This is a genomic window from Cupriavidus sp. SS-3 (assembly GCF_035818815.1).
Classification (GTDB): Bacteria; Pseudomonadota; Gammaproteobacteria; order Burkholderiales; family Burkholderiaceae; genus Cupriavidus; species Cupriavidus taiwanensis_C.
On record NZ_JAYLVT010000010.1, the window covers coordinates 165,076 to 222,746 of the forward strand.

Consider the following 57,671-nt stretch of genomic DNA (forward strand, 5'->3'; position numbering starts at 1 on the left):
TGTTCCAGGCGCTGCAGCCCGATGCGCTGCTGAAATGGGCGCGCGCCGAGATGAACCGCTACCCCGAATACGAGTACTGGATGTCGCGCCAGGAGCGGCTCAACGGCCAGTGGCAGGAACAGCCGGCGAAGATGCAGATCCGCTACCGCCATGCGCCGCGCCAGCTCTACGCCAGGTGGCTGCCCGGCGGCGCGCAGGCGGGCCAGGAAATCCTGTATGACGAGACCCGCCGCAAGGACGAGATGTACGGCCACCTGGGCGGCGTGCTGGGTTTTACCTCGATGTGGATCGCGCTGGACGGCTCGCTGGCGCGTTCGCAGTCCAACCATACCGTGCGCGACCTGGGCTTCCAGTACGTGCTGTCGATGCTCGAGCGTGACGCGAAATCGCTGCGCGCCGCCGGGCTGTCCGAGAAATTCGGCAAGGCCGAGATCGTGCAGGAGCAGGGCGTGCGCATGGTGGCACTGACCTGGGACTTGCCGGCCGGCGCGCCGCAGTACTACGCCAAGCGCGTGCAGCTGATGCTGGACCTGAAGCATCCGTATATCCGCGTGGAAACCGCGTGGGATGCCGACGGCAACATGGTCGAGAAGATCGTGTTCGACAAGCTGGTGCGCAAGACCTTCGAGGCCGCGGCGTTCGACCCGGCCAATCCCGAGTATCGCTTCTGACGCGGCACACGCCGCGCGCGGCCGCGCCCGTTTGGAACGGCCGCTCTATTGACGCTGAAACCCGCGCGCGGCGACAGTCGCCGCTCACGACAGGATCCGGACGCAGAGCCGGACCACCGATCCGGCAACAGGGGTCGCAGGAAAATCAGGAGACAGGCAATGACCATGTCGAGGCTTTGGCGCAGCACTTTGGTGGTGACAGGGGTGAGTGTGGCCGCGGCGCTGGCCGGCTGCGGTGGCGGCGGCGGCGACGAGGACACGCCGCGCGCCGGCACGCAGGCGCCGCCGCAATGCGCGGACACGGGCACGTGCCCGGCGCAGGGGCCGGTCACCATCGGCGGCCCGCCCGGATCGCTGTGCCCGGCGGCGCTGGACTACGGCACCACCTTCACCGGCGGCTCCGGCGCGGGCGAACTGGTGAAGCTGCGCTTCGATACCGCGGCGCGCACCTACCAGCTCGAAATCATCGAGTCGCCGGTGCCGAAGCAGCCCGGCAGCGTCAGCCCGACGCGCGCGGGCGTGACCTTCACCGGCACCTTCGCCAACCTGAGCTCGCTGCCCACCGCCGAGCAGAACCGCTGCGCGGTGGCGCTGCAGACCGCCACGGCATCGGACGGCGTCTCGCAGGCGAATATCGACAGCGCCAAACCGCCGGTGATCTTCCTCGGCAACGGCGTCGCCGGCGGCGGGATTCCGGGTGCCACCATCTCCTATGCGGGCGTGCTCGGCCTCGGCGCGATCCCGGCCACCACCTTCCCGTTCTACCCGGTGCTGGCGTTTGCGCAGACCGAAACCGATTTCAGCAGGGTGGCCGGCACCTACAACCTGCTGGGCTACCACCAGGTGCCGTCCGGCGGCGCGCTGACCGCCCAAAGCCATTTCACGCCCGCCACCGCGCAGACCACCGAAACGCTCAACGCCGACGGCAGCTGCACCACGGCAAGCGGCAGCTGCCGCAGCACCGGCAACAGCTGGAAGCTGCGCAGCGCCGACGGCGCCTTCGAAAGCAGCAATGCCGATGGCAGCCGCCGCTATCCGTCGTTCCACAGCCAGGCCATCACCGCCAACAACGCCAGCCGCGCCAAGGGGCTGATGGTGGTGGGCAAGCTCGACGGCGCGCTGGTGCCGCTGCTGGTGCGCACCGGCTATGCGCAGATCTCGCTGCTGCCGCTGACGGTCAATGTCGACGATGAGTCGGGGCTCGCGCTGATGGCGCCTGCCACCACCGTCGCCAGCGGCCGGCTCGACGGCGGCTATATCGGCTCGGGCAGCGACTTTGCCTACACCGCGTCGCTGATCAAGGGCGCGCGCGTCGACCTGCTCGACCCGATGACGATGAACCAGACCGGCGGCTTCCAGCTCGACTTCACGCAGGCCGCGGCGGGCATGGTGACCACCACCGACAACAGCGGCACCACCGGCGCGCTGATCGCCAGCGGCCGCGTGTTCAGCCATTTGTCCGGCACCGGCGGCAGCAGCCCGACCTTCCGCGTGGGCGTGCTCGCGGCACCCTGATCGCAGCGCAGAGAAAACAACGAGGAGACCAAGCCATGCAGCCCCATCAAATTGTCCTGCCGCGCCCATCGACCGTACCGGCGCGCGCACTGGCCGCGGCCGCCACCGCCATGCTTGCCGCCTGCGGCGGTGGCGGCGGCGGCGACGACGCCCCGGCCATGCCGGCGGCCGCGCAGACGCGGCTGTGTCCGGCTGCGCTGGACTACAACACCACCTTCACCGGCGGCACCGGCTCGGGCGAGCTGGTCAAGGTGCAGATCGACACCACCCGCATGACCTGGCAGGTGACCTTCCTGGACTCCTCGGTGCCGCGCCAGACCGGCACCGTGCAGCCCACCCGCAGCGATCCCACCAACGGCCTGAACGTGGTGCGCGGAACGCTCAAGGCCGAGACCGGCCTGCCCACCGAGAAGCTGAACCAGTGCGCGTTCGAGCTGAGCGGCGCCAGCCTCGATCCCGCCCGCCCGGCCAAGCTCTTCGTCGGCGAAGGCGTGGCGGGCGGCACCATACCCGGCGCGCGCATCCAGTTCAACGGCGTGCTCGGCGCCGGCGCGGTGCCCGATACCACCTTCCCGTACTTCCAGTTCATCGGCTTCGCGCAGACCGAGACCGACCTGTCGAAGATCGCCGGGCAATACCACGGCACCGGCTTCCACGAGGTGCCGTCCAAGCAGTTCCAATTGGTGGCGCAGGACTACCGCATGGCGCTCGCCGCCGACGGCTCGTTCACGGTCTGCGACAACGCCACCAGCACGTGCGAGCGCAAGGGCGACAACTTCGTGCCCCAGCCCAGCGGCGCACTGCTGTCGACCCGCTACAAGGCCGAGAGCCAGCCGCCCACGCTGGGCAGCACGCTGGGCAAGGCCTACCTGATCGTGGGCAAGCTGCGCGGCCAGCTGGTGCCGATCATGATCCGCGTGGGCTATGCCAATGACTCGCTCGCCAATGGGCCCCTGGGCGCCGACGACGAAATCGGCATCGGCATGATGGCCCCCGCCGTGGCGGTCTCCGAGGGCACGGTCAATGGCGAATACGTCGGCGTCGACAGCAACTTCAACTACCGCGTGACGGCACTGGTGGGCGCCGCCGCGACCATGATGGATCCGTTCCGGCCGTCCGATGCGTCGCTGGCGATCCCGTACCGGCTCGACTTCTCGCAGCAGGTGCCGGGCGTGGTGCGCACCTCGCGCCGCGAGGCCCCGGCGGGCTCGGCGCCGACCGGCAAGCTGATGTTCACCGGCGGCGTGTTCGGCTTCCTGGAGCAGCGCGACAGCGGCCCGTACTTCACCGTCGGCGCCTTCGTGCAATAAGCCGGCCCAGGCCCGGGGCCATCGCAGCCCCGGCGCCCTCCATCGATGCATCACCAGTGACTTCACTGCCCGGGGATACAACATGAAGACCTTGCATCTGACGCTCGCGCTGGTGCTGGCCGCGCTGGCCAGCATCGCCGTGCCTGCCCATGCCCAGAAGAAGGGCGACAACGTGGTCTCGGCCGGCTGGTTCCATATCCGGACCCATGGCCAGAGCGACCCGCTCACCACCTCGCTGCTGGACGTGCCGATCAACTACCCGCTCGGGCTGCCGTCGACCTTCACCGCACCGGGCAGCAGCATCTCGTCGTCCAACGCCAATACGCTGGGGCTGACCTTCAGCCACTTCGTCTCCGACCATATCGCGATCACCGCGGTGGGCGGCATCCCGCCCGAGTTCAAGCTCTACGGCCACGGCGAACTGATCCCGCCCGGCCCGGCCGGCGCGCTCGGCCGCCAGAGCCTGGGCGACCCGGCGCTGAACCCGATCATCACCAAGGCGCGCCAGTGGAGTCCGGCGGCGATGGTGCAGTACCACTTCCTGGAACCGGGCACGCGCTTCCGGCCGTTCCTGGGGCTCGGCGTCTCGTACAACTTCTTTACCAACATCGAAGTCAATCCGGCCTTCGCCAGCTCGGTCAACAACAACCTCGGCGCCATCCTGGCGGCGGGCGCAGGCATTCCGGGGCCGACCTCGGTCAGCGCCGATGCGTCGTCGTCGTGGGCGCCGGTCTTCAATATCGGCGGCACCTACAACTTCGACGAGCACTGGGGACTGACGGCGGCGGTCACCTACATCCCGCTGAAGACCACCTCGACGATGACGATCAAGGCAGCCAACGGCACGGTGCTGTCGACGTCGAAGACCAAGCTGGAGCCGCATCCGCTGGTGTTTTTCCTGGCGGCTTCTTACAAGTTCTGAGGACGAAAAAAAGCCAGTGGCAAGCCACTGGCTTTTGTCGCATGAACCGCTGCCGGGGTACTCCCTCTCCCGCAAGCGGGAGAGGGGAGCAAACCCTCGGCAAGTGTTACTGCGTCACCGTCCCCTGCTGCGCCGGCGTACCCTGCTGCGCCACCGCACTGCTCTCCTGCAAGCCCCCGCCCAGCGACCGGTACAGGTCGATCGCATTGTTCAGCCGCAGCTGCCGGGCCTGCACCAGCGCCTGTTCCGCGGTGAACAGCTGGCGCTGCGCATCGAGTTCGTCCAGGTAGCTGGCCACGCCGCTGCGGAAGCGCAAGCGCGACAGCTCGTAGCGGGCGGCCTCGGCATTGCGCGCCTGTTCCTGGCCCGCGACCTGGTCTTCCAGCGTGCCGCGCGCCACCAGTGCGTCCGCCACTTCCGCGAAGGCCGTCTGGATGGTCTTCTCGTAGTTGGCGATCTGGATGTTCTTGCGCACGTTGGCCAGGTCCAGGTTGGACAGGTTGCGGCCGAAGTCGAAGATCGGCAGCACCAGCTGCGGCGCGAACGACCAGGCGCGCGTGCCGGCATCGAACAGCCCGGAGAACGTCGGGCTGATGGTGCCGCCGCTGGCGGTCAGCGTGATGCGCGGAAAGAACGCCGCGCGCGCCGCGCCGATATTGGCGTTGGCCGACAGCAGCAGCTGCTCGGCCTGGCGGATGTCGGGACGCTGCTCGAGCAGGTCCGACGGCAGCCCCGGCGGAATATCGCTGATGATGCGCTCGTCCGACAGGCGCATCGGCTCGGGCAGGTTCTCGATGGTGCCGATGGGCTTGCCCACCAGCACTTCGAGCGCGTTATGCGCCTGCGCGCGCTGGCGTGCCAGCTGCGCCGCGGCGACGCGTGCCTGCGCCACCAGCGACTCGTTGTCACGCAGGTCCAGCGCCGAGGTGGCGCCGGCCTCGAAGCGCTGCTTGGCCAGCCCGTAGGTGCTTTCGCGCGCCTTCAGGGAGTCGCGCGCCAGCTCGTACTGCTCGGCGTAGGCGCGCTCGGCCAGGTAGGCCTTGGCGACTTCCGAGACCAGCGAGATATGCGCCGAGCGGCGCGCCTCTTCGGTGGCGAAATACTGCGCCAGCGCGGCATTGGACAGGCTGCGCACGCGCCCGAAGAAATCGAGCTCGTACGACGAGATGCCCAGGCCGACCTGGTACACCTCGGTCACGCCCGGCTGCCCGAGCACCGTCGCCGCCTCGGCGGCAGTGGTGCGGGCCCGGGTGTAGCCGCCGTTGACGTTGACCGTGGGCAGCAGGTCGGCGCGCTGCACCTGGTACAGCGCGCGCGCTTCCTCGATGCGCAGCGCCGCGGTGCGCAGGTCGCGGTTGTTTTCCAGCGAGGTCGCGATCAGCGCCTGCAGGCGCGGGTCGCGGAAGAACTCGCGCCAGCCGATGTCGGCGGCGCGGCGGGTTTCGCCGCTCTTCACCTCGGCGGTGGCATAGCCTTCGGGCGCCGTCGGGAAGCTGTCTGCCACCGGCGGGGCAGGGCGGTCATAGTGGGGCGCCAGCGTGCACCCCGTCAGAACGCCGGCCACCAGCAGCAGTGTGGTCAGAGTCTTGGTCATGTTCAGATTTCCTCTTGGGGGTCGTGCCACTTCTGGTCCAGCATGCGCTGGCGGGCACTGCCCTTGAAGCGCTTGCGCACCACGACGAAGAAGACCGGCACCAGGAAGATCGCCAGCACCGTGGCCGTGATCATCCCGCCCATCACGCCGGTACCGATGGCGCGCTGGCTGCCCGAGCCCGCGCCGGTGGCGATCGCCAGCGGCAGCACGCCCAGGATGAACGCCATCGACGTCATCAGGATCGGGCGGAAGCGCAGGTGCACCGCTTCCAGCGTGGCTTCGATCAGGCCCTTGCCCTGCGCCTGCAGGTCCTTGGCGAATTCCACGATCAGGATGGCGTTCTTCGCCGACAGGCCGATGGTGGCGATCAGGCCCACCTTGAAGTACACATCGTTGGGCATGCCGCGCAGCGTCACGCCCAGCAGCGCGCCCAGCACGCCCAGCGGCACCACCAGCAGCACCGAGAACGGGATCGACCAGCTTTCATACAGCGCGGCCAGGCACAGGAACACGATGATCAGCGACAGCGTGTACAGGATCGGTTCCTGCGAGCCGGCCAGGCGTTCTTCGTACGACTGTCCGGACCACTCGAAGCCGAAGCCCGGCGGCAGCTTGGCGAAGTTCTCCTCCATCACGCGCATGGCTTCGCCGGTACTGCGGCCCGGCGCGGCCTGGCCCGCCAGCTTCACCGCCGGCATGCCGTTGTAGCGCTCCAGGCGCGGCGAGCCCATCACCCACTTCGAGGTCGCGAACGCCGCGAACGCCACCATGTCGCCGTTGCTGTTGCGCACGCGCAGCTTGGTCAGGTCGTCGGGCAGCCGGCGGTCGGCGCCTTCGGCCTGCACGATCACCTTGCGCACGCGGCCTTCGTAGATGAAGTCGTTGACGTAGTTGGAGCCGAAGGCGATCGACAGCGTCGAGTTGATGCTCGCCACCGAGACGCCGAGCGCCTTGGCCTTCTCGCGGTCGATGTCGATCTGCAGCTGCGGCGCGTCTTCCTGGCCTTCCGGACGCACGCCCATCAGCACCGGGCTCTGCGCGGCCATGCCGAGCATCATGTTGCGCGCTTCCATCAGCTTGGCGTGGCCCTGGCCGGTGCGGTCCTGCAGGCGGAAGTCAAAGCCCGAGGAGTTGCCCAGCTCGGAAATCGCCGGCGGATTGAGCGGGAAGATGATCGCGTCCTTGATGAACGACAGCGCGCCGAAGGCACGGCCGACCAGCGCCTGCGCGGTCTCGCCCTCGCCGGTGCGTTCCTTCCAGTCCTTCAGGCGCACGAACGCGATACCGCCGTTCTGGCCGCGGCCGAAGAAGGAGAAGCCCGCCACCGTGATCATCTGGTCCACCACCTTGCTTTCCTTCTGCAGGTAGTAGTCCTCGATCTGCTTGAGCACGCCGATGGTACGGTCCTGGGTCGCGCCGTTGGGCAGCTGCACCACGGTGATCATGTAGCCCTGGTCTTCATCGGGCAGGAACGACGACGGCAGGCGCTTGAACAGCACCACCACGCCGGCGATGATCAGCGCGTAGATGATCAGGTAGCGGCCGGTGCGCTTGAGGATGCGCGCGACCACGCCCTGGTAGCCGGTCGAGGCCGTGGCGAAGGTGCGGTTGAACCAGCCGAAGAAACCCTTCTTCTCATGGTGATGGCCCGCTTCCACCGGCTTGAGCATGGTCGCGCACAGCGCCGGGGTCAGCGTCAGCGCCAGCAGCGCCGAGAACGCCATCGAAGCGATCAGCGACAGCGAGAACTGGCGGTAGATGTTGCCCACCGAGCCCGAGAAGAACGCCATCGGGATGAACACCGCGGTCAGCACCAGCGTGATGCCGACGATGGCGCCGGTGATCTGGCCCATGGCCTTGCGTGTGGCTTCACGTGGCGAGAGTCCTTCCTCGCTCATGATCCGCTCGACGTTCTCGACCACCACGATGGCATCGTCCACCAGGATACCGATCGCCAGCACCATGCCGAACATGGTCAGCACGTTGATCGAGAAGCCGAACGCCAGCAGCGCGCCGAAGGTGCCCAGCAGCGCGATCGGCACCACCAGCGTCGGGATCAGCGTGGCGCGGAAGTTCTGCAGGAACAGGTACATCACCAGGAACACCAGCACCACGGCTTCGAGCAGGGTCTTGATCACTTCCTCGATCGAGATCTTGACGAAGGCCGAGGTGTCGTACGGCACCGAGTACTCGTAGTCTCCCGGGAAGTTCTTCGACAGCTCTTCCATCTTGGCGCGCACCGCGGTGGCAGTGGCGAGCGCGTTGCCGGTCGGGGCCAGCTTGATGGCGATGGCCGCCGACGGCTTGCCGTTGGTGCGGGCCTGGGTCGAGTAGTCGGCACCGCCCAGTTCCACGCGGCCGACGTCCTTGATGCGCACCGACGACCCGTCCGGGTTGGTGCGCAGCAGGATGTTGCCGAACTGCTCGGGCGTGGTCAGCCGGCTTTCGGTGGTGACGGTGGCATTGAGTTCGGTGCCCTTGGGCGACGGCGTGCCGCCCAGCTCGCCCACGGCGACCTGGATGTTCTGCTCGCCGACCGCGGCGGTGACGTCGGTCGGGGTCAGGTTGAAGCCGGTCAGCTTGGCCGGGTCCAGCCAGATCCGCATCGCGTACTCGGTGCCGAACAGGTCGGCCTGGCCCACGCCGGGCACGCGCCGGATCGAGTCGATCACCTGCGCCGAGACGTAGTTGCCGAGCTGGATCGCGCTGGCCGTGCCGGACTTGGACGACACCGTCAGGAACATCATGTAGTTGTTCCCGGCCTTGTCGACGCGCACGCCCTGCTGGCGCACCTCCGCCGGCAGGCGCGCTTCCACGCGCTTGAGGCGGTTCTGCACCTCGACCGAGTTCAGGTCGACGTTCGAGCCCGGCGCAAAGGCGATGGTGATGCTGGCCAGGCCGGACGACTCGCTGGTGGAGCTGTAGTAGAGCAGGTTGGGGGCGCCGTTAAGCTCCTGCTCGATCACCGAGGTGACGGAATCCTCCAGCGTCTTGGCCGACGCACCCGGATAGGTGGCGGTGACCGAGATCGTCGGCGGGGCGATGTTCGGATATTGCGCGATCGGCAGTTGCAGGATCGACAATATGCCGCCCAGCACGATGATCAGCGCGAGCACCCACGCGAACACCGGCCGGTCGATAAAAAACTTGGCCATAAGACTGGCTCCCTCTTTGTCTAGCCCTGTGTGCCGCGGCGGCTGGCGTCAGCCGTCGCGGCCCGGCGGTTTCAGCCTTGCTTGCCCTCGGCCTTCGCTTCCTGCTTCGCTTCGGCCTTGGGGGCCGAGGCCGGGGCAGCGGAAGCCGCGGTCGGCGTGGCGGCCGGCGCCGAGGCGCCCGCCTGCACGAACGGCACCGGCTTGGCCGGCGCGCCGACCTTGACCTTCTGCAGGCCCTCGACGATCACCTTCTCGCCGCCCTTCAGGCCTTCGGTCACGATCCAGCGGTCACCGATCGCCTGCGGCGCCTTGACCGGCACCGCCGCGACGTTGCCGTCGGCACCCACCACCATCACGCTGGCACCCTGGGCGCCGCGGATCAGCGCGCGCTGCGGCACGGTCAGGGCGTTCTCATCCACGCCCTGCTCGATCTTCACGCGCACGAAGGTGCCCGACAGCAGTTCGCGGTTCGGGTTGGGGAACTGCGCGCGCAGCGTGATCGCGCCGGTGGTCGGGTCGACCGTCATGTCGGAGAACAGCAGCTTGCCGGTGTGCGCATACTCGCGGCCGTCTTCGACGAACAGGTGCACGTTGGCACCGCCGTTGACGCCCTTGACCGCGCCGGACTCGATGGCGCGGCGCAGGCGCGTGACTTCGGAGGCCGGCTGGGTAAAGGTGACCCACATCGGGTCGACCTGCTCCACCAGCGCCAGCTTGGTCGCCTCGCCCTTGCCCACCAGCGCGCCTTCGGTCACCAGCGCGCGGCCGGCCCGGCCGCTGATCGGCGCGGTCACGGTGGTGTAGCCCAGGTTGATCTGGGCGGTGCGCACCGCCGCCTTGGCCGACGCCACGTCGGCGTTGGCCTGGCCGGCGGCGGCGACAGCGTCGTCGTACTCCTGCTTGCTGACCGCGTTGACCGCCACCAGCGGCTTGTAGCGGTCGGCCTTCAGGCGCGCCGACACGGCGTTGGCTTCGGCGCGCTGCAACGCGGCCTGGGCCGAGGCCAGCTCGGCCTGGTAGGAGGCGGGGTCGATGCGGAACATGACCTGGCCGGCCTTCACTTCGCCGCCCTCGGTGTAGTTGCGCGACAGCACGATGCCTTCGACGCGCGCGCGCACTTCGGCCGTGCGCACGCCTTCAAGGCGGCCCGGCAGTTCATTGACGACGGCGACCGACGACGGCGTCACGGTGACCACGCCCACTTCAGGCGGCGGCGGGGCGCCGCCCTCGGCCTTCTTGTCGCCGCAGGCGGACAGCGCCACGGCCGACAGGGCCGCTAGTGCGTAGGCTGCAACGCAACGGATAGGTTGGGACTTCCTCATCGATAACCCCATGATGGCAATTTGAGATCCGCCGTGCCGCCCCGGCCTGTCATCGGACAAACGGGAACGACATGGCGCGCCGCAAGGCTTTGCGGCGGGCAAAAGCGTGATGCTAGCCACAAATCGCGGCGTCGCGGTGACGATTGCGACGAACGGTGGCTTTTGTGTAACGACTGGATAATTTGTCCGGCTGGCCTGCGGCAGGATTGCCCGCCGTGCTGGGTAGGTCACAGTGGGCGGCTGGCCGAATGCCGGGCAAGCGCGTATTATATATACATTCAAGCATGTATGTTAAGTTGATGTCGCGATGGGGCTTTCGGCGCACAACATGACCGGAAAGCCATGGCAACACGCACGTCCCTACTGCTCCCCGACCGGATCGGTACGAAATGCGTGGAATCTACCCCCGGGATCAGGGCGCGAACCGCCGGCCCGGGTTAGGATGCGCGCCGTCGTGTCGGCTCGCAAGCGTGGCAATGCCCATCATGTGATGACAACGACCCACCGGAGACACGCTGCGGGCAGGTGTGCCTGCCGAGGCAGCCGCACCAGGGAGAATCAACCAGACCGGCCATGATCGCGCGATCGCGACATGCCGCCGGCAGCAGAGACAATCATGGTCAGACGCACCAAGGAAGAGGCGCTTGAGACGCGCCACCGGATACTCGACGCGGCCGAGGCCGTGTTTCACGCCCGCGGCGTGGCCCGCCCGTCGCTGGCCGACATTGCCGAGGCGGCCGGGGTCACGCGCGGCGCGATCTACTGGCACTTCAAGAACAAGAGCGACGTGTTCGCCGCCATGTGCGACCGCGTCCACCTGCCGGTGGAGGCGCTGATCGAGCCGGAGCGGCTGGCGCGCCAGGAAGACCCGCTCGGCGGCATCCGCGACATCTGCGCCTATGTAATGCGCCAGACCGTGATCAATCCGCGCTGGCGCCGGGTCTTCGAGATCATCTTCCACAAGTGCGAAATGGTGCAGGACAACGGCGCCATCTTCGAGCGCCAGCGCCAGTCCCACCAGGATGGCCTGGTCAAGATGCGCGAGCACCTGCGCCTGGCCGTGGAGCGCGGCCAGCTGCCCGCCGACCTGGACCTGGACCTGGCCGTCAATGCCTTCCATGCCGCGGTGGGCGGGGTGCTGGCGCACTGGCTGTTCTCGCCGCAGGACTTCAACCTCGACGCCAATGCCGAGCGCCTGTCCGACGCCTTCATCGATACCCTGAAGTTTTCGCCGGCGCTGCGCCACGGCTACGTGCCGCGCCCGATGGCCGAGCTGGACCAGGAGCTGTCCACGCTGTGCCGGCAGGCCTGCGCCGGCGCGCCGAACGGCAGCCTCGATACCCCCGACCTGGTGCCCTGAGCCCCGCTGCTGTCGAGCGCGGGCGTCGCGCTAGCCGCGCATGGCCTCGCGCCAGCGCGCCAGGAACGCGCGCTTGCGCATGGCGTCCTGCGCCGCCAGCAGCCCCGGGCCGACGCTGATCGGCTTGAGCGCGTAGCCGAGCCGCTCCGACAGCGCCGCGGCCGTGTGCACGCTGTCGGTGTCGGTGCGGATGGTATAGAGCTGCGAAGTGGACTTGGCCAGCAACGCCTGGCCCTCGCGCGACAGCAGGTAGTCCAGCCACAGCCGCGCCGCATTGGGCCGCGGCGCGCGCCGCGCGATAAAGGCCACGCGCGACATCACCAGCGTGTAGTCGCTCGGGGCGATCACATCGATGGCCGCGCCGCGCTGCATCAGCGACAGGGCATAGGACCCCAGCAGGTTGTAGCCCATCACCAGCTCGCCGCCGGCAATGCGCTCGATCATCTCCGCGGTGGACGCCGACAGCTGCACCCCGGCACGGCCCAGCGCCTGCGCCAGGTACCAGAACTCGCTGCCCATGCGCGCGTCCTGCTGCGCCAGCAGGTAGCCCACCCCCGAACGCTCCACGTCATACGTCACCACCTTGCCGTGCCAGCGCGGCGCGTGTTCCTGCAGCAGCCGCGCCAGCCCGCTGCGGCTGCGCGGCGGGCGCATGCCGGCCAGGTGGTGGCGGTTGTAGACGATCACCGCGGGCTCGAAGGTGGTGCCCCAGGCCTCGTCGCGCCACACCGCCCAGCCCGGCAGGCCGCCGCGCTCGGGCGAGGCGTAGCGCTGCGCGTGGCCGTCGTTGACCAGCTTGATCTGCAGGTCCATGGCGGTGCTCCACAGCACATCGGCAAAGACGGCCCGCGGCCCGGGCGGCTGGCCGGACAGCGCCGCGGTCTCGGCCAGGAAGCGCTGGTTGAGCTGGACCGTGTTGAGATCCTGGTAATGCACGCGGATGCCGGGATAGCGCGCCTCGAACGCGGCAATCAGCGGCCGCGCCACCTCCAGGTCGGTCGACGCGTACACCGTGACCATGCCTTCGCGCAGCGCGCCGGCAATGGTGGCGTCATACCCTGACGGGTATCCCGGCGGCGGCGCCGGCGGCCTTGACTGGGCATGAAGGGGCCATGCGGCGCCACCCAGCAGCGCGGCGCCCAGCAGGCGGCGGCGCTGTCCCGAAGGGGGCGAAGCGCAGTCGGTCAGACAAGGCAGGGAAGGTTGGAACGGCTGGGACGAACGCGGGGACACGGTGCTCGGGACGGAGGGACTGCCGGTGGTGCCGGGGAAAGCGGCGAGCGCGCCGGGACCGGCGGGGCGAGGGTATTATAGGCGCCCGCGGCGGGCGCGCTCCATCGGTGCTGCCCCCGGTTTTACGGGCGCTTGCCATGCCTTGTTCCCGCGTGTGCGCGCCGCAACTAACATAGAACCAACCGGCACAGGAGGAGACCGGCATGCGCATCCTGCTGGTGGAGGATGAAGTCGAACTGGCACGCTGGGTCGCCCGCGCGCTGGAGCAGGGCGGCTTCGTGATCGAGCACGTCGCCGACGGCCTGCAGGCCGAGGCGCGCCTGCAGGCCGAGGAATACGACGCCGTGCTGCTGGACCTGCGGCTGCCGGGCAAGGACGGGCTGGCCGTGCTCAAGTCCATGCGCGGGCGCGACGACCGCACCCCGGTGCTGATCCTGACCGCGCAGGACACGCTCGACGAGCGCGTGCGCGGCCTGAACCTGGGCGCCGACGACTACCTGCCCAAGCCCTTCGCCATTGCCGAGCTGGAAGCGCGGCTGCTGGCGCTGATCCGCCGCAGCCGCGGGCGCGCGCATCCGCGCCTGCAGTGCGGCACGCTGGTATTCGACGGCGAGACCCGCAGCTTCACGCTGGGCGGCGCGCCGCTGGCGCTGACGCCGCGCGAATCGACCCTGCTGGGCGCGCTGCTGGCACGCAGCGGCCAGCCGCTGACCAAGGCGCAGCTGCTCGACAAGGTGTTCTCGCTCGACGCCGACGTCTCGCCCGACGCGATCGAGGTGCTGGTCTACCGGCTGCGCAAGAAGCTGGCCGGGCACGGGGTCACCATCGTCACGCTGCGCGGCTTCGGCTACCTGCTGGAGCCGGAGGCGAAGGGCTGAGATGCGGCACCCGGTGCTGCTGTGGCGCCGCGGCAGCCTGCGCCGGCAATTGCTGTTGCTGCTGCTGCCGGCGCTGGCGGCGATGATGGCGATCGACACCTGGCTGACCTACGGCACCCTGCGCGACGCCGCCAACACCGCCTACGACCGTTCGCTCTACGGCTCGATCCGCGCCATCGACAATGCCATCGGCATGGCCGGCGACAACGTCCAGCTGACGCTGCCCGACGCCGCCATGGAGATCTTCGAGACCGCGGCGCAGACCCATGTGTTCTACCGCGTCTCGACCGAGCGCGCCGGCCAGGTCGAGACCGTGACCGGCTACAGCGACCTGCCGCTGCCGCGCGGCCCGCTGGTCAACAATCAGCCGCGCTTCTACGACGCCGAATACCTGGGCGAGGCGGTGCGCATCGCCGCGATGGCGCGCCCGGTGTACCGGCCCGATGCGCGCATGCGCGTGATCATCCAGGTGGCCGAGACCGCCGAGCCGCGCAGCGCGCTGATCGGCTCGGTATGGCGCAGCGCGCTCGCGCGCGACCTGCTGCTGATCCTGCTGAGCGCCGCGATCCTGGTGGGCGGGGTCACCTACGTGCTGCGCCCGCTGGCGCGCGTGCGCGACGACGTCGAGGCGCGCTCGCCCGAGGACCTGACCCCGCTCGTGTTCGAGCGCGTGCCGGCCGAGGTGCGCCCGCTGGTCGATGCGGTCAACCTGCACGTATCGCGCTCGGCCGCGATGGCGCAGTCGCAGGCGCAGTTCATCGCCGATGCCGCGCACCAGCTGCGCACCCCGCTGGCCATCCTCAAGACCCAGGCCGAGTACGCCCAGCGCCAGCTCAACGCCGCCGCCCCTGCCGCCGACCCTGCCGCCGACCCTGCCGCCGACCCCGCCGCCGCGCGCGCGGCCGCCGGCGAAGCCGTGGGCGGCATCGTCATCCAGCTGGAGCAGGCCGCGCGCCTGACCAACCAGCTGCTGGCGCTGGCGCGGGTACGCCAGCACCGCGGCGACGCCGCACAGCAAAGCGAGCCAGGCGAAGGCATCGACGTCATCGATGCCGTCACCGTCGCCGAGCAGGTGGCGCTGGACTACCTGCCGCTGGCGCGCGGCAAGCAGCAGGACTTCGGCTGGGAGCCGGTACCGGGGCTGGCGCTGCCGGTGCGCGCCGACGCCGCGCTGCTGCGCGAGGCGCTGGCCAACCTGGTCCACAACGCGATCCAGTACTCCCCCCGCGGCAGCCGCATCACGCTGTCGGCAACGCGCTCGGGCGATCACGCCTGCCTGGTGGTAGAGGACGATGGTCCCGGCATTCCGGCCGAGGAACGCGAGAAAGTGTTCGCACGGTTCTACCGGCGCGTGGGCAACGCGGAGCCCGGCTCCGGGCTGGGGCTGGCGATTTCGCGGGAGATGGCGGCGCGGTTTGGCGGGACGGTGGAATTGGGGGAAGGGGAGCAGGGGACTGGGGTGCGTGCGGTGTTGAGATTGCCGGTGGAAGGTAGCTAGGTTTACGACCGGGTCCACGGATCTGGACATCCGACTCCGTGGAGGCACCCGCCCTCACCCCCGCCCCTCTCCCGCAGGCGGGAGAGGGGAGAAAACCGGCGACAGCGGACGCGTTCGAGCGCCAAGCGAGCGCAGCGACGCGTTCCGTGCCAGGGCCCACGCCCCGCGATAGGGTCGGCGCAGCAGCCGAAGGCGTTCCTACGGTAAGACTCGCAGCAGGGACCACTCCGCGCTCTGGGCTCGTTCAACCTGCACTTCAACGCCCCTGCCACCGTGGTGCACCACCGCGGCAGGCAGTCTAGCTATGTGAGGAAGCAAAGCCCCGTACGAAAACCCCCAGGCACACTACGATAAGACATGCCGCCCGCAGGGCAATCAACGCGCTTTTTGGTTACTTTTCGGCGCTCGGCCAAAAAGTGACCCGCCCAGCAGGGCGGAACCACGCGGTTCAACAGCCAACAGCATGTCATCAACATCGACGCCCCCAATAACCAAGACCGCCAGCCCTATCAGGCATGCCGAAACCTATCCAAACAACTCCTCCGCCACCGTAGGATGCACCTGCACCGTCGTCTGCAAATGCGACTCCCTTACCCCCAGCCTTAACGCCACCGCCAGCGCCTGCACAATCTCCGGCGCCGCGTTATCCATCAGGTGCACCCCCAGCACGCGCCCGCTGCGCGCATTGAGCACCAGCTTGAACACCGACTGATGCGGCGTGCCGGCAAAGCGATGCTCCAGCGAGACAAAGCGCTTGACCACCGTACGGATACGCTCGGGCTTGCCGGCGGCCTCGATGGCCTGGGCTTCGGTCAATCCCACCGCACCGATGGCGGGCTCGCAGAACACCGCGGTCGGCACGAAATCGAAATCGGCGCGTTCGCCGCGCCGCCCGAACAGGCGGTCGGCGAGCCAGCGGCCCTGCGCGGTGGCCACCGGCGTCAGGTGCAGGCCGTCGATAGCATCGCCCAGCGCATAGACGCTACGCACGCTGCTGCGGAACTGGCGGTCCACGCGGATGCCGCCCCGTTCGCCGAAGGCCACGCCCAGCGCTTCCAGCCCCAGGCCCTGCACGTTGGAAACGCGCCCGATCGCCGCCAGCGCGGCCTGCGCGCGCACGGACTCGGTCTGGCCGGCGCGGGCCGGGTCGTTGGTAGGCTGGTAGCAGACTTCGACGGCGCCGTTGGCCTGGCTCAGCAGGTGCACGCGCGCGTTCAGGTGCAGCCGCACGCCGCGCGCGGTCAGCGCGTCGGCCAGCGCCGCGCCGATGTCGTGGTCGAAATGCGGCAGCAGCCGCTCGCCGGCGACGATCAGGTCTACCTTCACGCCGTAGCGCGACAGGATCGAGGCCTGTTCCACGCCGATATAGCCGCCGCCGATGACGGCGACTGACGCGGGCAGGCTCTGCCAGGTGAAGACGTCGTCGGAGCTTGCGGCCAGGTCGCCCCCCGGCACCTCGAGCGTGCGCGGGCGCGCGCCGGTGGCGATCAGGATGCGGCGCGCACGGATGGTCTCGTCGCCGACGCAGACTTCCTCCGGCCCGGTGACGCGTGCCTCGCCGTGCAGGACTTCGACGCCGGAATCGGTCAGGCGCTGGGTGTAGCCCACGTTCAGACGCGCGACCTCGGCGTTGACGCGCACGATGGCATCGCGCCAGTCCTCGTGTCCGCCGGTGTGGGACAGGCAGCCCGACAGGATGGCCGACCACGAGGCCCCGTAGGACAGCATCTTCTTGGGCACGCAGCCGCGGTTGACGCAGGTGCCGCCAATGGCGTCGCGCTCGACCAGGATCACGCGCGCGCCATGCGCGGCCGCGCGCCGCGCGCACGCCACGCCGGCCGAGCCGCCGCCGATCACCACCAGGTCGGCCTCGCGCGACTTGTCGTTGCGACGGCTGCGGCCGCTGCGCGCGCGCGGCACCTGCTGCACCGGCGGCGCCGCGCTGACTTCGCGGGCGCGCCGCGGCGCGCTGGCCGCGCTGGCCCCTGGCGCTGTGGAAAGCGGTGTCTGGCGTTTGGTCATCCATGCCTCCTGTCGCGGCACGCGGGCCGCATCGACAATCATCAGGCCAGCGCCAGCAACACGGAAACTAGGCAGCGGGCCGCAGTTCGGTATTCAGGATCGATGGCCACTCGCGCAGGAAAGTTTCCCCGTCGCGGCGGCCGAGTTCGTAGGCGTGCGTCATGGCGTCGGGCCGGGTGTAGTCCCAGCTCGAGATCGGCACGCGCTGCGAGGGCTGCAGGTACAGGCGGCGCTGGCCGCCTTGGTCGAGCACGAAACGGCGCGGGCGCGGGTACAGCCGCGTGACCAGCACCAGCACATTGCCGGGCGCGGCGTCGAGCGCGTCGACCGGCACGTTGTCGACCAGTCCGCCGTCCAGCACCGGGCGCCCGTCGCGGCGCAGCACGGGCGTGAACGGCGGCGTCGACGCCGACTGCAGCAGCAGGTCGGCCAACTGCTCGGGCGAGGCGCAGTCCTGCGCGCGCACGAACTCGGGCCGGAAGCCCAGCTTGCGCCCCAGCCGCGGGTGCAGCGTCTTGAGCACGTGCTTGTCGATGTTGTAGGCCAGCAGCCCGGCCGCCACCGCCAGGCGCGGGCCGCTCCAGCGCGGGATATGCGCCACGCCGATGCGGATCTCGGGCGCCTGCTGCAGGTGCGAGGCGCCCATCGGCAAAGATGGTCAGCAGCGCGGTGCGGTAGATGCCGTAATGCGGGAACACGCGCTCGTTGCGCAGCAGGTTGCCCCAGTAGGCATTGCGCCGGTTGTCGGCCAGCACCGCGCGGTAATAGTCCATGGTCTGGTGCGAGTCGTGCGCATAGACCATGCAGGCGGTGGCCGCGCCGGCCGAGATCGCGGCGATCACGCGCGGACGCAGTTGCAGTTCCGGCGCGACCGTGTCCCACCAGCCCGCCTGCCACCAGCAGCGGTTGCCGCCGCCGGCAAAGACGACCTGGTCGAAGGGATTGGCGTCACCGCAAGCCATGGAAGATCCGGAGCGCGTCAGAGCAGGGCGTAGGTGGTGGTGGCCTGCACCGCCAGCTTGCCGTCGGTGCCGGTCAGCTCGATCTCGCCGAACACCACGGTCTTGCCCAGCCGCAGCACATTGGCGCGCACCAGCACGTCGCCGTCGATCACGGGGCGCATGAAGTTGGTGGTCAGCGTGACCGTGGTCATCGGCCGGAACGCGCCCAGCGCGCTGGCCACGGCAACGATCATGGCGGTATCCGCGGCGGACATCAGCACCTGGCCGCAGACCACGCCGCCCGCATGGCGGAACGATTCGCTGAACGGCAGGCGCAGCGTCACGCCGCGCTCATCGACGGCTTCGGCGCGCAGGCCGAGCTGGCGTACCCACGGCGCCAGCACGCGCTCGAGCGTGGCGTCGATGTCGGCAAGGGTCAGGGCTTCGGGCATGAGGCTCCTTGTTCTGTCTGGCCGCGCCATGGCGATCCTGTGGCGGACCGCTATTCCGTCTCCTCCGGCGCGACGCGATGTTTGAGGCAATGATACAGGGGCCCGGTGGCCAGCACCACGAACGCCATCCGGATCACGTGGAAGGCCGTCACCAGCGGCACACCCACCTCCAGCACCTTGGCGGTGATGCACATCTCGGCGATGCCGCCCGGCGTGGTGCCCAGGATCACCGTGGCCGGATGCGCGCCCGACAGCGCCGCCAGTCCCCAGCCGAACAGCGCCGACACCACCAGCGCCAGCACGGTGTACAGCGCCACCCCCGACAGGAAGCGCGGCGCGGTATGCAGGAACTCGCGCGAGAAACGCACCCCCAGCGACACCCCGATCAGCAACTGTCCGGCCCGGCTCATCCAGGTGGGGATCGCCGACAGCTCGATGCCGCAGGCGGTCAGCACCGCGGCTGCCAGCAGCGTGCCGATCACGAACGGGTTGGGCATGTTCAGCCGCTTCACCAGCAAAGCCACACCCAGCGTGATCGCCACCAGCGCCACCAGCCCCGGCGCACTGACCACGCGCGGGCCCGGGATATACGGGTCGAGCCCGTGGATGCCGCCGTACTGGAAGATCGCCGGCACCGTCACCACCACCATCAGCACCCGCAGCGAATGCGCGGCCGCCACCTGGTCGATGCGCGCGCCGTTGCGCTCGGCCAGGTTGGCCATCTCCGAGGCACCGCCAATCGCGGTGGAGAAGAACGCGGTCTTGAAGGCGACGCCGGTGGTCCGCCGCAGCAGCAGCGCGCCGCCCGCGCCCAGCGCCAGCGCGAACAGCGAGCCGGCGATGATGTAGGGCAGGTATTCCACCAGCCGCGCCACCACGTCCGGCGTGAAATACAGCCCAAGCGAAGCGCCGATGACCCATTGGCCGGCATTGCGCGCCTGCGCCGGCGCGCGCAGGTCGGCGCCGGCCATGCGCGCGGCCGCCACCGCCAGCAGCGGCCCGATCATCCACGGCAGCGGCGTATGCAGGAGGGTGCAGAGCAGGGCGGCGGCCAGCCCGAGCGCCAGCGTGGGCAGCGCGGACAGCCAGCGGTTGGCGGCAAGCGGCATTGGTCAGCGGCCTGGCGCGGGGCGCCGGCGCTTGTTGTTGTGACGAAGGAAAGCAAAGAGGCCCGCGCGCCATGGCGCCGGGCCCCCCGAGAGACTATCGCATGCTAACGCGAATCACGCGGCGTTGTCTGCCTGCGCATGCGCGCTGCCGCGCCCGGCGTGCCAGCGCAGCAGGCGCGGGATCACCACCACCGCCACCGTCAGGGCCAGGATCGAGGCCGAGATCGGCTGGCGCAGGAACAGGCTCCAGTCGCCCTGGCCGATCGACAGCGCGTTGCGCAGCTGCTTCTCCGCCATCGGCCCGAGGATCATGCCGACGATCACGGGTGCGGTGGGGAAGTCGAAGCGGCGCATCACCATGCCCAGCAGGCCGATCACGAACAGCAGCAGCAGGTCGAACCACGACTGGCGGATGCCGTACGCGCCCAGGCCGGCGAAGATCAGGATGCCGCCGTACAGCAGCGGCGTCGGCACGCGCAGCATGCGCACCCACAGGCCGATCGCGGGCAGGTTCAGCACCAGCAGCATCACGTTGCCGATATACAGCGACGCCAGCAGGCCCCACACCAGGTCGCCCGAGGTCTGGAACAGCATCGGCCCCGGCTGCAGGTTGTAGTTCTGGAACGCCGCCAGCAGGATCGCGGTGGTGTTGGAGGTGGGGATGCCCAGCGTCAGCAGCGGCGCCAGCGTCGCGGTCACGGCCGAGTTGTTGGCGGCCTCGGGGCCGGCCACGCCTTCGATCGCGCCGACCTTGCCGAACTCTTCCTTGTGGTCCGACAGCTTCTTCTCGGTCGCATACGACAGGAAGGTCGGGATCTCGGCGCCGCCCGCCGGGATCAGGCCGAACGGAAAGCCGATGAAGGTGCCGCGGATCCACGCCGGCAGCGATCGCTTCCAGTCCGACCGGTTCATATGGGTCGAGCTGAGCTTGTTGTAGGTGCTGGGCGGCTGCGGGAAGAAGGCGTTGAACAGGGCCTCGCCCACCGCGAACAGGCCGACGGCGACCACCACGATGTCGATGCCGTCGTACAGCTCCTGCACGTTCATCGAATAGCGCGTCTGCCCCGACAGCGAGTCCATGCCGATCAGGCCGATGCCCAGGCCCAGGAACAGCGCGGTCATGCCGCGCAGCAGCGACGAGCCCAGCACCGCCGAGACCGTGGTGAAGGCCAGCAGCATGATCATGAAGTACTCGCCCGGGCCGAACTGCAGCGCCACGTCGGCCGCCACCGGCGCGAACAGCGACAGCATCACGGTGGCGATGGTGCCGGCCACGAACGAGCCGATCGCCGCGGTCGCCAGCGCCGGGCCGGCGCGGCCGTTCTTGGCCATCAGGTTGCCTTCCATGGCGGTGACCATGGTGGAAGACTCGCCCGGCGTGTTCATCAGGATCGAGGTGGTCGAGCCGCCGTACATCGCGCCGTAGTAGATGCCGGCGAACATGATCAGCGCCGCGGTGGGCTCGACCTTGGCGGTCAGCGGCAGCAGCATCGCCACCGTCAGCGCGGGGCCGATGCCGGGCAGCACGCCGATGGCGGTGCCGAGGAAGCAGCCCACCAGGGCCCACATCAGGTTGATCGGCGTGATCGCGACGGCAAAGCCGTGCATCAGCTGGTTCAGGGTATCCATGCGAAGACTCCTTGCGTGACGGGCGGGCTCAGAAGCCGGCGATGGGCAGCAGCGGCAGGTTGATGCCGAGCAGGAATTCGAACAGCGCCCACATCGGCACCGTGATGCACAGCCCGATGATCGCGTCGCGCACGATGCGGCGGCTGCCGTAGCCGCGCGCCACGCAGACCATCAGCAGCGTCGACGACAAGACAAAGCCGAGCGTGCCGATCAGCGCCATGTTCAGCACCAGGCCCGCGGCAACCCAGACGAAGCCGACGAAGTTGTGTGGCGCGTTGGGCAGCTCGGCGTCTTCTTCCGGCATGTTGCGGAAACCGCCGCGCACGCCCTGCCAGGTCAGCAGCGCGCCGCACACCGCCAGGCCGATCGCCACCAGCGTAGGCACGAAGCGCGGCGACAGGCCCGCATAGCCCTCGTCGCCGGTGATGCCGGACAGGCCGAGGAAGAAGAACAGCGAGATCGCCAGCACGGCGATGCCGATGGCGAGGTGCGAGGGTTTCATGGAGACTCCTTGGCCATGTCGCCGGGCCGCGGGGGCGGGCGTGCGCGACGCTGGCGGATGCTGCCCGCGCGGCGGCGGGGCCCAGTGACATGTGTTGTTGTCTTCGGTATCGCAGGTGGACACCGGGCCCCGCGCCGTGTTTCCGGCCGCCGGGATCACCGGCGGCGTCGGCAGGCACGACAGGTAAAGCGAGAGTAGTTAGGGCGGCAGGCAGGGCGCGGCAGTCCGCGCGCCTGGCGCTGTGTTACTTGGCCACGCCCAGTTCACGCAGCGTGCCACCCAGGCGGGTCGATTCGCTGTCGACGAACTTGCCGAACTCGTCCCCGGTCAGCAGGAACGGGGTCCAGTCGTTCTTCTGCAGCGTGTCCTTCCAGGCCTTGCTCTCGGTGGCCTTGACCACCGCGTCGATCATGGCCTTGCGCTGCTCGGGCGTGATGCCCGGCGCGCCGTACACGCCGCGCCAGTTATAGATCTCGACGTTGACGCCTTGCTCCTTCAGCGTCGGGATATCGGCAACGCGGTCCTTGGACGTGACCGCCAGCGCGCGCATCTTGCCGCTCTTGATAAAGGGCAGGAACTCCGACACGCCGGCGATGCCCACCGTCACGTGCCCGCCCATGATCGAGGCCGAGGCTTCGCCGCCGCCCTGGAACGGCACGTAGTTGACCTTCTTCGGATCCACGCCGCTTTCCTTGGCGACCAGGCCGGCCAGGATATGGTCGATCGAGCCCTTGGAGCCGCCGCCCCAGCTGACGCTGCCCGGGTTGGCCTTCAGTTGCGTGGTCAGGTCCTTGATCGACTTGATCGGCGAGCTGGCCGGCACGGTGATGACCATGGTGTCGGCGAACAGGCGCGCGATCGGCGTGGCGTTCTTCAGCGTGACCGGCGGCTTGTTGGTCTCGATCGCGCCGACCATCACGGCACCCACCACCATCAGCGCGTTGGGATTGCCCTTGTCGGTGTTGACGAACTGCGTCAGCGCGATGGTGCCGCCGGCGCCGCCCTTGTTGTCGTACGAAGCGGCCTTGGCCTGGCCCGCGGCGATCATCGCCGCGCCCAGCGAGCGGCCGGTCTGGTCGAAGCCGCCGCCGGGATTGGCGCCGATCATGACCTTGACGTTGTCCATGGCGAAGGCGGGTGCGGCCACGGCAGCGGCTGCAAGGGTGGCGGATGCCATCACGGCATGGGCGAAGCGGAAATAGGTACGGCGCATGGCGGTCTCCTTGGTAATACCGGTGATCGCTTGCCAGTCGATGGCGGCCGCGATCCGACCCGGGGGTTCCGGCGGCCACGGCGTTGCGGGACGGGATGTGCGCCCGGGGCGTGCGCATCAGCGCGGCTTCGGGCTTGTCTCCTGTCCGGCGCGGCGGGGGCTGGCCGGGACTGTTCTTGGATTTTGGTGAACGTCAGGCCGGAACTTCCGGCCTTGGGGCGGATTCTAGGCGGGGGAAACTGTCAAAAGGCTGTCAAATCGGGGGAGAGGGGGGTGGGGTTTACGTGGATGGAGGAGAGTGGACGGGTGGAAGGGCGGCACTTCGTGGAGACGCCGGCACTGAAACACCACCTCACCCCGCCGGCTTCGCCTGCAGGCAAGGATCCTTGCGCCCGACCGCCGGCACCACCACCGCCCTATCGAACTTACCCTCTTCCGGCGCGTTTTCCACATAGCCGATGCTGAGCGCCTGCGCTGCGTCACCGCCCAGCCAGCGTGGCACCCCCACATCGCGCCGCACATGCCCGTTCCCCGCGATCAGCACCGCGCCGCGACCCGCATAAGGCCGCAACGCCTGCGCCATCACCGCGTCGCGCGCGGCCTGTGCCGCCAGCATGCCGGGCAGCATCGCCTTGGGGAAATTGCCGCAATGCCCGTGGTCGAGCACCGCGGTCTGCGCCGCCACCAGGTCCGGCGGCAGCGCGCCGGTCAGGCCAAGGCGCTGCCGCTCGGCCGCGGAAAACAGCCCGTCGAGCCCGCCGCGCACGATCTTGCCCGCATCGGCGCGCGACAGGTTGGCGGCGACCAGCGGCAAGTCATACTGCAGCGCCAGCGCCACCACCGGCTTGTACAACGGCCACTGCCACGCGCCCCCGCCGGCCTGCGCGATCAGGTAGTCGGCATCGCGCGGGCGCTCGCGGCGGGCCCGGTCGATGTCGGCCTGGCGCTCGCGGTCGAACTGCTCCATGGCGATGGCCGGGCGCCAGCCTTGCTCGATCGCGCGGGTCAGCGCCTCCAGCCGCTGCTGCTGGCCGATGGCGTTGTCGTGGACCTCGCCCAGCAGCACGTAGGGCTTGCCGGCGAAGTCAGCGCCGAGCGCGGATGGCGCCGGCCCCGGGGCCGCACAGCCGGCGCTCAGCACGGCAACGGCAGCGGCCAGCGTGGCGGCCGCGCACAAACGGAATGAGATCACGCGGTCTCCCTTATCTCGTTTCAGTCGCCGGCACCGACGCCTGCGGCGGCGGCTGCTCCGGCACGTACACCATCGATCCGTCCTGCATCCGGTACGCCACGCCGGCCTTGATGCCGTCGCCGCTGCCGACCTGGCCGCTGGCCTGGTAGCGCACCACCTTCTCGCCCTGGCGCGACACGATCTCCATGTTCGGCTTGCCGGGATTCTTGATGATGGTGACGTCATCATGGGTGAACGGGTTGGCCGGGTTCTGCGCGATCGCCACCAGCAGCGCGGCGATCACCACCAGGAACACGTCGATCAGGTTCACCACCGACAGGATCGGGTCGTCGGCCTCGCTCTCTTCCAGGAACTTCATTCGTCCACCTCCCACTGCGGCCGCGACTGCGCCAGCCACACCAGTTCCTCAGCCAGCCAGCGCCGGCGCACGTTGACCACCCAGAACGTGATGCTGGCCGCGATCAGCGCCAGGATCACCGCGGAGAAGGCGATGGTGAGATTCTCGCCCACATTGGCCAGGTTGCCACCCGACAGCCCCTTCAGCGCCGGGCCCATCGGGATCATGGTCGCCACCAGCCCCAGCATCGGCGCCACGCGCGTGGCAATGCGCGGGCGCTCCAGCAGGCGGTGCGCGGCGACGTCGAGCGCGTCGGCATCGGCCACCTTGTGCCTGCGCGCCCAGGCCACCAGCACGTAGCCGCGCCCGCTGGCGACCGGATGGCGCGCGCGCAGCCAGGCCTGCATGGCGAATTCGCCGAGGGCCCAGAAGGCATAGAGAAACAGCAGCGCGATCAGCGCCAGCGTCGGGATCAGGAACAGCTGGCCGACGTCGTACATCAGGGTTTCGAGCAGGGTGGGTGTCATGTCTTGTCTCGTTGAATGCGATGGATATCCTGGTGGCCTCAGCGCCGTTCCGGCAGCCAGCTGCCGGATGCAGCGACCTGGCGCCGCCGCGCGCTGAGCGCGCCGCCCGCGATCGCCGCCGCCAGCGCGATGCCGCCGGCCAGCCACGACAGCACCGGCACGATCTCGGCCGCGGGCGGCTTGCGCTCCACCAGCTCCATGCCTTGCACGGGCTGCGGCGGGTTCGGCGCGGGTGCGGGTGCCGGAGCGGGTGCCGCGACGGCAGGCTGCGGCGGCGTTGGCGCCGGCGCCGGACGCGGCGCCGCAGCGCGCGGCTGCAGGCCATAGCCCGGCGCGGCGGCGCGGGCCTGCTGCTCGCGATACTGGTTGAACGCGCGGTTGTGGCTGAGGATGTCGTGCCGCTGCGCCAGGTCCTGATAGCGCTGCGCCAGCGTCTGCAGCAACTTGCTGTCGGCTTTCCAGTAGCCCTTGCGCGCGGCCTCGAGCATGCGCTCGATCACCTGTGCCTGGGCCTGCGGCGCGTGCTGTTCGAACCAGTCGTTGAGGCCGAGCTTGTGCTTGTCGTTGACATAGACCTCGGCAAACTCGGTCCACTGGTCGTCGCGCACGATCTCGGGCGAGACCGCGGTCCAGCCCCAGAAGTTGTTGACGGTGTCGAGCACGTTCAGCGCGCCGCTGTAGCCCTCGGCCTTCATGCCCTCGATCCAGCCGGGATGGAAGTAGCGCGTGCGCAGCTCGCTGGCAAGGAAGCCGGCGGCGGTCTCTGTGCGCGCCTGGCTGGCATCGCGCAGGTTGGAGATCAGCAGCTCCGGCGCCTTGCCGGTCAGGTGGCGCACCGCCAGGCCGATGCCGCCGAGGTACTGGAACGGATCGTCGGTGGTGAGCATGCCGTACAGGTTGGAGCTGCGCGCCAGCAGCGCGCCGTCGACGCCCTTGAGGTTCTCGGCATACAGGTTGACCTGCGGCAACGCCTCGCCCCAGTGCTGCTCGTCCGGGCCGTAGGCGTACTGCATGCGCGCCAGATACAGCCTGGCCAGCTTGTCATCGGCCTGGCGGCCGCTGCCGAAGGTGTCGGTCGCCAGCGCCGCATCGTTCAGGCCGGTGCCGTAGTTGCCCGATTCGCTGGCAAAGATGCGCGTCACCGCGAGCCCGTCCAGGCGATCAGCGGGGACCTTGAGCCGGGCCAGGCGCTCGCGCACCGCGCGCGTATTGGCGGCGACCACGTTGCCGGGCTCCGGCTGCGCGGCGGCCACCTTGACGGCCTCGGCCAGCCACTTCATCAGGTTGGGGAAGTGGTCGCGATAGAGACCCGTCGCCGACAGCACCACATCCACGCGCGGACGCCCCAGTTCCGCGGCGGCAATCGGCTCGACACCGACCACACGACCGCCGTCGTCCCACTTCGGCCGCACGCCCAGCGCCGCCATCGCCTGCGCTTCCAGCATGCCCTGGTGGCGCATGGTCTCGACGCTCCACAGCGAGAACGCCAGCTTGTCGGGATAACGGCCATGGCGCTTGCGCCAGTCGGCGATCATCGCCTCGGCGGCGGCCTGGCCAGCCTTCCAGGCTTCGCGGCTAGGGACCTTGGAGGGATCGAAGCCGTACAGGTTGCGCCCGGTCGGCAAGGTGTCGGGGTTGCGCACCGGATCGCCGCCGGTGCCCGAGTGCAGGTGGCGACCCGCCAGCGCGGTCAGCAGCCCGGCGTTTTCCGGCGTGGCATCCAGGCTGGCATAGAGTTGCCGCGCGCGCTGCATGTCTTCGCGCTGGCGCGCATCGCGCAGTTCCTCCAGCGGCGCGCCCTCGGCCACATAGCGCCGCACCATCGCATAGGGCGGCGTCTGCGCCAGCTGCGCGTAGTCGACCGCGAACAGTTCTTCCGGCTCGTCGGGGAACACGCGCCTGAGCCAGTCCTTGCCGAGCATCGCCATGGTTGTGTACAGCCGCAGCCCCGGGTCCTGCGACTGGCCGAAGGTGTGCAGGCCATAGGGCTGCAGCGCGCCGCCGAGTTCATGCAGGTGGATGTGCAGCGCATCGAGATAGCCGCTGAAATCCGCGCGCGCCCGTGCCGCGCTCCAGCCCATGTCTTCGAACAGATGCATCGACGCGCTGCGCGACAGGATCTGCTGGCGGATGGTGTCCTTCACCGCGCCTTCGTCCTGCTGCAGGTACGCGTGCAACTGGTCGTGCAGCGCGACCAGGTCGGTATGCAGCCCGGCCGGCCGGAATGGCGGCGTCTGGTGGCTGACGATCACGGCGCGGCCGCGGCGCTTGGCCTGGATCGCTTCGCCGACATCGTCGACGATATACGGATAGATCACCGGCACGTTGCCCAGCACCAGGTAGGGCTGGTCGGTGACCGACAGGCCGCGCTCCTTGCCCGGGGTCCATTCCTGCGTGCCGTGGGTGCCGTAGTGCACCAGCGCCTCGCGGTCCTGGCGCGCCCACAGGTAGGCCGCCATGTAGAAGTGGTTCAGCGGCGTGGTGGTGGAGTGGTAGAGCGCCTTCTCGTCCGACTCATTGCGCTCGCCGCGCGGCGGCACCGGCATCAGCGCGACGTTGCCGAGCTGCAGCCGCGGGATCACGAAGCCGGCCTCGCCACGGCGCATGGTCGCCATCGCCGATTGCTCGGGATTGCCCCAGCGCTGCGCGACCGCGGCGCGGAACGGCGCGGGCTGCGCGTCGTACCAGCGGCGGTATTCCGACATCGGCATCCACACCGCGAGGCCGGCATCGAGCAAGGGCTCCAGCCTGCCGCTGCGATAGAAGGGTGCCAGCAGCGCGCCCAGGTCGCGCTGCAGCCGCGCTTCGTCGGCGGCCTCGGTGGTGTAGCCCGCCGCGCGCAGCGCCGCCAGCGTGCTGGCCAGGCTCTTCGGCAGGTTCAGGAACGACGCCGACAGGTTCTTCTCGCCGGCGGGATAGTTGTAGTACAGGATCGCCACGCGCTTGTCGGCGTTGGGCAGGTGGCGCAGCCGCGCCAGCGCCAGTGACTTGTCGGCCACCGCATCGAGCTGCGCCGGCAGGCCGACGATAGCGCCGTCGCCCTTGGCCGTGGCGGCGGCCAGCATGGGATCGATCACGCCGGCCAGTTCGGGCTGCACCAGATAGAACGGCGTGTCGGTCAGGCTGATGCCGTGCGGGTCGTCCTGCCACGCCTGCGCGTCGCCCTTGCGGTAGGGCATGACCTGCAGCACCGGCACGTCGAGCTGCTCGAACTCGGCCTTGCGGCCATGCGGGTTCAGCATGATCTGGCCGTTGACCAGCACGTCGACCAGGCGCTTGCCGCCGGGCATCGCCATGCGCGTGATGCCGTCCGCATCCATCACCGGGCCGTAGAACGTGAGCACGCGCGCGTGGCGGGCTTCGAGGCGAGCGATGAGGTCGTCAATGAAGGCGCTGTCGAGGCCGGACACATAGGCCTGGTGGATGGCGATGCCGATCACCGGGCCGCTGCTGCCGGAGGCCGCCAGCGCTTCCTGCGGCGAGGTAGTGATCACGCCGGCGAGCCTGGGGTGGTAATAGGCGGCCTTCGGGAACACCACGGGCGCCGGGATGCCATCGTCGCTGCGCAGGTGGAACTGGCGGGCCGCGATCGTGCGCATCATCGCGCCGAAGTTGCCGCGGCCGCCGTTGACGTAGTACGCCTGCAGCCGGGCGGCGAGCTTGTCGTCGACACCGTGCGCCTCATGGCGGTCGGTGGCGATCAGCACGCGCGGCACGCGCGCCTCGCGCCACAGCGGACCGAGGCGCTGCAGCATCGCGGTCACGATGTGATCGCGCGGCGCATCGACGATCAGCAGGTCGGCGTTGTGGATAAACGGCGCGACCTCCTGCGCCGGCATGCGCTCCAGGTACTGCGCCTCCAGCGACATGCCCTGGGCCTGCGCCAGTTCGCGCAGCGGGCCGAACTTGCCCGCCGGCACCGGCGAGCTGGTCAGGATGGCGATGCGCGGCGCGGCAGCCTGCGCCGCGCCGGTCCACATCAGCAGGCACAGCAGCGCCCAGAGCCAGCGCGAAGTTATCGTTTGTGAGGACATGCGTTACCTCCTTGAGCCGGCGTGACTCAGAACGACAGCTTCAGGCTGGCGGCGAAGGTGCGGCCCGGCTGCGTGTAGAAGTCCACGCCGGGCTCGGTCGCCGAGACGCCGGTCTGGCGCACGTCGCCCCACAGCCAGTACTTCTTGTCGAACAGGTTGTTCACCGACAGCGCCAGGCTGACATGGCGGTTGAAGCGCCACCACGCCTGCAGGTCGACCACGCCGTAGCCGGCGGGCTTGAAGTAGGTGAACGACGAATCGTCGGTGCGCGTCACCGGGCGCGCGCCGCGCCAGCGGATCGCAGCACCTTGTCCTTGCACACGCTCCCACGTCAGCCCGGCACTGGCGCGCAGCGGCGAGACGCTGTTCAGCGGCTGGCCGGTCTGCTCGTTGTTGCCATGCGCGTACGCCACCGCGCCGTCGATGCGCCATTGCGGCAGGAAGCGCCACACGCCGCGCCACTCGGCGCCGTAGATGCGCACGCTGGTCTGGTTGCGGTACTGGTAGGTCGCGCGCAGGCCGGGCAGGCATGCGGGGTCGGACGGGCAGGTCAGCTGCACCTGTTCGATGAAGTCGCGGTAGCGGTTGTCGAACAGCGCCACGCTGGTCTGCACGTTGTCGCTGGTATAACGCGCGCCGATTTCGAACGAGCGGCTTTTCTCCGGATCCAGGTTCGCGTTTGGCGCCGCGCCATAGCCCTGCACGGGGTTGCGGAAGCTGCCGTTGACTTCCTGGTAGTTGGGCGCGCGGTAGCCGAACACGTATTGCGCCCACAGGTTGACGTGGTCGGTCGCCTGCCACAGCGCCGACAGCTTGGGCGACAGGTGCGAATCGCTCTTGCTGACCGCCGGGCGGCCGCCGGCATTGCTGTAGACCAGGTCATCGCCATCGGGCGAGAGCGAGTAATGGTCGAAGCGCAGGCCGGGCGTGAGCGTGAAGCGGCCATCGAAGAAGCGCATCTCGTCCTGCGCGAACAGGCCGGTCTGGCGGGTCTCGCCGGTGGGGAAGTCGTGGATCGGGAAAGTCTCGCCGGCCAGCGTCTTGGTGGTGGTGCCGGTGGTCAGGTTGCGCACGGTGCCGTCGCGCGACTCCGACGAGCGCACGCGCATGAAGTCCACGCCGCCGATCAGCCGGTGCTCGACGCCGCCGGTGGCAAACGACTTGTCCCCCTGCAGGTTGAAGCCGGTCTGCTCCTGCTTGAAGCCGAAGCCCAGCGAGACGTTGCACAGGCTGGTGCCGCGCGTGGTGGCCGAGCAGCCGGTGCTGGTATTGCTGCGCACCTGGTTGGTCAGCGTGGTGGTCTCAGACTCCTGGTAGTAGACCTGCGCGGCCAGGCGGTCGAGCACGCCGCTGGCCGGCTTCCACTCGTAGTCGAGGCTGACGCGGTCGCGGCTCAGGTCTTCATTGCCATTGGCGGCGGTGACGCGCGGCAAGGCCGTGGACAGGCGCAGCAGCTCGGTGTCGGTGTTGCCGTCGCGATGCTCGTAGGTGAACCCGAACTTGTGCGCCGGGCTGGCGTTGAGCAGGATCTTGCCCAGCCACGCCTGCGTGCGCACGTCCTGCGGGTTGGGCCGGGTGCGGTTGACCGAGCTGGAATCGTCGCTGCCCATGTTCTTCATTTCATGCGCGTTGCGGTTCGCGTACATGAACAGGCCCTGCAGCGTGTCGCTGCCGCCGGCCACGCCCGCAGTCTGGCCGAAGCCGTTGTCGATGCCGTTCCAGTTGAGCCCCAACTCGCCGCCGACCTTGCGGCCCTGCATCAGGTCCGACGGATCCTTGGTCGCGTACGCCACCACGCCGCCGATCGCATCCGAGCCATACAGGCTCGACGCCGGCCCGCGCAGCACTTCGACGCGCTTCAGGAACCAGAACTCCGGCGCATCGCGCGTCGAGCTGGAGATGTTCGACGGCCCGCCGCCATTGAAGAAATCGGGCAGCCGCACGCCGTCGACCATCTGCAGCACGCGGTTGTCCTCGATTCCGCGGATATTGATGCTGCCGGCGCCGAAGCGGCGGCGGTCGCGCGGCACGTCGATATCCGGCTCGTCGGCGAACAGGCCGGCCTCGTCGACCGGTTGTGCCCGCTCGACCTGGCGCGCATCGCGCGTGGTGATGGTGGAAGCGACCGCGTCGGCGCGCTCTGCGGTGCGGGTGGCGGTGACCACCACCTCATTGAGCGCAGCGAGCGTGGTGGCGTTGGCGATGGCAGGCGCGCACAGCGCCGCGCACACGGCGGCAACAGGCGTGACCCGGACGGTGGCGCGCAGGCGCGCCAGGCAGCGACGTTTCATGGATTCTCCCCAAATGAAAGCGGACGCTGGCTGGCTGGAAACGGGGGCGTATGGCTGGCTCGCGTGGAGGCGCTACCTGACGGCGGAATGCCATCGCAACTGGCGCCTCGTTTTTGTTAACGAGAATTATTATCGTTTACTGTGAACGCGGTAAAGCGCTTCACGCATAGGATGTGGTGGCTCTACCACATAGACGGCATGTTGTCGGCTGGATAGCCGTGCTCGGGGTAGCTCCCGGTGCCATGCAAACTTTGTTTGCAGAGAGGTTAGCAACCTACTAACATGCATGCATGCCATCGAATTCACCAGGCAGGCCGCGCAAGCGTTGAAGGCAATGCCGAGGAATGTCGCAGCAACGATCCGGGCAAAGATCGACGTGCTCGCCACGAATCCCTACGCACCCAATCCGAATGCGACCCGGCTCGCGGGGCGGCCCGGCTACCGCTGCGGGTGGGAGATTGGCGCGTGCTGTACCAGATTGAAGACGGCCGGCTTGTCATCCTCGTGGTGGCGATCTGTCCGCGAGGAAGTGCCTACCAATGACCAACATCCAATTCATCCAGCGCGATGGCCGTCGCGAGTTTGCCGTGGTGCCCATCGAGGTCTGGGATCGCGTCAAGCATCTGATCGAAGCGAGCGATGACGTCATCCTGTTTGACGCCGCCACGGAACAGGACGACGGCTTCCGCGTGCCGGCCGCCGTGCTCGACGCCGAACTGGCCGGCGATCATCCGGTCAAGGCGTGGCGCAACTATCGCCGGCTGACGCAGGATGCCCTCGCGCGGGCCGCGGGCCTGAGCAAGCCGTATCTCAGCCAGATCGAAAATCGCGCGCGCGCTGGCAGTGCCGAAGCGCTGCGCCGGCTGGCGCAGGCCCTGGACGTACCTGGCGACATCCTCGCGGAATCGGGCGCGTAGCCGGCTTTCCAGCCATCGCGCTCAGTGCTGCTGCACCGTCTCCCCGCTCACCTTCTCCGGCAACCGGTTGCCGTCCGCATCGATCTGCAGCGGCCCGGTGCCGGAGAACCGGTCCAGCGCGAGGTAGATCACCGGCGTGATGAACAGCGTGATCACCTGCGAGAACAGCAGCCCGCCCACCACCGCCAGGCCCAGCGGCTGGCGCAGCTCGGCGCCGGCGCCCAGGCCCAGTGCCAGCGGCAGCGCGCCCATCACCGCGGCGAAGGTGGTCATCATGATCGGCCGAAAGCGCAGCAGGCATGCCTGCCGGATCGCCCGGGCCGGGGTCATGCCCTGCTCGCGCTGCGCCGCCAGCGCGAAGTCGATCATCATGATCGCGTTCTTCTTGACGATGCCGATCAGCATCAGCACGCCGATCACCGCGATCAGCGACAGCTCGACGTTGAAGATAAACAGCGTCAGCAACGCCCCCACCGCCGCCGAGGGCAGGCCAGCCAGGATGGTCAGCGGGTGGATGTAGCTCTCGTACAGCACCCCCAGCAGCGTGTAGATCACCGCGATGGCCGCCACCAGCAGCACGATCTGCGTCGCCTGCGACGACTGGAACACCGCCGCGTCGCCGCCCCAGCTGGTGAAGATCGAGGTCGGCATGGCGATCTCCTGCTTGTAGCGGTCGATGCGCGCGGAAGCGTCCCCCAGCGCCGCGCCCGGGGCCAGGTTGAACGACACCGTCACCGACGGCAGCTGCCCCTGGTGGTTGACCGCGATCGGGCCGACCCGGCGCTCGGTGGTGGCGAAGGCCGACACCGGCACCATTTGCCCGGTCTTGCTGCGCACATAGAGCTTGGAGAACGCGCTTTCGTCGGTGCGGTCGACATCGGCCGCCTGCAGGATCACGTAGTAGTTGTCGATCGGCGTGTAGATGGTCGATACCTGGCGCTCGCCGAAGGCCGAGTACAGCGCGGTGCGCACGTCCTGCATCTGCACGCCGAGCGCATTGGCCTTGTCGCGGTCGATGGTCAGGTGCGCCTCGAGCCCGGACTGCTGCGAGTCGCTGGTGACGTCGCGGAACAGGCTGTCGGCGCGCATCTTCGCCATCAGCTGGTCGGAGTAGTCCTGCAGCTGACCAGCCTTCACGCTCTGCAGCGTGTACTGGTAGCGGCTCTTGCTCTGGCGCCCGCCCAGCTGCAGGTTCTGCACCGGCGCGAAATACACCGCCAGTCCGGGTACCCCGGCGACGTCGCGGCGCAATGACTCGATCACCTTCGGCATGGCCCCGCGCTCGCCGCGCGGCTTCAGTTCGACGAACATGCGCCCGGTGTTGATCGCCGGCGACGGACCGCCGCCGATGGCGACCACGATGCTCTTGACCGCCGGGTTGGCGCGCATGCGCTCGGCCGCGTCGCGCAACCGCTCCGACATGGCGTCGAAGGAAATATCCTGCGGTCCTTCGGCATTGACGCGGATCTGGCCGATGTCCTCTTCAGGGAAGAAGCCCTTGGGGATTGCCACGAACAGCACCGCGGTCAGCACGAAGGTCAAACCCGCCGCCGCCAGCACGGTGCGCCGGTGCGCCAGGCACCAGTCCAGCCCGCGCGCATAACGGTGCAGCGTGAACTCGAACAGGTTCTCGAACCACTGCGTCGAGCGCATGCCCAGGGTTGGCTTCTGCGGCGCCGCGGGCTGCGCCACCGCGTGGTCGCCATAGGCGTGGTGCGACTCATCCACTGGCACGTTCTCGGCCGACAGGAAGCGCGCGCACAGCATCGGGATCAGCGTCAGCGACACCAGCGCCGACACCAGGATCGACAGCGACACCACCGCGGCGAATTCGTGGAACAGCAGCCCGATCACGCCCGGCATGAAGAAGATCGGGATGAACACCGCCACCAGCGAGATCGAGATCGACAGGATGGTGAAGCCCATCTCGCGCGATCCCACCAGCGCGGCCTTCAGCGGCGGCACGCCTTCCTCGATATGGCGCACGATGTTCTCGAGCATGACGATGGCATCGTCCACCACCAGCCCGACTGCCAGCGTGATCGCCAGCAGCGAGACGTTGTCCAGGCTGTAGCCGAACGCCTTCATCAGCGCCACCGTGCCGATCAGCGAGATCGGCAGCGACACGGTGGGGATCAGCGTGGCGGCGGCGCGGCGCAGGAACAGGAAGATCACCATCACCACCAGCGCCACCGTCAGCGCCAGCGTGAACTGCACATCGTGGATCGATTCGCGGATCGAGTTGGAGCGGTCGTTGACAACCGCCACATTGACCGAACCCGGCATCTGCGCGATCAGGCGGGGCAGGGCGGCCTTGATCGCATCGACCACCGCCACGGTGTTGGCGTCGGGCTGGCGCAGCACGGCCAGCACGATCGAGCGTTCGTTGTTGAGCCAGCTGCCGGTCTTGATGGTCTCGACGCTGTCCTCGACCTCGGCCACGTCGGACAGCCGCACCAGCGCGCCGTTGGGCTGGCTGGCGACGATGATATTGCGGAAGGCATCCGCATTGGTCAGCTGCCGGTTGGCCTGGATCGTCAGGGTCTGGCGCGCGCTGTCGAGCGTACCCACCGGGGTGTTGGCGTTGGCGCGGTTCAGCGCGGTGGCCAGCTCGTCCAGCGTCAGGCCGCGTGCCGCCAGCGCATCGGGGTGCGCGCGCACGCGCACCGCAAAGCGCTTCTGCCCGAAGATCTGCACCTGCGCCACGCCCGGCAGCGTCGCCAGCGTGGGCGAGATCAGGTTGTCGCCGAAGGCATTCAGGTCCGCCAGGCTCATCGCCGGCGAGTTGATCGCCAGCAGCAGCACCGGCGCGTCGGCCGGGTTGACCTTGCGGTACGACGGCGGCGTCGTCATCTCGATCGGCAGCGAACGCTGCGCGCGGAACAGCGCCGCCTGCACGTCCACGGCCGCGTCGTCGATATCGCGGTCGCTGTTGAATTCGATGGTGATGCTGGAATTGCCGAGCGTGTTCGACGAACTGATCACCGACACGCCGGGGATGGTCGCGAACTGCTTTTCCAGCTGCGTCGCCACCGATGCCGCCATGGTTTCCGGGCTCGCGCCCGGCAGCGTCGCGGTGACCTGGATCACCGGCGAGTTGAAGCTGGGCAGCGCGGCGATCGGGATGGTCGGATACAGCACGATGCCGGTGACGATCACCGCCAGGCACAGCAGCACCGTCATCACCGGACGGCGGATGCAGAGTTCCGAGAGCGTCATGGCTCAGTGCCCCGCGCTGGCAGGGCGGGCGGCGTCGGCGCCGGAAGCGCCGCGGGCGGCGGCCTCGCGCACCAGCGCGCCGGGGCGCAGGTTCTGCGTACCCTCCACCACCACGCGCGCGCCGGGCTGCACGCCCTCGACCACGGCCGCGGCGGCGGTGGTGGTCACCACCCGCACCGGCACGCGCGCCACCTTGCTGTCGGGCTGCACCACATAGACGAAGCGGCCCTCGGGCCCGGTCACCACCGCCTGCGGCGGCACCGACAGCGCGTCCTTCAGCGTCTGCACCACGGCGCTGACGGTGGCATAGGTGCCGGGCCACAGCCGCTGCTCGTCATTGTCGAACTGGGCCTTGACGCGGATGGTGCCGTACTGCGGATCGACCGTGTTATCCACAAAGCTGATGCGGCCGGTCACCGGCGCCTGGTTGCCGTCGTTGGGCTGCGCGGTGACCTGCACCGGGCCGGCGCGCAGCGCCTCGCGCAGCGCTGCCAGCTGGCGTTCGGGCAGGCTGAAGGTGACGGCAATGGGCTGCACCTGGGCGATCGTGACCATCGGCTGGGTGCTGTTGGGCAGCACCAGCGAGCCCGGGAAGGCGTTGATCACGCCGGTGCGGCCGCTGATGGTGGCGCGGATGGCGCCGTAGCTGACCGCCACGCGGCTGGCCTCGATCGCGGCCTGGTCGGCGCGCACGGTGGCGGCAAGGCCGTCGGCCCGCGCCTGCGCGGTATCGACCGCGCTCTTGGAGATGAAATTGCGCTGCAGCAGCTCCTGGCTGCGCGCCAGCGCGCGGCGGGCATCGGCCAGGTCGGCCTGGTCGCGCAGCAACTGCGCCTGCGCCTTGGCCAGGTTGGCCTCGTCCATGCGGGTATCGAGCGAGAACAGCAGGTCGCCGGGCTTGACGGTCTGACCTTCCTTGATATGGACGGTGCGCACGGTGCTGGATACCTGCGGCCGCACCTCCACCGTGGACAGCGCGGTGACATTGCCGTTGGCCGAGACCTGCAGCGGCACGTCGCCCTGCTGCACCGGCGCGGTCGACACCACCGCCGCCGCAGGCGGCTTGGGCGCGGGCTTCGGCGCCAGCCAGGTACGCCATGCGAACCAGCCCATGCCCGCGACGGCGAGCACCACCACCACTGCCAGCCACGGCGACACGCGGCCGCGCCCGGTCCCGGCGGCCGCCCTCCAGTTGCTGTCGACGAAGCCCTTGGGCTGGTCGATCCTGTCAGATTTCATATTGTGTGGACCCTCTGCCCCGCGTCTTCAGCGCCACTCCCCGTGTACCGCCCGGCATGTTGTGCCCGATTGCTGCCGGTGCGTGTCGCGCAAAGACTCTACTAGTACCGCGCTTCGCCCGCCGGAGCCAGCGCCGCGTATTACAGTCCGTTACAGGGGTGCAAGGGTCTGGTAATGCCCGGCGCCGGCAAACGCCGTCCGGGCCACAGGGGAGGCCGGAGATGTGTGTAGCGGGGCGCTTGTATGGTTAGACAAACATTATCAGAAAAGCTGCCGCCGGCCATCGCGGCGCCACTGATTTACGCTGTCCACCGACAATTCCCGTGGTCCGGCCTGCACAATCACGGCGTCACCGGCACGCACTTCGCCCTTCAGCACCACGCTGAGATAGACCCCGGAGTAGCCGCTCTGCACCATGTCCCGCACCGCATGGCGATACCCCAGCGCGGCGTTGAACTTGTAGCAGGGCTGGCGCGGGGCTTCCACGCGCAGCAGGGCGGTGCCGACCCGCACCAGGTCGCCGATCCATAGCGCGGACTCCAGCAAACCCTCCAGCGTCAGGTTTTCCCCCATCGCGCCGTAGGGCAGCGGCGGCCCCGAGTCGGGCTGGGCGCAGGCGCGGCGGCGGGCATTCCACCAGGCGTAGTGCTCAGAGGGGTAGGCGTAGACCGCCTTGTCGAGGCCGCCGTGCACCGTCAGGTCGCCCTGCTCGTCGCCCGCCAGGCCCTGTTGCTGCACCTGGACCCGCAGCGGGTGCAGCAGCGTGCTGACCGGATGCTTGCGAATGCCCGACAGCACCACCGCCTCGGTGCCCGCACCCGCCACCACCAGCGGGATGGCCTTGCCCAGGCTGACTGCCAGCACGCGTGCAAGGCCCGGCCAAGGTCTCGAATCGCTCACGTGCGCCCCCGCTTCGTGGTTGTGGAAAGGGATGTGGATAAGCTGCGGATATCCCTGAGGATAACGGGGCGGATAACGCTGTGGACAAGTGCTTGGTGCGGTTCCTCACAAGGCGCCGGCGGGGGGGCGTGGCGCGTGTTTCAGACTGGAATCAGAGCTGCCGGGCTGCCGCTTGCGCGGGCTGCCAGCGGCAGCCCAGCAGGCGCGCGCGCTGCGACACCGCCAGCGCCGCCAGCATCAGCGCCGCCGCGCCCCAGTGCAGCGTGTCGGGCCCGGCCAGGGTATAGATCGCCGCGCCCGCCATGGCCCCGGCGGCCTGACCCAGGTAGATCGAAGAGGAATTCAGCGAGATCGACACCGAGGCCCGCTCCGGCGCCAGCAGCACCAGCCGCGCCTGCTGGGCGCTGTTAGTGGCAAAGCCGCCCACGCCCCACAGCATGAACAGCGCCACCAGCGCGACGCTGCCCAGCCCGGCCAGCGGCCACAGCACCATCGCCGTGATCGAGGTCAGCAGCGTCACCTGCACGATCCGGCTGGGCGTGACCCGGTCCATGCGCGACGCCGCCATGGCATTGCCGAACACCCCGCAGGCACCGTAGGCGAGGAACATCAGGCTGAGCGCGCCGCCGCTGATGCCATGGACGTCGCGCATCAGCGGCGCGATATAGGTAAACAGCGTGAACATGCCCGCCGACGAAATCATGGTAGTCAGCACCACCAGCATGACCGGCTTGTGGCGCAGCACCGCGCCCCAGGCCTCGCGCCCGGCCGGCGGCACCATCAGCCCGCGCGGCAGCGCGCGCCACACCGCCGCCGCCACCAGCAGCGCCATCACCCCCACCAGCGCCATGCTGACGCGCCACCCCAGCGTGCTGGCAATCCACGTCCCCAGCGGCACGCCCACCACGCTGGCAATGCTCCAGCCAAGGAACACGAAGCTGATGGCGCGCCCGCGGGTCTGCGCATTGACCAGCAGCGGCAGCGTGGCCGCGGTCTGCGGCGTATAGATGGCCGCCCCGATCGCGGTCAGGAAGCGGATCGCCATCAGCGCCGCAAAGCTCGGCGCCAGCGCCGCAGCCACGTGCATCACCCCATAGACCAGCAGCGAGCCCGCCAGCAGCAGCCGGCGGTCGATGCGCGACCCCAGCGTGGCGAACAGCGGCGCTCCCACGCAGGTGGCCAGCGCGAACACCGATATCAACTGCCCGGCACTGGCCGCGCCCAGCCCGAAGTCGCCGGCAATGTCGTTCAACATGCCGGTGACGATCATCGCACCAGTGCCGATGACAAAATTGCCGACGCAGAGCGTCACGAGCCTGGGGTCCATGCCGGCCTTGGGAGAGGGATCGGCGCGGAGGGCGCCTTGTTGTTGTCAGGGCTGCCGCGGGCCATGGCAGGCCGGGCGGTAAGGGAAGTCCCGAGTGTAGCGGTTTCGGGATATTCGCGTTCGCGGAGGGACAGGCAGGCTCCGGCCGCAGCCAACACCGCCCGAAGAAGGCTCCCCTCGCCCGCTTGCGGGAGAGGGGGAGAAAACCGGCGGGCGCCGAAGCGCCTCAGCGCGTCAACACCGGCGCCAGCGCCTTCGGGTTGACGATGCAGTCGTGCTTGCCACCGAGCACATCCAGGATGTTCTGGAAGGCCGTGCGGAAATACAGCTCGTAGCTGTCGCGCTCCACGTAGCCCAGGTGCGGCGTGCAGATGCAGTTTTCCATGCGCAGCAGCGCGTGGCCCTGCAGGATCGGCTCGGATTCGAAGACATCGATCGCCGCCATGCCCGGGCGGCCCCGGTTCAGCGCGGTGACCAGCGCGTTCTCTTCGAGCAGTTCGGCGCGGCTGGTATTGACGAACAGCGCGGTCGGCTTCATGGCGGTCAGGTCGGCCTGCTTGACGATGCCGCGGGTGTCGTCATTCAGGCGCAGGTGCAGTGACAGCACATCGCTGTCGGCGAACAATTGCTCCTTGGATGGCGCCACGTCAAGGCCGTCGGCACGCGCGGCTTGCTGGGATGCCTCGCGGCCCCAGACCAGCACCTTCATGCCGAAAGCGCGGCCATAGCCGGCCAGCAGCCGGCCGATCTTGCCGTAGCCCCAGATTCCCAGCGTCTGGCCGCGCAGTACCTGGCCCAGGCCGAAATTAGGCGGCATCGTGGTCGATTTCAGCCCCGACTGCTGCCACGCACCATGCTTCAGGCTGGCCACGTACTGCGGAATGCGGCGCTGGGCGGCCATGATCAGGGCCCAGGTCAGTTCGGCCGGCGCCACCGGCGAGCCCACGCCTTCCAGCACCGCCACGCCGCGGTCGGTGGCGGCATCCAGGTCAATATGGCTGCCAGGCCCGGCGCCGACCCGGCCAGTCTGGCTGATCAGCTTGAGTTTCGGCAGTTTTTCAAGCAGTTGGCGGGTGATGCGCGTGCGTTCGCGGATCAGCACCACGGCTTCCACGTCTGACAGGCGCGCCGCCAGCTGGCCTACGCCCTTGACGGTGTTGTTGAACACCTTGACGTCGTGCCCCTCCAGCAGGCTGAAGCAAGGCAGCTTGCGCACGGCATCCTGGTAATCGTCGAGTACGGCAATCTTCATCGGCAACCCTGGTTATCTTCGGGACGTTGTGCCAGTTGGTGCGCGCGCCCACCGAGGCGCGCGCCGGCCAACAGTATTGTTGTGAAACGTTTGCGAACCCGCACCGGCGCGCCGCAACCCTGGTGGCAGGCGCGGCCAAATACCGCGCCGGCCGACGCCGGCAATTGTTGCGCAGCAAAAAACAGGGGGGTGCGCCAGTGGTATCCTTGCCCGCTCCGGTGCCGCCGCGGATTGTCGGTCGAGCGTTGCTCCCGTCACGCCGCTGCCTCCGGACAAAGCCCGGCCGGCAACTGCAGGCCCCGCTGCGCGGGCGAAGCGCCACTGTAGCGCAGCCGCCGTGGCCGCCGCGACCTTTTGCGCAAACCGGGCCGCCGCGGAGTTGTAACGGGATGTGACGCTCCCGATGCGGCCCTTGCAGGACACTGCAGGGACACAGCAGCAGTGACGGTTCCGCCCCCGGCACACATGAGAACCCGCCGGCCAGGCTTTGCAAGGATTCCCTCCCTTCCTTCCCTTTACAAACCTGGAGTTTGCAGTATGAACCACCCCACGATGCAAGGTACGGCAGCCGTCAATGCGCCGGCCTGGGTCAAGCACCCCAAGCTGATCGCCTGGGTCGCGGAAATCGCCGCGCTGACCAAGCCCGACAATATCTACTGGTGCGACGGCTCGCAGGAAGAATATGACCGCCTGTGCGAACAGATGGTCGCCGCCGGCACCATGAAGCGGCTGAACCCGGCCAAGCGCAAGAACTCCTTCCTGGCCCTGTCGGACCCGTCGGACGTGGCCCGCGTCGAAGACCGTACCTTCATCTGCTCCGAGCAGCGGGAAGATGCCGGCCCGACCAACAACTGGACCCCGCCGGCCGAGATGCGCCAGACCCTGGCCGGCCTGTTCGACGGCTGCATGCGCGGCCGCACCCTGTATGTGGTGCCGTTCTCGATGGGGCCGCTGGGTTCGCCGATCGCCCATATCGGCGTGGAACTGTCGGATTCGCCGTACGTGGCGGTCAACATGCGCATCATGACCCGCATGGGCAAGGCCGTGTACGAGGTGCTGGGCAGCGACGGCGCCTTCGTGCCGTGCGTGCACACGGTGGGCAAGCCGCTGGCCGCCGGCGAGAAAGACGTGGCGTGGCCGTGCAATCCCACCAAGTACATCGTCCATTTCCCGGAAACGCGCGAGATCTGGTCGTTCGGCTCGGGCTACGGCGGCAATGCGCTGCTCGGCAAGAAGTGCTTCGCGCTGCGGATCGCCTCGACCATGGGCCGCGACGAAGGCTGGCTCGCCGAGCACATGCTGATCCTCGGCGTGACCTCGCCCGAAGGCAAGAAATTCCATGTCGCCGCCGCCTTCCCGTCGGCCTGCGGCAAGACCAATTTCGCCATGCTGATCCCGCCCAAGGGCTTCGAGGGCTGGAAGGTCACCACCATCGGCGACGACATCGCCTGGATCAAGCCGGGCAAGGACGGCCGCCTGTACGCGATCAACCCGGAAGCCGGCTACTTCGGCGTGGCGCCGGGCACCAGCGAGAAGACCAACTACAACGCGATGGCGACGCTGAAGGAAAACGTCATCTTCACCAACGTGGCGCTGACCGACGACGGCGACGTGTGGTGGGAAGGCATGACCAAGGAAGCGCCCGCGCACCTGATCGACTGGCAGGGCAAGGACTGGACCCCGGAGATTGCCAGGGCCACCGGCGCCAAGGCCGCGCACCCGAACGCGCGCTTCACCGCGCCCGCGTCGCAATGCCCGTCGATCGACGACAACTGGGACAACCCGGCCGGCGTACCCATCGATGCGTTCATCTTCGGTGGCCGCCGCTCGACCACGGTGCCGCTGGTGACCGAGGCGCGTAACTGGACCGAAGGCGTCTACATGGCCGCCACCATGGGCTCGGAAACCACCGCGGCGGCCGCCGGCCAGCAAGGCGTGGTGCGCCGCGACCCGTTCGCCATGCTGCCGTTCTGCGGCTATAACATGAGCGACTACTTCGGCCACTGGCTCGAACTGGGCAAGAAGCTCGAAGCCGCGGGCGCAAGGCTGCCGAAGATCTACTGCGTCAACTGGTTCCGCAAGGATGCCGACGGCAACTTCGTGTGGCCGGGCTTTGGCGAGAACATGCGCGTGCTGTCGTGGATGATCGACCGCGTCGAAGGCAGGGGGCAGGGCGCCGAGCATGTGTTCGGCACCTCGCCGCGCTACCAGGACCTGAACTGGAACGGCGTCGAGTTCTCGCCGGCGCAGTTCGAGCAGGTGACCTCGATCGACCGTGACGCCTGGCAGAAGGAACTGACGCTGCACGACGAGCTGTTCACGCAGCTGAAGCACCACCTGCCGCAGGCGCTGGCGCAGACGCGCGCGGCACTCGGCAAGCGACTGGACGGCTGAGCGCGCAAGTCCTGAGCCAGCCAACGCCCGCCTGTCCCAGGCGGGCGTTTTTTTATGCGCCCTCGCTGTCCCCCAGCGTCTCCACCGCATACTTCACCAGTCCGGCCCGCCCCTCTATCCCCAGCTTGCGCTTCAGGTTCAGCCGATGGGTTTCGACGGTGCGCACCGACACCCCGAGCTGCGCCGCGATCTCCTTGTTGGCCAGGCCGCGCCCGATGCCGCGCAGGATATCGCGCTCGCGCGGCGTGAGCGCATCGAGCGGGCCGGCCGCGGGGCTTTGCTCGGCGATGCCGCGAGCGATGCGCGCGCTGTAGAACACGCGCCCGGCCAGCACCGAGCGGATCGCCGCAATCAGCTCGTCGGCCGGGGCGTCCTTGAGCACATAGCCGCGCGCGCCGGCGCGCACGGCCTGGCGCACGTATTCCAGGTTGTCGTGCATCGACACGATCAGCACCGCCAGCTCGGGATAGCGGTCGTGCAGCGCCGCCGCCAGCGCAATGCCGCCCATGCCGCGCATGCCGATATCGGTGATCACCAGGTCCGGCATGTCGGCCGCGCCGGCGCGGTCCAGCCACGCCAGTGCGGCTTCGCCGTCATCGGCTTCGCCCACCACGCGCAGCCCGGGCTGCAGCGCCAGGTGCATGCGCATGCCGTCGCGCACCAGCGCGTGGTCGTCGATCAGCAGCACGCGCGCGGGCGCTTCGTTATCTTCTTCGCGATCTTCGGCAAGAAACTGGATCATGACTGCGAGGGTCCTGCGGTAATGGCGTCGCGCGGGGCGGCCGCGGGGCTGGCCAGCGGCAGCGAGGCGATGATCTGGGTGCCGCCCAGGCCGGAAAGGATGTCGAACTGCCCGCACAGCGCGGCGATGCGCTCGCGCAGGTTGCGCAGGCCAATGCCGCGCTGCGGGTCGGCCTGCATGCGCGCGACGTCGAAGCCATGGCCGTCGTCGCGCACGGCCAGGCGCGTGGCATCGGCATCGAAGGCGAGCGACACGGCAACGCGCCGGGCACCAGCGTGGCGCTCGACGTTGGTCAGCGCTTCCTGGGCGATGCGGAACAGCGCCGTGGCCTGCTCGTCGGGCAGTTCGCGCGGGGTGCCGCTTTGCGTCACCGTGATCTGGAGGCCGCTGCCGCCCTGCATCTCGCGCCCCAGGTGCTGGAGCGCGGCGAACAGCCCCAGGTCGTCGAGCAGCGCCGGGCGCAGGTTGCGCGCCACCCGACGCACTTCATTGAAGACCGTGTCGAGCCGGTTCAGCGCCATGCCCAGCACCGGCGCGACCGCCGCGCCGTCGGCCGGCGCCAGGCGCAGCCGGTTGGCGGCGGTTTCCAGCACCAGCTTGACCGAGACCAGCAGCTGGCTGATGCCGTCGTGCAGTTCGCGCGACAGCCGCGCGCGCTCTTCTTCCTGCGACTGCACCACGCGCTGCGCCAGCTGGCGCAGCTTGGCGTCGGCCTCGCGGTGCTCGCTGACGTTCAGCGCCAAACCGCTGGCAGCCACCAGCAGGATGCTGATGCCGGCGATCACGCCGATCCACGCCATGGTCTCGCGGATATCGGTCTCGGCGCGCGCGTCGAGCTGGCGCAGCGTGCTTTCGACGTCATCCAGGTAGATGCCGGTACCGAGCATCCAGCCCCATTCGGGCACCGCCACCACGTAGCCGAGCTTGGGTGCCAGTTGCTGCGTCGAGGGCTTGCGCCACTGGTAGCGCACCGCGCCGCCGCCGCCCCTGGCCGCGGCGATCAGCTGCTGGATGGTGGGCGCGCCCTGCGGGTCGCGCAGTGTCCACAGATCCTGGCCCACCAGCTCGGGCTGGCGCGGATGCATCAGGTTGCGGCCCTGCAGGTCGTACAGGAAGAAGTAGCCGTCGGGGCCATAGTCCAGCCGCGCCAGCGCTTCCATCGCCGCCTGGCGCGTGGCTTCGTCGTTGCGGCCGGAGCGCACCAGCGGCGCGATCGCGCTCTGCGCCAGTTCCACGTAGTGGCGCAGCTCGGTCTCCTTGCTCTGCAGGTAGGCGGCCTCGACCAGCGCGCGCTCATGCTGTGCCAGTTGGGTGGCCTGGTAGCGCACCGCCAGCGCGATGCCCAGCATCGCCACCGCGAGCGGCGCCACGGCGAGCAACAGGATTTTCTGGCGGAGTTTCATACAAGACCGGGGAAGCGGGGGTAAACACCGATGCCGCGCAGGCGGCATGCCACCGTCGACTTGCGTAGTACTACGCAGAAGTGCTGCGTAGTTACGCGCTTGTGCCGGGTTTGGCGGCTGTCAATACTACACGCCGGACGCGCAAGCCGCCCCAACATGCGGCGCGGGTCCACGCAGTTGGTGCACCGCCTACCCGGCTGGTGCATCGCCTGCCTGCAAGACGAGATCCGGAAACGACACGAACCGGGCGCGCAGCAATTCATTCCAGCAGCCCAGGAGACCCCTCACCGCCGGATTGCCCTCGCTGCCCGCCCCAGGCGCGCCCGCCGCCGACCCGCCCGTTGCCAGTTGCCAGTCCTTCGCCGCCGCAGGCTTCCCAAATCCCGGTCTGAGGAGACCCTACACTATGAATCGCATCGGAGAACACCTGGTGTGGCTGGCCGTCGCCATCCTTGGCGCGTTTGCCTTCGGCACCGTCGCGCTCGCGCGCGGCGAAGCCGTCAGCGCGCTGTGGATCGTGGTGGCCGCGCTCTGCATCTACCTGATCGCCTATCGGTACTACAGCCGCTTCATCGCCGACAAGGTGATGCAGCTCGATCCCAAACGGATGACGCCCGCGTGGCGCCATAACGATGGCCTGGACTACGTGCCGACCAACAAGGCGGTGCTGTTCGGCCACCACTTCGCCGCGATTGCCGGCGCCGGCCCGCTGGTGGGCCCGGTGCTGGCCGCGCAGATGGGCTATATGCCCGGCATGCTGTGGCTGCTGGCCGGCGTGGTGTTCGCCGGCGCGGTGCAGGACTTCATGGTGCTGTTCATCTCGACGCGCCGCGACGGCCGCTCGCTGGGCGACCTGGTCAAGTCCGAGATGGGCACGGTGCCTGGGATGATCGCGCTGTTCGGCTGCTTCATGATCATGATCATCATCCTGGCGGTGCTGGCACTGATCGTGGTGAAGGCGCTGGCGGACTCGCCGTGGGGCACCTTCACCGTGGCGGTAACCATCCCCATCGCCATCTTCATGGGCATCTACACCCGCTACATCCGCCCGGGCCGCATCGGCGAGGTCTCGGTGATCGGCTTCGTGCTGCTGATGCTGGCCATCATCGGCGGCCAGTACGTGCATGAAAGCGCGACCCTGGCGCCGCTGTTCACCTACGACGGCAAGGCCCTGACCTGGATGCTGATCATCTACGGCTTTGTCGCCGCGGTGCTGCCGGTGTGGCTGCTGCTGGCCCCGCGCGACTACCTGTCGACCTTCCTGAAGATCGGCACCATCATCGCGCTGGCGGTGGGCATCCTGATCGTCGCGCCGGAACTGAAGATGCCGGCCTTCACGCAGTTCGCCGCGGGCGGCGGGCCGGTTTGGTCGGGCAACCTGTTCCCGTTCCTGTTCATCACCATCGCCTGCGGCGCGGTGTCCGGTTTCCACGCGCTGATCTCGTCGGGCACCACGCCCAAGCTGCTCGAGAACGAAACCCACGCGCGCTTCATCGGCTACGGCGCAATGCTGGCCGAATCCTTCGTCGCCATCATGGCGCTGGTTGCCGCCGCGGTGATCGAGCCCGGCGTGTACTTCGCCATGAACAGCCCGGCCGCGGTGATCGGCACCACGCCCGAGGCGGTGGCGCAGGCAGTGTCGACCTGGGGCTTCGTGATCACGCCGGACGTGCTGGTGCAGACCGCCAAGGACGTCGGCGAGAACACCATCATCTCGCGCGCCGGTGGCGCACCGACGCTGGCCGTGGGCATCGCGCACATCCTGCACCAGGTGGTCGGCGGCCAGGCCATGATGGCGTTCTGGTACCACTTCGCCATCCTGTTCGAGGCGCTCTTCATCCTGACCGCCGTCGACGCGGGCACCCGCGCGGGCCGCTTCATGCTGCAAGACCTGCTGGGCAGCTTCGTGCCGTCGATGAAGCGCACCGACTCGCTGCCGGCCAACCTGATCGCGACCGCGCTGACGGTGGCGGCCTGGGGCTACTTCCTGTACCAGGGCGTGGTCGATCCGCTGGGCGGCATCAATACGCTGTGGCCGCTGTTCGGCATCTCCAACCAGATGCTGGCCGCGGTGGCGCTGGTGCTGGGCACCTGCGTGCTGGTCAAGATGAAGCGCGGCCAGTACGCCTGGGTCACGCTGGTACCCACGGTCTGGCTGCTGATCTGCACGCTGACCGCCGGCTGGCAGAAGCTGTTCCATGCCGACCCGAAGGTCAGCTTCCTGACCCACGCCGCCAAGTTCAGCGCCGCCATCGCCGAAGGCAAGGTGCTGGCGCCGGCCAAGTCGATGGAGCAGATGCACCGCATCGTCTTCAACGATTACCTGGACGCCGGGCTGTGCGCGCTGTTCATGGTGGTGGTGCTGTCGATCGTGTTCTACGGCTTCAAGACCGCGCTGCAGGCCCGTGCAGCGAACCGCCCGACCGACAAGGAAACGCCGTTCGAGCCGCTGCCGGGCGCCGCTTCGGCCCAGTCCTGACCCTGATATCAACAAGGAGCCGCCATGCTGGAACAACTTGGCACCATGGGCCGGTACCTCGGGCAGTCGCTGCGGCTGATGGTCGGCCTGCCCGACTACCAGACCTATGTGGCGCATATGGAAAGCACGCACCCTGACCGTGCGCCGATGAGCTACGAGGAGTTTTTCCGCGAGCGCCAGGAGGCGCGCTACGGCGGCGGGCAAGGCAAGTGCTGCTAACGACACGTTGAGCTACGCCGCCGACTTTGGTTCGGCGGCCGACAAAGCAGACAGGCGATCACATGATCGCCTGTCTTTTTATTAAGTGTTGTATTTTCACCGCGCCTTTGTAATGGCCCGATACCGTTTCTGCAGGGGGTTACAGGGCTTTACAGGTGGTTACAGCAAGGCCGCGGCACCTTATCTACACTTGCGACACATCATGGCAATTCGAGGAAAAAACATATGACTCGCCATCCCATTCGCAACCTGACCGTTGCCCTTGCCCTGGCGGCCTGCGCGCTGCCGGCCGTCGCGGGCGACATGAACAACGCCCTCGGCGGCGCGCTCGGCGGTGTCGCCGGTGCCGCGGTCGGTGGCGCGCTGGGCGGCAGCACCGGCGCCGTGATCGGCGGTGCGGTAGGCGGCGGCGCGGGTGGCGCGGTCACGTCGAACCGTCGCGAGCGCACCGGCGCCATCATCGGCGGCGCCCTGGGCGGCGGTGCGGGTACCGCGGCAGGCAATGCCATGGGCGGGCGCACCGGCGGCCTGATCGGCGCCGGCCTGGGCGGCGGCGCGGGCGCGGCGCTGGGCGGCAATATCTCGCGCAACAACTCGTACGACGACGATCGCCGCTACTACAACAAGAGCCATTACAAGCGCAAGAAGCACAAGCACCATCATCGCCACCACTACGACGATTAAGTCGCAGCGGGGTCAGCAAAACGGGCCGTGATGGCCCGTTTTTCTTTGGCGCCGCCACCGCCGGGTATTCACCAGCCCTTGTTGCGTTGCGGCGTCTGGCATAATCGACCAGAGTTCGGCCCGGATCTGCCGGCGCCTGAAACAAAGAAGCCCGCACCGGTCCCGGTGCGGGCTTCTTCTCCAATAAAGCGGGAGAGACGCGGGGCGCTCTCCTAAAGACCTGTGGAGACCAGGTTGAAGCGGTGGACCGTGCCGGCTCAGAGCGGCGCGCGATCGGTCGTGGTGTCGTACTTCGCGCCTTCCGAGAAGGTATCGAACTTGCCGGTGCGGGCACCGTCGGTGAAGGTGTCGAACTTGCCGGCCTTAGCACCGTCCGTGTACGGGTCGAACTTGCCGGCCCGGGCGCCGTCGGCATAGACGTCGAAGCTGGCCACCTTGGCGCCGTCGGTGTAGACGTCGAACTTTCCATTCTTGGCAAAGGCCGGCGCGGCGGACAGGGCGGCAGCGACGGTGGCGACAGCGATCAGGGTGTAACGGTTGGTTTTCATGATTCAGGCCTTTCTTGTAGCGTGGATGCCTGATCCGGCACCTTCCGGGGAAGGGTATGTTGCATTGCGGCATCCGATGGCTAGATATTAGGCATTTCCCTCATATCAATAAATATCAGGATCCACAATGATTAGTTTTGATTCGGACAATAAAATAAGCTGATTGCGTAAGAATTCAGCAAAGAAACCGGAGACTATGTCATGGATCGCCTGCAGTCGATGCGTGTGTTTTCCAAAGTGGTGGAGCTCGGCAGCTTCGCGCGTGCAGCGCAGCAGCTGGAAATGTCCAACGCGGTGGTCACGCGCTATGTGGCCGACCTGGAAAGCCACCTCGGCACGCGCCTGCTCAACCGGACTACGCGCAGCCTGTCGCTGACCGATGCCGGCGAGACCTACCTGCAGCGCTGCCAGCAAATCCTGGAAGACGTCGAGGAAGCCGAGAGCGTGGTCACGGCGCGCAGCCAGTCGCTGTCCGGCACGCTGCGCCTGGTGACGCCGGTGATGTTCGGCCTGCACCTGCTGCCGGAACTGCTGTCGCGCTTCCAGCAGCTCTACCCGGACGTGGTCTTCGACGTGATCCTGTCGGACCGCAATGTCGATATCGTCGAGGAAGGCCGCGACGTGGCCGTGATGCTGTCCGACCTGGGACTGGGCTCGCACCTGGTGGCGCGCCCGCTGCTGTCGGCCGAAGTCATCCTGTGCGCTTCGCCCGGCTATGTCGCGGCGCATGCGCCCATCCGCCATGCCCATGAACTGAGCCACCATCGCTGCATCGCCATGCGCCTGCCCAATGCCGAGCACGAATGGACGCTGCTCGGACCGGAAGGCGAGGTGACCGTGCCGATCCGCCCTGGGCTGCTGTGCAGCAACGCCGAGCTGGCGCACCAGGCCGCGCTGGCCGACATGGGCGTGGCCATGCTCTCGTCCTACCTGGCGCGGCCCAATATCGACGCGGGCCGGCTGGTGCGCGTGCTGCCCCAATACCAGTTGCCCCGGCGCGATGTCAGCGTGGTCTATCCGAGCCGCAAGTTCCTGCCCACCAAGGTTCGCGCCTTTATCGACTTCCTGCTGGAAGAAGGGCATGTGCGGGGCAAGGATGACCATCCGGCCGCCAGCCTGGGCGCCCACGCCGTGCGCACCTGAACGGCCGCGGCTGCGCCGCGCGCCGCAACAAACAAAAACGCCCGGCCATGCCGGGCGTTTTTTTTGTGGCTGGCTGGCTTACTCGCCGGCCGCGGCTGCGCGCGTCTTCTTGGCCGCGGCGGTCTTGGCGGGTGCCTTCTTTGCCGCGGCCTTCTTCGCCGGCGCCTTGGCCGCGGCGGTCTTGGTGGCGGCGGTCTTGGTCGCAGTCTTGGCGGCAGTCTTGGTTGCAGCCTTGGTTGCCGGCGCCGCCTCGGCTTCCGCCGTGCCCCGCGATGCCGCCTTGGCCGCGGTCTTGGCGCCCGCCTTGGGCTCGCGCGCCTCGAACTCGAAGCCGATCTTGCCGTCGGGCTGCTTGACCAGGAAAGCCTTGAAGTTGCGGCCGGTGCGCGACGACTTGAAGCCGGTCAGCAGGTCGGTCTTGCCTTCGTTGAGCAGCTTGCCGATCTGCTCGCGGCTGATTTCCTGCTGCAGGATGATCTTGCCGGTAGTGAAGTCGCAGCTCTTGGGGCTGGTGGTGCTGTTCTCGCAGACGTACTTCATGCCGTGCTCGAACACCGAGCCGCCGCACTTCGGGCAGGTTCCCACCGGCTGCTGGCCGCTGAAGTCGACCGGCTCGCCGTCGTTGTCGTCGTCATTCTGGCCAAAGTCGAATTCCATCTTGTAATGGCCTTCGTCGTCCTTGCCCAGCTTGAGGATGGCGGCGAACGGGCGGCCCATCTTGCTGCGGAAACCCTGCAGCGGGCCGATCTCCTTCTTCAGCAGCAGTTCCTCGACTTCGTCGATCTCGAACTGGCGGCCGCCCGGGATCTTGCTGATCGAGAATTCGCACGCGGTGCAGGCAAAGCGGCGGTAGTTCTCCTTGACCTGTCCGCCGCACTGCGGGCACGGCGTGTCCAGCGTGGCGTAGTCGCCGGGGATGGTATCGCTGTCGTATTCCTTGGCGCGCTTGACGATCTGCTGGGTCATCTGCGCGATCTCGCGCATGAACTCGTCGCGCTTGAGACGGCCGCGCTCGATCTGCGAGAGCTTGTGCTCCCACTCGCCAGTCAGTTCCGCCTGCGTCAGTTCCTGCACGCCCAGGCCGCGCAGCAGCGTCATCAGCTGGAACGCCTTGGCGGTCGGAATCAGCTCGCGGCCTTCGCGCACCAGGTATTTCTCGGTCAGCAGCCCTTCGATGATGGCCGCGCGCGTGGCCGGCGTGCCCAGGCCCTTGCCGGCCATGGCTTCGCGCAACGCGTCGTCGTCGACCAGCTTGCCGGCGCCTTCCATCGCCGACAGCAGCGTGGCTTCGTTGTAGCGGGCGGGCGGCTTGGTGGTCAGGCCGACGGCCTCGACCTTGTCGGTCTTGACCTTCTCGTCCTTGGCCACCGGCACCAGGTTGGCGGCGTCCTCCTTCCCATCCTTGCCCTGCGCCTCGCGGCCGTAGATCACCAGCCAGCCCGGGTTGACCAGCACCTTGCCTTCGGTCTTGAAGTGGTGGCCGGCGACTTCCGTGATGCGGGTGGTGACCTGGAACTCGGCCGCCGGGAAGAACACCGCCAGGAAGCGGCGCACCACCAGGTCGTACAGCTTCTGCTCCGGTTCCGACAGGTTCTTGGGCGCCTGCAGCGTCGGGATGATGGCGAAGTGGTCGCTGATCTTGCTGTTGTCGAAGATCTTCTTGTTCGGCTTGACCCAGCCCTGCGCCAGGATCTTCTTGGCGTGCGGCAGGTAGTTGGGCGAACTGTCGGCCAGCATGTCCATGGTCTGCTTGACCGTGTCCACGTAGTCCTCGGGCAGTGCGCGCGCATCGGTACGCGGGTAGGTCAGGACCTTGTGCTTCTCATACAGGGCCTGCGCCAGGCCGAGGGTGTTCTTGGCCGAGAAGCCGAAGCGCGAGTTGGCCTCGCGCTGCAGCGTGGTCAGATCGAACAGCGCCGGCGACTGCTGCGTCGACGGCTTGGATTCTTCCGTGACGGTGCCCGGCTTGTCGCGGCAGGCGGCGACGATGCTCTTGGCCTCGGCCTCGCTCCACAGGCGCGATTCGCGCGCCTCGGGATCGAACTCGCTCTTCTTGAACTTGGGGTCGAACCAGCGGCCTTCGTACAGGCCGGCGGCGGCGATGAACTCGGCGCGCACTTCCCAGTAGTCGCGCGGCACGAAGTGCTTGATCTTCTCTTCGCGCTCCACCACGATCGACAGCGTCGGCGTCTGCACACGGCCCACGGTGGTCAGGAAGAAGCCGCCGCCCTTGCTGTTGAAGGCAGTCATGGCGCGGGTGCCGTTGATGCCGACCAGCCAGTCGGCCTCGGAGCGGCAGCGCGCGGCGTCGGCCAGCGGCAGCATGTCTTCGTCTTCGCGCAGGCTGGCGAAGCCGTCGCGGATCGCCTGCTGCGTCATCGACTGCAGCCACAGCCGGCGCACCGGCTGCTTGGCCTTGGCCTGTTGCGCGATCAGCCGGAAGATCAGTTCGCCTTCGCGCCCCGCGTCACAGGCGTTGATCAGGGCGGTCACGTCCTTGCGCTTGATCAGCCGGTTCAGCACCTTCAGGCGCGACTCGGTCTTGGCGATCGGGCGCAGGTCGAAGTGCGGCGGGATCACCGGCAGATTGGCGAAGCTCCACTTGCCGCGCTTGACCTCGTATTCGTCTGGCGCGGCGATCTCGACCAGGTGGCCGACGGCGGAGGACAGCACGTAGTCGTCGCTCTCGAAATACTCGTCGTGCTTGGTAAACCCCCCGAGGGCACGGGCGATATCCGCCGCGACCGACGGCTTTTCCGCGATGATGAGGGCTTTTGACATGGGAAGGGTCCTTGCGGGCTGCATCCGGCAACCCGCTAATGCACTGCAAACGTAGTAATCAGAACGCCGGGGGGCTATGAGGCGCCAATAATAAGCGCGGTTTCGACGGCGGTGCAAGCCAGCCTGATGGCGGCTCGCCTGCCGTCGCGCGCGCCGCTCAAGCGCCGCCGCGCCCCCCGCCAAGCAACCAGTCCAGCACCTCGGGCACCTCTTCCGCCGGCGCCGGCATGGCCGCGCCACGCGTGAGCATGCGCTCGAGCACCTCGATATGCGGCAGCAGGGTGCCATAGAACTGCGGCGCGCCGCCCGCGGCAGGCTGCACCAGCACGGTCGGGAAATTCTCGATATCGATATCGCCGAGCGCATCCGCATGGGTCTCGATATCGATCCAGACAAAGCAATGGTCCGGATGGCGCGCGGCCAGCGCCGTCAACGCCACCAGGTAATCCCGGCACGTGCCGCACCACTGCGCGCACAGGCAGGCCACCAGGCGGCCCTGCGGCCGCGCCGCCAGGCACTCGGCGATGGCGCCTGCATCACGCTCAGGAAAGTAAACGGTCATGGCATCGGAAACATGAGGTGCCCGCGACACACGGACAGCGGCGATTGTATCGGTATTGCGCGCGCTGCCCGGCACGGCCTTCACGCAAGGCGTCGGAACAGGTTTCCCGGTAGACGCTCGACATGCCCGGCCAGTTCCAGCTCCAGCAGGCGTGCCGCGGCGGCGTCCGGGGGCTGGCCGCTGCGCTCGCACAGCGCATCCAGCGTAACCGGATCGTAGCCGAGGGCGGCCAGCAGGGGGTCGGCGGCATCGGCAAATTCAGACTGATCCGAAGCCGGCGGCGAAGCCACGGCCTGTGCTGACGGCTGGCCGAGCACCGGTGCGGCTGGCCCCAGGTTGATCTCCTCGAGCACGTCCCCGGTGTGCTCGACCAGCTTGGCGCCCTGGCGGATCAGCAGGTGGCAACCCTGTGACAGCGGCGCGTGGATCGATCCCGGCACCGCGAACACTTCGCGCCCGAGTTCCGCGGCCAGCCGTGCGGTGATCAGCGAGCCCGAGCGCGCCGCGGCCTCCACCACCAGCACGCCGTGCGCCAGCGCCGCGATGATGCGGTTGCGCCGCGGGAAGTTGGCCGGCAGGCCCTGCATGCCGAGCGGGAATTCGGTGACGACGGCGCCGCGCTCGGCGACCTCGTGAGCCAGGGCCAGGTTGTCGGCGGGATAGACCCGATCGGCTCCGGTACCCGTGACCGCGACGGTGCCGCCGCAACCGAGCAGCCCGCCGGCATGGGCGGCGGCGTCGATACCCAGCGCCAGGCCGGAGATCACCGTGAGGCCCGACTCGGACAGCTCGCGCCCGAACGCCTGCGCATCGCGCTTGCCCTGCGCGGTGGCATTGCGCGCGCCGACGATGGCCACCGCGGGGCGGCCCAGCAGCGCGGGATCGCCTCTGATATATAGCAGCGGCGGCGGGTCGTGCAGATCGAACAGGCGGCGAGGGTAGGCGTCATCGGCCAGCGTCAGCAGATGGTTGCCGGGCGTGCGCAGCCACGCCAGCGTGCGTTCGACCAGCGCCGGCAGGCCGGCCCCCGGCCTGGCCAAAACCGCGCGGGCCAGCTTGACCGGGACCACCGCGGACAGCGCCGTCACGCCCTGCGACAACACCTGCCGCGGCAGCCCGAACGCCGCCAGCAGCAGCCGCACCGCGACCGGGCCGACGCCGGGGGCACAGGCCAGCTGCAGCCATGCCTGCAGGTCGTCGGCATCGCGGATGACGGCTGGCGCGCCGGCGCCGGCATGGCAAGGGGATGCGGCGCCGACAGGCGCCGCCGGAGATGACACCAAGAGCGACTCAGCGCGGCGAGGTGGCGCGGTCGCCGACCGCGATCACGTTGGAAGCGTCCGTGACCAGCGCATACGAGACACCGGGAAACACGCGGAAGACAAAGGCCAGCCCGTAGCGCTCGTCCGGCAGCCGGATGGCGCGGTTGCTGTCGGTCTTGTCGGTCACGGTTTCGCCGGTGCGCGACAGGGCCAGCACATGGCCCGGTTCCACCCCGGCCTGGCTGCCGAGGTTGAGCACCACCACCTGCCTGGCGCCACCGAATTCGACCCCGCCATAGACCTTGGCGACGCGGCCGTCGAGCTGGGCATCGGGCGCGTGCGGCACGTAGCGCAAGGCTTCGCGCGCTGGCTGCGGCATCAGCAGCGTGCCGACGCCCATCTCTTGCCTGGCCTGCGTGACCTGCATGGTCGAGACCGCGTCCGGGCCCTGCGCGCCGCGCGCCAGGCGCACATTGCCTTCATATTCGGCCTCGTAGCCGAGCACGGCCTGGGTCACGGGATCGCGCACCGGGGTGAGGGGGCGGTAGGCCTGCCAGTCACTGCCCTGCGGCGCCTCGGCGGGGATGCCGCGCGCATAGCCGGTGTCGTCGCGGCCCAAAATGACGCGCGATTCCGACACCGCCACGATGCGCGCCGAGGTGTCCAGCGTGCCCTGGTCGACCACCAGAGGCCGGATCAGGAAGGGCTCGATCTCGGCGGCCGGGATGCTCAGGATAGCGGCACTGTCGGCGGCGCCGCTGCGCATCTGCGGCGACAGGCGCACGGTATCGCTGCCGCCCGGCGTGGTCGACAGCCAGGCACGTCCGTCGCGCTGGATCAGATACAGGATCTGGCCCGGGTAGATCAGGTGCGGATTGCGGATCTGCTGCCGGTTCATGCCCCACAGCTCGGGCCAGCGCCACGGCTGGCGCAGGAAGCGGCCCGAGATGCCCCACAGCGTGTCGCCGGCGCGCACCGAATATTGCGATGGCGCGTTGGCGGCAAGATCGGCCACGGGAATTCCGTGCCGGTAGGTACGCTCGGCTTCGGCCTGCTGGGCCGCCGTGACCGTCAGGTCCGCCGCCAGCGCCGGCAGCGCGGCGGTGAAGGCCGCGGCACTCAGTAACGGATAAGCAAGAAATCTGGGGATGGACGCGTGCAGCCTGCGGCCCGACGCCGCCTGGTGTTCTTTGGTAAGATCGCGCATTTTCCTGACCGGCCGGTGGTTCGGCCGGATTGACCCGGGAGAGCGTGCCTGTTGCGGCGCGCCTTGAATTTTTGTACTTGCGCCCCGATTCTGCATGTAAACATCCGGCGCCGCAACGCGGCCTGGTTGCCGGCAGCAGCCGGCGTTGCGCCCCAGCATCATGGCAAAACTCGACATCCTGACCTACCCCGATCCCCGCCTGCACACCGTCGCCAAACCCGTGGCCGCGGTGGACGACCGCATCCGCCAGCTGGTCAAGGACATGGCGGAAACCATGTACGAAGCGCCCGGCATCGGCCTGGCCGCGACCCAGGTCAACGTGCACGAGCAGGTGGTGGTGATCGACGTCTCGGAAACGCGCGACCAGCTCCAGGTCTTCATCAACCCCGAGATCGTCTGGGCCAGCGACAACCGCAAGGTGTGGGAAGAGGGCTGCCTGTCGGTACCTGAGGTCTATGACCGGGTCGAGCGCCCTGACCGCGTGCGCGTGCGCGCGCTCAACGAGAAAGGCGAAATCTTCGAGCTCGATGCCGACGACCTGCTGGCAGTCTGCATCCAGCACGAGATCGACCACCTGCGCGGCAAGGTCTTCGTCGAGTACCTGTCGCCGCTCAAGCTCAACCGCATCAAGAGCAAGCTGCAGAAGCGCGAACGCACCCGCATGTAAGCCGCCGCGGCGGCAATAAAGATGTAACAGCGCGCCGGAATCCGGCCACCCGCGTGCGGCAGCGGCGCGGGGTCTGTTATCTTTATGACTTCCGAAGAACCACGATACCGGCCGCTAAAGCGGCCGGTGCCATTTCCGGCCACGGAAACTGCCATGTCCCAAGCCAGCCCCTTGCGTGTCGCCTTTGCCGGCACGCCCGAGTTTGCGCGCGTCGCGCTGGAAGCCATCCACGCCGCCGGCTTTCCGGTGGTCGCGGTGCTGACCCAGCCGGATCGGCCCGCCGGCCGCGGCATGCAGCTGCAGGCCAGCCCGGTGAAGCAGTTCGCCATCACCCATGGCCTGGCGCCGGTGCTGCAGCCGCGTTCGCTGCGCCGCCAGGGCAAGTATCCGGAAGAGGCCAGCGCGGCGATCGACACACTCGCCGGCCTTGCGCCCGATGTGATGGTGGTGGCGGCCTACGGCCTGATCCTGCCGGCCGAGGTACTGACCCTGCCACGCCTGGGCTGCCTGAATATCCATGGCTCGCTGCTGCCGCGCTGGCGTGGCGCGGCGCCGATCCACCGCGCCATCGAGGCGGGCGACGCCGAGACCGGCATCACGCTGATGCAGATGGACGAAGGCCTGGACACCGGCGACATGCTCACGCGCGAGGCGGTGCCGATCGGCGCGGACGACACCACCGGCACGCTGCACGACACCCTGGCCGCGCTCGGCGCACGCATGATCGTCGAGGCGCTGCGGCAACTGGATGCCGGCCGGCCGCTGCCGGCCACGCCGCAACCGGAACAAGGCGTCACCTACGCCGAGAAGATCGCCAAGGACGAAGCCCCGCTGGACCTGCGCCGCCCGGCCGCCGAACTGGCCAACCAGGTGCGCGCCTTCAACCCGTTCCCGGGCGCGACGGTGCAGGTGGGCGACACCGTGATCAAGTGCTGGCAGGCCGTGCCGCTGGCGGCGGCCAGCAGCCTGCCGCATCCGCCCGGCACGGTGCTGGCGGCCGATGCCGCCGGCATCCTGAT

At 68.6% G+C, this 57,671-nt stretch carries 43 protein-coding genes and 1 pseudogene (2 of these 44 only partly in view); 16 read left to right on the plus strand and 28 right to left on the minus strand.

Features of this window, described 5'->3' with window-relative positions; all coding sequences use genetic code 11:
- The 4 genes from U9J39_RS17275 to U9J39_RS17290 all read left to right on the plus strand — a co-directional run.
- Window positions 1–671: the 3' portion of a DUF1571 domain-containing protein gene (locus U9J39_RS17275; protein ID WP_326347612.1), read on the plus strand. 247 nt of this gene lie to the left of the window's left edge; only the last 671 of its 918 coding nucleotides appear in the window; the start codon falls outside the window, past its left edge; the stop codon is at window positions 669–671.
- A gap of 159 nt (window positions 672–830) precedes the next feature.
- Window positions 831–2,186: a DUF2957 domain-containing protein gene (locus U9J39_RS17280; RefSeq protein WP_326347613.1), complete on the plus strand. Its 1,356-nt coding sequence runs from the start codon at window positions 831–833 to the stop codon at window positions 2,184–2,186.
- A 35-nt stretch (window positions 2,187–2,221) separates the two neighbouring features.
- The gene (locus U9J39_RS17285; protein WP_326347614.1) at window positions 2,222–3,496 is read left to right on the plus strand and encodes a DUF2957 domain-containing protein; all 1,275 of its coding nucleotides are present in this window, start codon (window positions 2,222–2,224) and stop codon (window positions 3,494–3,496) included.
- 82 nt (window positions 3,497–3,578) lie between these two features.
- Window positions 3,579–4,418, plus strand: coding sequence for an OmpW/AlkL family protein (locus tag U9J39_RS17290; RefSeq protein ID WP_115711451.1), 840 nt, complete (start codon window positions 3,579–3,581; stop codon window positions 4,416–4,418).
- A 106-nt stretch (window positions 4,419–4,524) separates the two neighbouring features.
- On the opposite strand, the gene U9J39_RS17295 is transcribed toward U9J39_RS17290, so the two are convergent.
- From U9J39_RS17295 to U9J39_RS17305, 3 genes are all read right to left on the minus strand, one after another.
- A complete protein-coding gene (locus U9J39_RS17295) occupies window positions 4,525–6,012 on the minus strand; it encodes an efflux transporter outer membrane subunit (protein ID WP_326347615.1) in 1,488 nt (495 codons plus the stop codon).
- A 2-nt stretch (window positions 6,013–6,014) separates the two neighbouring features.
- The gene (locus U9J39_RS17300; RefSeq protein ID WP_111520647.1) at window positions 6,015–9,167 is read right to left on the minus strand and encodes an efflux RND transporter permease subunit; all 3,153 of its coding nucleotides are present in this window, start codon (window positions 9,165–9,167) and stop codon (window positions 6,015–6,017) included.
- A gap of 71 nt (window positions 9,168–9,238) precedes the next feature.
- Window positions 9,239–10,489, minus strand: a complete 1,251-nt coding sequence (locus tag U9J39_RS17305) for an efflux RND transporter periplasmic adaptor subunit (protein ID WP_115711449.1) — start codon at window positions 10,487–10,489, stop codon at window positions 9,239–9,241.
- Between the two features lie 616 nt (window positions 10,490–11,105).
- Between U9J39_RS17305 and U9J39_RS17310 the strand changes: the two genes are divergently transcribed.
- A complete protein-coding gene (locus tag U9J39_RS17310) occupies window positions 11,106–11,849 on the plus strand; it encodes a TetR family transcriptional regulator (protein ID WP_116311944.1) in 744 nt (247 codons plus the stop codon).
- Window positions 11,850–11,879: 30 nt separating this feature from the next.
- Here the strand turns inward: U9J39_RS17310 and U9J39_RS17315 are convergent, their stop codons facing one another.
- Window positions 11,880–13,082, minus strand: coding sequence for an ABC transporter substrate-binding protein (locus tag U9J39_RS17315; protein ID WP_442784902.1), 1,203 nt, complete (start codon window positions 13,080–13,082; stop codon window positions 11,880–11,882).
- A 203-nt stretch (window positions 13,083–13,285) separates the two neighbouring features.
- On the opposite strand from U9J39_RS17315, the gene U9J39_RS17320 reads away from it, so the two are divergent.
- Together U9J39_RS17320 and U9J39_RS17325 are read left to right on the plus strand one after the other, a co-directional pair.
- Complete coding sequence (locus tag U9J39_RS17320) at window positions 13,286–13,960, plus strand: response regulator (RefSeq protein WP_012354366.1); 675 nt, start codon at window positions 13,286–13,288, stop codon at window positions 13,958–13,960.
- 1 nt (window position 13,961) lies between these two features.
- Entirely contained in the window at window positions 13,962–15,458 is a 1,497-nt protein-coding gene (locus tag U9J39_RS17325) for a sensor histidine kinase (protein ID WP_326347617.1), read from the plus strand.
- Between the two features lie 525 nt (window positions 15,459–15,983).
- Here U9J39_RS17325 and U9J39_RS17330 read toward each other — a convergent pair.
- The 12 genes and pseudogenes from U9J39_RS17330 to U9J39_RS17385 form a co-directional block, all read right to left on the minus strand.
- Window positions 15,984–17,480, minus strand: coding sequence for a dihydrolipoyl dehydrogenase family protein (locus U9J39_RS17330; RefSeq protein ID WP_115711759.1), 1,497 nt, complete (start codon window positions 17,478–17,480; stop codon window positions 15,984–15,986).
- A gap of 67 nt (window positions 17,481–17,547) precedes the next feature.
- Window positions 17,548–18,442 (minus strand): annotated as a pseudogene (locus U9J39_RS17335) (patatin-like phospholipase family protein).
- Between the two features lie 17 nt (window positions 18,443–18,459).
- The gene (locus U9J39_RS17340) at window positions 18,460–18,873 is read right to left on the minus strand and encodes a PaaI family thioesterase (RefSeq protein ID WP_115711443.1); all 414 of its coding nucleotides are present in this window, start codon (window positions 18,871–18,873) and stop codon (window positions 18,460–18,462) included.
- Between the two features lie 50 nt (window positions 18,874–18,923).
- Window positions 18,924–19,982, minus strand: a complete 1,059-nt coding sequence (locus U9J39_RS17345) for an AbrB family transcriptional regulator (protein WP_326347618.1) — start codon at window positions 19,980–19,982, stop codon at window positions 18,924–18,926.
- Window positions 19,983–20,096: 114 nt separating this feature from the next.
- Entirely contained in the window at window positions 20,097–21,611 is a 1,515-nt protein-coding gene (locus U9J39_RS17350; RefSeq protein ID WP_115678992.1) for a tripartite tricarboxylate transporter permease, read from the minus strand.
- A gap of 28 nt (window positions 21,612–21,639) precedes the next feature.
- Entirely contained in the window at window positions 21,640–22,113 is a 474-nt protein-coding gene (locus U9J39_RS17355) for a tripartite tricarboxylate transporter TctB family protein (RefSeq protein WP_115678991.1), read from the minus strand.
- Between the two features lie 244 nt (window positions 22,114–22,357).
- The gene (locus tag U9J39_RS17360) at window positions 22,358–23,326 is read right to left on the minus strand and encodes a tripartite tricarboxylate transporter substrate binding protein (RefSeq protein ID WP_326347619.1); all 969 of its coding nucleotides are present in this window, start codon (window positions 23,324–23,326) and stop codon (window positions 22,358–22,360) included.
- 352 nt (window positions 23,327–23,678) lie between these two features.
- Window positions 23,679–24,515, minus strand: a complete 837-nt coding sequence (locus tag U9J39_RS17365) for a ChaN family lipoprotein (protein WP_442784903.1) — start codon at window positions 24,513–24,515, stop codon at window positions 23,679–23,681.
- Window positions 24,516–24,528: 13 nt separating this feature from the next.
- On the minus strand, window positions 24,529–24,876 hold the full coding sequence (locus U9J39_RS17370) for a DUF2149 domain-containing protein (RefSeq protein ID WP_326347621.1): 348 nt from the start codon (window positions 24,874–24,876) through the stop codon (window positions 24,529–24,531).
- A complete protein-coding gene (locus U9J39_RS17375) occupies window positions 24,873–25,382 on the minus strand; it encodes a MotA/TolQ/ExbB proton channel family protein (RefSeq protein ID WP_115678988.1) in 510 nt (169 codons plus the stop codon). The genes U9J39_RS17370 and U9J39_RS17375 overlap by 4 nt, the downstream gene beginning before the upstream one ends.
- A 38-nt stretch (window positions 25,383–25,420) precedes the next feature.
- Window positions 25,421–29,416 carry a cobaltochelatase subunit CobN gene (gene cobN, locus U9J39_RS17380; protein ID WP_326347622.1) on the minus strand — a complete coding sequence of 1,332 codons (3,996 nt, stop codon included), beginning with the start codon at window positions 29,414–29,416 and terminating at the stop codon, window positions 25,421–25,423.
- A gap of 26 nt (window positions 29,417–29,442) precedes the next feature.
- Window positions 29,443–31,707 (minus strand): TonB-dependent hemoglobin/transferrin/lactoferrin family receptor, encoded by a 2,265-nt coding sequence (locus U9J39_RS17385; protein WP_326347623.1) that lies wholly within the window; start codon window positions 31,705–31,707, stop codon window positions 29,443–29,445.
- Between the two features lie 282 nt (window positions 31,708–31,989).
- On the opposite strand from U9J39_RS17385, the gene U9J39_RS17390 reads away from it, so the two are divergent.
- Together U9J39_RS17390 and U9J39_RS17395 are read left to right on the plus strand one after the other, a co-directional pair.
- Window positions 31,990–32,250, plus strand: a complete 261-nt coding sequence (locus U9J39_RS17390; RefSeq protein ID WP_326347624.1) for a type II toxin-antitoxin system RelE family toxin — start codon at window positions 31,990–31,992, stop codon at window positions 32,248–32,250.
- Window positions 32,247–32,624, plus strand: coding sequence for a helix-turn-helix domain-containing protein (locus U9J39_RS17395; RefSeq protein WP_116311938.1), 378 nt, complete (start codon window positions 32,247–32,249; stop codon window positions 32,622–32,624). Before U9J39_RS17390 ends, U9J39_RS17395 begins: the two co-directional genes overlap by 4 nt.
- 21 nt (window positions 32,625–32,645) lie before the next feature.
- Here U9J39_RS17395 and U9J39_RS17400 read toward each other — a convergent pair whose 3' ends face one another.
- From U9J39_RS17400 to U9J39_RS17420, 5 genes are all read right to left on the minus strand, one after another.
- Window positions 32,646–35,843: an efflux RND transporter permease subunit gene (locus tag U9J39_RS17400; RefSeq protein WP_326347625.1), complete on the minus strand. Its 3,198-nt coding sequence runs from the start codon at window positions 35,841–35,843 to the stop codon at window positions 32,646–32,648.
- Window positions 35,844–35,846: 3 nt separating this feature from the next.
- Window positions 35,847–37,082, minus strand: coding sequence for an efflux RND transporter periplasmic adaptor subunit (locus U9J39_RS17405; RefSeq protein WP_116311936.1), 1,236 nt, complete (start codon window positions 37,080–37,082; stop codon window positions 35,847–35,849).
- Between the two features lie 261 nt (window positions 37,083–37,343).
- Window positions 37,344–37,982 (minus strand): MOSC domain-containing protein, encoded by a 639-nt coding sequence (locus U9J39_RS17410; RefSeq protein WP_115711425.1) that lies wholly within the window; start codon window positions 37,980–37,982, stop codon window positions 37,344–37,346.
- A 151-nt stretch (window positions 37,983–38,133) separates the two neighbouring features.
- Complete coding sequence (locus U9J39_RS17415) at window positions 38,134–39,309, minus strand: MFS transporter (RefSeq protein WP_326347626.1); 1,176 nt, start codon at window positions 39,307–39,309, stop codon at window positions 38,134–38,136.
- 226 nt (window positions 39,310–39,535) lie between these two features.
- Window positions 39,536–40,561, minus strand: coding sequence for a D-2-hydroxyacid dehydrogenase family protein (locus U9J39_RS17420; protein ID WP_326347627.1), 1,026 nt, complete (start codon window positions 40,559–40,561; stop codon window positions 39,536–39,538).
- Between the two features lie 537 nt (window positions 40,562–41,098).
- Between U9J39_RS17420 and U9J39_RS17425 the strand changes: the two genes are divergently transcribed.
- Complete coding sequence (locus U9J39_RS17425) at window positions 41,099–42,955, plus strand: phosphoenolpyruvate carboxykinase (GTP) (protein WP_326347628.1); 1,857 nt, start codon at window positions 41,099–41,101, stop codon at window positions 42,953–42,955.
- A gap of 52 nt (window positions 42,956–43,007) precedes the next feature.
- Here the strand turns inward: U9J39_RS17425 and U9J39_RS17430 are convergent, their stop codons facing one another.
- Window positions 43,008–43,697 (minus strand): response regulator, encoded by a 690-nt coding sequence (locus tag U9J39_RS17430; RefSeq protein WP_115711417.1) that lies wholly within the window; start codon window positions 43,695–43,697, stop codon window positions 43,008–43,010.
- Window positions 43,694–45,100 (minus strand): cache domain-containing protein, encoded by a 1,407-nt coding sequence (locus tag U9J39_RS17435; RefSeq protein ID WP_326347629.1) that lies wholly within the window; start codon window positions 45,098–45,100, stop codon window positions 43,694–43,696. The genes U9J39_RS17430 and U9J39_RS17435 overlap by 4 nt, the downstream gene beginning before the upstream one ends.
- 406 nt (window positions 45,101–45,506) lie before the next feature.
- Between U9J39_RS17435 and U9J39_RS17440 the strand changes: the two genes are divergently transcribed.
- The 3 genes from U9J39_RS17440 to U9J39_RS17450 all read left to right on the plus strand — a co-directional run bounded on the left by U9J39_RS17440 (window position 45,507) and on the right by U9J39_RS17450 (window position 48,482).
- Window positions 45,507–47,579 (plus strand): carbon starvation CstA family protein, encoded by a 2,073-nt coding sequence (locus U9J39_RS17440; RefSeq protein WP_116311931.1) that lies wholly within the window; start codon window positions 45,507–45,509, stop codon window positions 47,577–47,579.
- A 24-nt stretch (window positions 47,580–47,603) separates the two neighbouring features.
- Complete coding sequence (locus U9J39_RS17445; protein WP_012354346.1) at window positions 47,604–47,798, plus strand: YbdD/YjiX family protein; 195 nt, start codon at window positions 47,604–47,606, stop codon at window positions 47,796–47,798.
- A gap of 225 nt (window positions 47,799–48,023) precedes the next feature.
- A complete protein-coding gene (locus U9J39_RS17450) occupies window positions 48,024–48,482 on the plus strand; it encodes a hypothetical protein (RefSeq protein WP_062795941.1) in 459 nt (152 codons plus the stop codon).
- 257 nt (window positions 48,483–48,739) lie between these two features.
- On the opposite strand, the gene U9J39_RS17455 is transcribed toward U9J39_RS17450, so the two are convergent.
- Window positions 48,740–49,030 (minus strand): hypothetical protein, encoded by a 291-nt coding sequence (locus U9J39_RS17455; RefSeq protein ID WP_115678974.1) that lies wholly within the window; start codon window positions 49,028–49,030, stop codon window positions 48,740–48,742.
- 201 nt (window positions 49,031–49,231) lie between these two features.
- Between U9J39_RS17455 and U9J39_RS17460 the strand changes: the two genes are divergently transcribed.
- Entirely contained in the window at window positions 49,232–50,173 is a 942-nt protein-coding gene (locus U9J39_RS17460) for a LysR family transcriptional regulator (protein ID WP_115711410.1), read from the plus strand.
- A 78-nt stretch (window positions 50,174–50,251) separates the two neighbouring features.
- Here the strand turns inward: U9J39_RS17460 and U9J39_RS17465 are convergent, their stop codons facing one another.
- The 4 genes from U9J39_RS17465 to U9J39_RS17480 form a co-directional block, all read right to left on the minus strand.
- A complete protein-coding gene (locus U9J39_RS17465) occupies window positions 50,252–52,954 on the minus strand; it encodes a DNA topoisomerase III (protein ID WP_326347630.1) in 2,703 nt (900 codons plus the stop codon).
- 157 nt (window positions 52,955–53,111) lie between these two features.
- Entirely contained in the window at window positions 53,112–53,516 is a 405-nt protein-coding gene (locus tag U9J39_RS17470) for a thioredoxin family protein (RefSeq protein ID WP_115678971.1), read from the minus strand.
- Window positions 53,517–53,596: 80 nt separating this feature from the next.
- Window positions 53,597–54,799 carry a DNA-processing protein DprA gene (dprA, locus tag U9J39_RS17475; protein WP_326347631.1) on the minus strand — a complete coding sequence of 401 codons (1,203 nt, stop codon included), beginning with the start codon at window positions 54,797–54,799 and terminating at the stop codon, window positions 53,597–53,599.
- A 7-nt stretch (window positions 54,800–54,806) separates the two neighbouring features.
- Complete coding sequence (locus tag U9J39_RS17480; protein WP_326347632.1) at window positions 54,807–55,985, minus strand: LysM peptidoglycan-binding domain-containing protein; 1,179 nt, start codon at window positions 55,983–55,985, stop codon at window positions 54,807–54,809.
- 160 nt (window positions 55,986–56,145) lie between these two features.
- Between U9J39_RS17480 and def the strand changes: the two genes are divergently transcribed.
- A complete protein-coding gene (def, locus tag U9J39_RS17485) occupies window positions 56,146–56,652 on the plus strand; it encodes a peptide deformylase (protein WP_326347633.1) in 507 nt (168 codons plus the stop codon).
- 153 nt (window positions 56,653–56,805) lie between these two features.
- A protein-coding gene (fmt, locus tag U9J39_RS17490) for a methionyl-tRNA formyltransferase (RefSeq protein WP_326347634.1) crosses the window boundary here: on the plus strand, window positions 56,806–57,671 show its 5' portion. The gene runs 148 nt beyond the window's last position; 866 of the gene's 1,014 nt are visible here — the first part of the coding sequence; its start codon is at window positions 56,806–56,808; the stop codon falls past the right edge of the window.

Coding starts and splice junctions, on each gene's coding strand:
- U9J39_RS17460 (WP_115711410.1), top strand. CDS start 49,232: ATGGATCGCCTGCAGTCGATGCGTGTGTTTTCCAAAGTGGTGGAGCTC.
- U9J39_RS17440 (WP_116311931.1), top strand. CDS start 45,507: ATGAATCGCATCGGAGAACACCTGGTGTGGCTGGCCGTCGCCATCCTT.
- U9J39_RS17325 (WP_326347617.1), top strand. CDS start 13,962: ATGCGGCACCCGGTGCTGCTGTGGCGCCGCGGCAGCCTGCGCCGGCAA.
- U9J39_RS17330 (WP_115711759.1), bottom strand. CDS start 17,480: ATGACCAAACGCCAGACACCGCTTTCCACAGCGCCAGGGGCCAGCGCG.
- def (WP_326347633.1), top strand. CDS start 56,146: ATGGCAAAACTCGACATCCTGACCTACCCCGATCCCCGCCTGCACACC.
- U9J39_RS17470 (WP_115678971.1), bottom strand. CDS start 53,516: ATGACCGTTTACTTTCCTGAGCGTGATGCAGGCGCCATCGCCGAGTGC.
- U9J39_RS17400 (WP_326347625.1), bottom strand. CDS start 35,843: ATGACGCTCTCGGAACTCTGCATCCGCCGTCCGGTGATGACGGTGCTG.
- cobN (WP_326347622.1), bottom strand. CDS start 29,416: ATGTCCTCACAAACGATAACTTCGCGCTGGCTCTGGGCGCTGCTGTGC.
- U9J39_RS17345 (WP_326347618.1), bottom strand. CDS start 19,982: ATGCCGCTTGCCGCCAACCGCTGGCTGTCCGCGCTGCCCACGCTGGCG.
- U9J39_RS17395 (WP_116311938.1), top strand. CDS start 32,247: ATGACCAACATCCAATTCATCCAGCGCGATGGCCGTCGCGAGTTTGCC.
- U9J39_RS17320 (WP_012354366.1), top strand. CDS start 13,286: ATGCGCATCCTGCTGGTGGAGGATGAAGTCGAACTGGCACGCTGGGTC.
- U9J39_RS17305 (WP_115711449.1), bottom strand. CDS start 10,489: ATGAGGAAGTCCCAACCTATCCGTTGCGTTGCAGCCTACGCACTAGCG.
- U9J39_RS17290 (WP_115711451.1), top strand. CDS start 3,579: ATGAAGACCTTGCATCTGACGCTCGCGCTGGTGCTGGCCGCGCTGGCC.
- U9J39_RS17285 (WP_326347614.1), top strand. CDS start 2,222: ATGCAGCCCCATCAAATTGTCCTGCCGCGCCCATCGACCGTACCGGCG.
- U9J39_RS17340 (WP_115711443.1), bottom strand. CDS start 18,873: ATGCCCGAAGCCCTGACCCTTGCCGACATCGACGCCACGCTCGAGCGC.
- U9J39_RS17280 (WP_326347613.1), top strand. CDS start 831: ATGACCATGTCGAGGCTTTGGCGCAGCACTTTGGTGGTGACAGGGGTG.
- U9J39_RS17355 (WP_115678991.1), bottom strand. CDS start 22,113: ATGAAACCCTCGCACCTCGCCATCGGCATCGCCGTGCTGGCGATCTCG.
- U9J39_RS17430 (WP_115711417.1), bottom strand. CDS start 43,697: ATGATCCAGTTTCTTGCCGAAGATCGCGAAGAAGATAACGAAGCGCCC.
- U9J39_RS17450 (WP_062795941.1), top strand. CDS start 48,024: ATGACTCGCCATCCCATTCGCAACCTGACCGTTGCCCTTGCCCTGGCG.
- U9J39_RS17295 (WP_326347615.1), bottom strand. CDS start 6,012: ATGACCAAGACTCTGACCACACTGCTGCTGGTGGCCGGCGTTCTGACG.
- U9J39_RS17300 (WP_111520647.1), bottom strand. CDS start 9,167: ATGGCCAAGTTTTTTATCGACCGGCCGGTGTTCGCGTGGGTGCTCGCG.
- U9J39_RS17435 (WP_326347629.1), bottom strand. CDS start 45,100: ATGAAACTCCGCCAGAAAATCCTGTTGCTCGCCGTGGCGCCGCTCGCG.
- U9J39_RS17455 (WP_115678974.1), bottom strand. CDS start 49,030: ATGAAAACCAACCGTTACACCCTGATCGCTGTCGCCACCGTCGCTGCC.
- U9J39_RS17480 (WP_326347632.1), bottom strand. CDS start 55,985: ATGCGCGATCTTACCAAAGAACACCAGGCGGCGTCGGGCCGCAGGCTG.
- U9J39_RS17420 (WP_326347627.1), bottom strand. CDS start 40,561: ATGAAGATTGCCGTACTCGACGATTACCAGGATGCCGTGCGCAAGCTG.
- U9J39_RS17370 (WP_326347621.1), bottom strand. CDS start 24,876: ATGAAGTTCCTGGAAGAGAGCGAGGCCGACGACCCGATCCTGTCGGTG.
- U9J39_RS17390 (WP_326347624.1), top strand. CDS start 31,990: ATGCATGCATGCCATCGAATTCACCAGGCAGGCCGCGCAAGCGTTGAA.
- U9J39_RS17385 (WP_326347623.1), bottom strand. CDS start 31,707: ATGAAACGTCGCTGCCTGGCGCGCCTGCGCGCCACCGTCCGGGTCACG.
- U9J39_RS17360 (WP_326347619.1), bottom strand. CDS start 23,326: ATGCGCCGTACCTATTTCCGCTTCGCCCATGCCGTGATGGCATCCGCC.
- U9J39_RS17405 (WP_116311936.1), bottom strand. CDS start 37,082: ATGAAATCTGACAGGATCGACCAGCCCAAGGGCTTCGTCGACAGCAAC.
- U9J39_RS17350 (WP_115678992.1), bottom strand. CDS start 21,611: ATGGATACCCTGAACCAGCTGATGCACGGCTTTGCCGTCGCGATCACG.
- U9J39_RS17465 (WP_326347630.1), bottom strand. CDS start 52,954: ATGTCAAAAGCCCTCATCATCGCGGAAAAGCCGTCGGTCGCGGCGGAT.
- U9J39_RS17415 (WP_326347626.1), bottom strand. CDS start 39,309: ATGGACCCCAGGCTCGTGACGCTCTGCGTCGGCAATTTTGTCATCGGC.
- U9J39_RS17425 (WP_326347628.1), top strand. CDS start 41,099: ATGAACCACCCCACGATGCAAGGTACGGCAGCCGTCAATGCGCCGGCC.
- U9J39_RS17445 (WP_012354346.1), top strand. CDS start 47,604: ATGCTGGAACAACTTGGCACCATGGGCCGGTACCTCGGGCAGTCGCTG.
- U9J39_RS17375 (WP_115678988.1), bottom strand. CDS start 25,382: ATGACACCCACCCTGCTCGAAACCCTGATGTACGACGTCGGCCAGCTG.
- U9J39_RS17310 (WP_116311944.1), top strand. CDS start 11,106: ATGGTCAGACGCACCAAGGAAGAGGCGCTTGAGACGCGCCACCGGATA.